Origin of the sequence: Streptomyces sp. CoH27 (genome assembly GCF_020181035.1) — a bacterium.
Taxonomy (GTDB): Bacteria; Actinomycetota; Actinomycetes; order Streptomycetales; family Streptomycetaceae; genus Streptomyces; species Streptomyces camelliae.
In genome coordinates this window covers 56,774-114,444 of sequence record NZ_JAIQYY010000016.1, presented here as the reverse complement: position 1 = coordinate 114,444, position 57,671 = coordinate 56,774, and the positions used below count along the sequence as shown (strand labels likewise).

23 protein-coding genes and 1 pseudogene (2 of these 24 running past the window's edge) are annotated in these 57,671 nt (G+C 73.5%); 7 read left to right on the top strand and 17 right to left on the bottom strand.

Annotated features, from left to right (window positions below; all coding sequences use genetic code 11):
• The 3 genes in view from LE548_RS26800 to LE548_RS26770 are tightly spaced (at most 17 nt apart) and all read right to left on the bottom strand, a layout consistent with a single transcriptional unit that may run on beyond the window.
• Positions 1–3,451, bottom strand: the 5' portion of a protein-coding gene (locus tag LE548_RS26800; RefSeq protein WP_225099517.1) for a beta-ketoacyl synthase N-terminal-like domain-containing protein. 173 nt of this gene lie to the left of the window's left edge; the window shows 3,451 of its 3,624 coding nt (coding positions 1–3,451); it begins with the start codon at positions 3,449–3,451; its stop codon lies off the left edge, out of view.
• Positions 3,452–3,468: 17 nt separating this feature from the next.
• Entirely contained in the window at positions 3,469–12,840 is a 9,372-nt protein-coding gene (locus LE548_RS26790) for an SDR family NAD(P)-dependent oxidoreductase (protein ID WP_263636616.1), read from the bottom strand.
• A complete protein-coding gene (locus LE548_RS26770) occupies positions 12,837–36,902 on the bottom strand; it encodes a non-ribosomal peptide synthetase (protein ID WP_308030641.1) in 24,066 nt (8,021 codons plus the stop codon). The genes LE548_RS26790 and LE548_RS26770 overlap by 4 nt, the downstream gene beginning before the upstream one ends.
• Positions 36,903–37,832: 930 nt before the next feature.
• Between LE548_RS26770 and LE548_RS26755 the strand changes: the two genes are divergently transcribed.
• The 7 genes from LE548_RS26755 (at position 37,833) to LE548_RS26725 (ending at position 44,867) form a co-directional block, all read left to right on the top strand.
• A complete protein-coding gene (locus LE548_RS26755) occupies positions 37,833–38,732 on the top strand; it encodes a 3-hydroxyacyl-CoA dehydrogenase family protein (RefSeq protein ID WP_225099514.1) in 900 nt (299 codons plus the stop codon).
• Positions 38,732–39,397 carry an O-methyltransferase gene (locus tag LE548_RS26750; RefSeq protein ID WP_225099513.1) on the top strand — a complete coding sequence of 222 codons (666 nt, stop codon included), beginning with the start codon at positions 38,732–38,734 and terminating at the stop codon, positions 39,395–39,397. The genes LE548_RS26755 and LE548_RS26750 overlap by 1 nt, the downstream gene beginning before the upstream one ends.
• Positions 39,398–39,409: 12 nt before the next feature.
• A complete protein-coding gene (locus LE548_RS26745) occupies positions 39,410–39,685 on the top strand; it encodes an acyl carrier protein (RefSeq protein ID WP_225099512.1) in 276 nt (91 codons plus the stop codon).
• A complete protein-coding gene (locus LE548_RS26740; RefSeq protein WP_225099511.1) occupies positions 39,678–40,778 on the top strand; it encodes an acyl-CoA dehydrogenase family protein in 1,101 nt (366 codons plus the stop codon). The genes LE548_RS26745 and LE548_RS26740 overlap by 8 nt, the downstream gene beginning before the upstream one ends.
• Positions 40,775–41,752, top strand: a complete 978-nt coding sequence (locus LE548_RS26735; RefSeq protein ID WP_225099510.1) for a 3-oxoacyl-[acyl-carrier-protein] synthase III C-terminal domain-containing protein — start codon at positions 40,775–40,777, stop codon at positions 41,750–41,752. Before LE548_RS26740 ends, LE548_RS26735 begins: the two co-directional genes overlap by 4 nt.
• Positions 41,752–42,834: an HAD family hydrolase gene (locus LE548_RS26730; protein ID WP_225099509.1), complete on the top strand. Its 1,083-nt coding sequence runs from the start codon at positions 41,752–41,754 to the stop codon at positions 42,832–42,834. Before LE548_RS26735 ends, LE548_RS26730 begins: the two co-directional genes overlap by 1 nt.
• Positions 42,835–43,040: 206 nt before the next feature.
• Positions 43,041–44,867, top strand: a complete 1,827-nt coding sequence (locus tag LE548_RS26725) for a glycoside hydrolase family 18 chitinase (RefSeq protein ID WP_225099508.1) — start codon at positions 43,041–43,043, stop codon at positions 44,865–44,867.
• A 5-nt stretch (positions 44,868–44,872) separates the two neighbouring features.
• Here the strand turns inward: LE548_RS26725 and LE548_RS26720 are convergent, their stop codons facing one another.
• The 14 genes and pseudogenes from LE548_RS26720 to LE548_RS26655 all read right to left on the bottom strand — a co-directional run.
• The gene (locus LE548_RS26720; RefSeq protein ID WP_225099507.1) at positions 44,873–45,319 is read right to left on the bottom strand and encodes a DUF2550 domain-containing protein; all 447 of its coding nucleotides are present in this window, start codon (positions 45,317–45,319) and stop codon (positions 44,873–44,875) included.
• A gap of 59 nt (positions 45,320–45,378) precedes the next feature.
• Positions 45,379–45,744 (bottom strand): annotated as a pseudogene (locus LE548_RS26715) (F0F1 ATP synthase subunit epsilon); the annotation flags it as partial.
• 111 nt (positions 45,745–45,855) lie between these two features.
• Positions 45,856–47,310 carry a F0F1 ATP synthase subunit beta gene (atpD, locus tag LE548_RS26710; RefSeq protein ID WP_225099506.1) on the bottom strand — a complete coding sequence of 485 codons (1,455 nt, stop codon included), beginning with the start codon at positions 47,308–47,310 and terminating at the stop codon, positions 45,856–45,858.
• Complete coding sequence (locus LE548_RS26705; RefSeq protein ID WP_225099505.1) at positions 47,310–48,227, bottom strand: F0F1 ATP synthase subunit gamma; 918 nt, start codon at positions 48,225–48,227, stop codon at positions 47,310–47,312. Before LE548_RS26705 ends, atpD begins: the two co-directional genes overlap by 1 nt.
• A gap of 21 nt (positions 48,228–48,248) precedes the next feature.
• Positions 48,249–49,841, bottom strand: a complete 1,593-nt coding sequence (atpA, locus tag LE548_RS26700) for a F0F1 ATP synthase subunit alpha (protein WP_225099504.1) — start codon at positions 49,839–49,841, stop codon at positions 48,249–48,251.
• Between the two features lie 151 nt (positions 49,842–49,992).
• Positions 49,993–50,808 (bottom strand): F0F1 ATP synthase subunit delta, encoded by an 816-nt coding sequence (locus LE548_RS26695; protein WP_225099503.1) that lies wholly within the window; start codon positions 50,806–50,808, stop codon positions 49,993–49,995.
• Entirely contained in the window at positions 50,805–51,356 is a 552-nt protein-coding gene (locus LE548_RS26690) for a F0F1 ATP synthase subunit B (protein WP_225099502.1), read from the bottom strand. Before LE548_RS26690 ends, LE548_RS26695 begins: the two co-directional genes overlap by 4 nt.
• A 39-nt stretch (positions 51,357–51,395) precedes the next feature.
• Positions 51,396–51,635, bottom strand: a complete 240-nt coding sequence (atpE, locus tag LE548_RS26685; RefSeq protein WP_009190636.1) for an ATP synthase F0 subunit C — start codon at positions 51,633–51,635, stop codon at positions 51,396–51,398.
• Positions 51,636–51,712: 77 nt separating this feature from the next.
• Positions 51,713–52,483 (bottom strand): F0F1 ATP synthase subunit A, encoded by a 771-nt coding sequence (gene atpB, locus LE548_RS26680; RefSeq protein WP_225099594.1) that lies wholly within the window; start codon positions 52,481–52,483, stop codon positions 51,713–51,715.
• A gap of 273 nt (positions 52,484–52,756) precedes the next feature.
• Positions 52,757–53,194, bottom strand: a complete 438-nt coding sequence (locus tag LE548_RS26675; protein WP_225099501.1) for a hypothetical protein — start codon at positions 53,192–53,194, stop codon at positions 52,757–52,759.
• A 304-nt stretch (positions 53,195–53,498) separates the two neighbouring features.
• On the bottom strand, positions 53,499–54,839 hold the full coding sequence (locus LE548_RS26670) for an MraY family glycosyltransferase (protein ID WP_225099500.1): 1,341 nt from the start codon (positions 54,837–54,839) through the stop codon (positions 53,499–53,501).
• Between the two features lie 151 nt (positions 54,840–54,990).
• Positions 54,991–56,232 carry a serine hydroxymethyltransferase gene (glyA, locus tag LE548_RS26665; RefSeq protein ID WP_225099499.1) on the bottom strand — a complete coding sequence of 414 codons (1,242 nt, stop codon included), beginning with the start codon at positions 56,230–56,232 and terminating at the stop codon, positions 54,991–54,993.
• Positions 56,233–56,622: 390 nt separating this feature from the next.
• Positions 56,623–57,309, bottom strand: a complete 687-nt coding sequence (locus LE548_RS26660; RefSeq protein ID WP_225099498.1) for a protein-tyrosine-phosphatase — start codon at positions 57,307–57,309, stop codon at positions 56,623–56,625.
• Positions 57,306–57,671: the 3' portion of an L-threonylcarbamoyladenylate synthase gene (locus LE548_RS26655; protein ID WP_225099497.1), read on the bottom strand. It continues 282 nt past the right edge of the window; 366 of the gene's 648 nt are visible here — the last part of the coding sequence; its start codon lies off the right edge, out of view; it ends in the stop codon at positions 57,306–57,308. Before LE548_RS26655 ends, LE548_RS26660 begins: the two co-directional genes overlap by 4 nt.

Genomic DNA, 57,671 nt, shown 5'->3' with positions numbered 1-57,671 from the left:
TCGAGTCGCCGCCCACCTCCTGGAAGTCGTCGTCCGGCCGGACGGACGCCAGGCCCAGCACCTCCTGCCAGGCGGCGGCGACCCGCTGCTGCAGCGGGCTGCCGAAGGCGGCTTCGCCGTCCGCACCGGCGGCGGCCTGGACGGCGGCTTCGGCGGTGGCCTCGGCAGCGGGAGCTGCGGCGGGTTCGACGGCGGGTTCGGCGACCGGGGCGACCGGCTCGGCGGTCACCGGAACCGTGGCCGCAGGCATGGCGCCCTCCTTCTCCGCGAGCACCACCGCCTGGAACGCCCGGTCCTCGCGCACCGGGGCGGGCGACAGGCTGCGCACCCCGCGGAAACCGGACCGCTCCAGGGCCTGCCGCCACAGCGGCACGCTCAGCAGCGGGGACCCGGGGATCCGGCCGTCGTCCTCGGCCGCCCACCAGCCGCTCATCAGGCCGAAGGTGAGCGTGAAGAAGTCCTGCTTGCGGGTGGTCTCCAGCACGATCAGCACACCGCCGGGGCGCAGCAGCTGCCGGGCGTGGGCGAGCGTGTCGTCGATCCGCCGGGTGGCGTGCAGGACGTTGCAGGCCAGCACGACGTCGTGGGTGCCGGGTGCGAAGCCCTGGCCGGCGGGCGGCTGCTCGATGTCGAGGGGCCGGAAGTCGACGTAGGGGTGGTCGGCGCCGTACCGGCTGCGGCCGTACTGGGTGAAGCCGCGGGAGATGTCGGTGTAGACGTAGGCGAGATCGCCGCCGGCGCCGTCCAGGGCGGGCAGCACCTTGGCGGTGGTGCCGCCGGTGCCCGCACCGATCTCCAGGACCGACACGGAGGCCCCCGGATCGGCGGCCCGGCGGGCCCGGACGTACTCGGCGACCAGCCGGGCGACCAGGCCGTTGGTGTCGTGGTCGCTGTGGTAGACGGCTTCGACGGCGTCGAACGAGCCGTCCGGGAAGAGGACCTCGTGCGCCTTGCGCCGCCCGGTCAGCACCTCGGGCAGGTCCGCCAGGCACAGCGTGAGCAGCCGGGCGTAGCCCGCCATCTCCGGGTAGCGGGCGACGACCTCGTCGGTGACGGCCGCCACCTGCTCCGGGGTCCAGTCCAGGACGTCGGGCCCGGTGACCCGGCCGGTGGTGACCAGGTCGTCCCCCTCCGTGCGCAGCAGGCCCGCGTCGGTGAGGACGGCGAGCAGCTCCCGGAACAGCGGGCGGTACTCGGGTACGACGTCCAGTCGCCGTGCCAGCTCCTCGGGCCGATGGCGTTCGCCGGCCGCGGCGAAGGCGTCCATGCGGCGCAGGGAGGCGAACAGCAGGGTGCGGCAGACCGTGGCGAGCTCGCGGACCATCACCTCGGAGCGGTGCGCGGCCTCAAGGTCGCCGGACTTGGGGTCGTCCCGCAGCTGGGCGTCGGCCGCCGCGTCGAGAGCCGACAGGACGGACGGTACGGCGCCGTCCGCGCCGGGAGCCTCGACGGCGCCGACCGTGCCCGCTGGCGTGGGGGCGCCGGGAGTGCCCTGGGCCCAGACGTGCGGGAAGGCCTCCCGTTCGAACGGGTGGGGCGGCAGCCCGATGCGGCGCGGGACGGTGCCGGTGTGCAGGCGGGCCCAGTCCACGTCGGCCCCGGTGACCCAGGCCGCGGCGAGGGCGTCCAGGTCCCGGCCGGCGGGCCGGTCCTCGCGGCCGCGGCCGCGCCGCTCGGGCGCCTCGCCCCGGTGCACGAACGGCCCGGTGCTGCCGTCCGCGGCGAACTCCGCCAGCCGGTCGGCGAGTTCACCGGCACTGCCGGCGCACACCGCGAGTCGCTGGGCGAACGCCTCCCGGCCCACCTGGAGGGTGTGGGCGAGGTCCGGCAGGTCGGCGTCGCCGAGGCCGCCGCTCCTGAGCCGGGCCGCCAGCGCCCCCGCCTTGGCGCGCAGTTGCTCCTCGCCGCGGGCCGACAGCGGCACCAGCTGCCGCCTGCGCCGGGACCCGGTACGGCGCACCGGCTCCGGGTACTCCTCGACGATCACATGCGCGTTGGTGCCGCTGTACCCGAAGGAGCTGACCCCGGCGAGCCGGGGCGCGCCGTCGTCGGCCGTCCAGTCGGCGAGCTCGCGACTGACCCGTACGGGGGCGCCGGCGAAGTCGGCGTGCTTGTTCTCGGTGCGGAAGTTGGCGGCGGGCGGCAGCTTGGCGTGCCGCAGGCACAGCAGCACCTTGATCAGGCCGAGGACGCCGGCGGCACCCATGGTGTGGCCGATGTTGGCCTTGACCGAGCCCAGGGCGCAGAACTCCCGGCGGTCGGTGAACTCCTCGAACGCCTCGATGAGGCCCTGCACCTCGATGGGGTCGCCCAGGCTGGTGCCGGTGCCGTGTGCCTCGATGTAGCCGAGGCGGTCCATCCCGATCCCGGCCCGGCGGTAGACGGCGCGCAGCAGGTCGCGCTGGGCGCTGGAGCTGGGTGAGGTGATGCCGGAGGTGCGGCCGTCCTGGTTGGTGCCGCTGCCCCGGATCACGCCGAGGATCCGGTCGTGGTCGCGCACAGCGTCCGACAGCCGCTTCAGGACGACCACGCCCACGCCCTCGCCGAGCAGCATGCCGTCGGCGTCGGCGTCGAAGGGGCGGCACGAGCGGTTCGGCGACACCGTGCCGAGCGCCTCCATGGTGACGAAGGTGCCGGGGTGGTTGGCCACGTACACGCCGCCGGCCAGCGCCAGGTCGGCCTCGCCGGACAGCAGCAGGCGGCGGGCGATGTCCACGGCGACCAGGGACGAGGAGCAGGCGGTGTCCACGGTCAGCGCGGGCCCGGCGAGGTCGAGGTGGTAGGCGAGCCGGGCGGCCATGATGCTGGTGTCCGCGCCCATCAGAGCGTGCGCCGAGTACTCGGCCTGCGGCGCGAGACCCGTGCTGCCGACGATCGTGGCGACCGCGCGGCCCTGCAGGGTGGAGGCGTCCAGCGCCGCGTCCTCCAGCGCGTGGTAGGAGGATTCGAGCAGGACGCGCTGTGCGGCGTCCATCGCCGCGGCCTCACGCGGGGAGATGCGGAAGAAGGCCGGGTCGAACAGCTCGGTGCCGGCCATGGCGCCGTAGCGCGGCGGCGCGGCGTCCGGGAAGTGCTCGCGGAACAGCGCCAGCGCGACCGGGTCCGTCACCTCGGTGGTGCGGTCCCGGCCCTCGCGGATCACCTCCCACAGCTGGTCGGGGTCGTCGGCACCGGCCGTACGGCAGTGCATGCCGATCACGGCGACCGCGTCGGCGGGCTCCTGGGCGGCGAGCTGGGCCTCGACGCGTACGGCGAGGGCGTCGAGATCGTCCGCCGCGGTGACCGCGCTGGTGGGCAGGGCGGTGCCGAAGCGGCCGTTGACCGCCTCGGTCATCCGTACGGCCGTACCGGCATCGAGTCCGCGCAGGTCGGCCGTGGCCGCCTGGGCGGCGGAGACGTCGAGGACCTGGGCCGCGATGTCCGTCAGCGCCTGCTTGACGTGGGGCGACATTGAATCGACTGCTCCTTCTAGTTCCGGGTGTCGCGCGCGGGCGCGGCGGGGTCGGCGAGGTGTGCCAGGTTCAGCCGGAGCCGTTCCTCGGGCGTGACGGAGGACTGCTTCCGCAGCCGGAACAGGCGGTGGACGACCCAGCCCTGCCGCAGCGGTCCGGCGAGGTCGGGGTCGGGGTGTGTGAGGTCGTACGAGGTCACCTCGTCGATCACGAACCGGTTGCGGGCGAACTGCTCGGCCCAGGCCTGCGCGGTCGGTACGGCGATCCCGGCCCGCTCGTCCACGAGGTCGCCGCTCAGGGTGCACACGAAGTCGGCGAGCAGCAGTGCGCCGCCGTCCACGACGGCCGCGTCCAGGCGGGCGAACAGCGTCCGCTTGTCCCGCGCCCGGACGCAGCCGTGCACGGCGAACACCACGTCGTAGACGCCCGGTACGGGATCGAGCGTCTCGTCCGCCACGATCAGCTCCACCCGGTCGCCCAGCCCCCGCTCGCTCAGCTCACGGGCGCCCAGGTCGACGAGCTCCTTGTCCCCCGTGACCCCATGCACCACCAGCTCACCGTGGAGCCGGGCGAGTTCCGTCAGCCCCTCGGTGTCACGACACCCGAATTCCAGTACGGCACCGACGCGATCGAGGTCCTCCCCACGCAACAGGGCCCGACGCACTGCGGGACGGGCGTGGGGGGCGCGGGTCCCGGCTGCGGGGAGCATGGGGGTCCCGGGAGTTACGGGGCGTTCGGGGGGTGTCGGGGTCCCGGCGGTTGTCGGGGGTGCAGGGGTAGCCGGAGTCCCGGAGGGCGCGGGGTTCAGGGCAGCCCCGGCAACCGCCGACAACTCACGGGGCGCCGGAGCACCGGCGTCGGCCGAGGAGCCGGCAGCTCTCGGATCCCCGATAGTTGACGGTGACTCAGGCGCCACCGGAGTCCCGGAAGGCTCCTGGAGCACGGCAGTCCCGGCAGCCGCGGACGGCTCATGGGTTGCCGAGGTCCCGGCGATCGCCATCGTCCCCGTGGTCGCCCGAGTCCCGGTGGTTGCCAGGGTCCCGCTGGTTGCCGGGGTCCCCGTGGCGGTCGAGAGGTCGGCGGGCGGGGTGGTCCGGCGGGGGGTGCGGGTGAGGCGGTCGGCCAGGTGGTCGGCGAGGGGGCCCGGGGAAGGGTGGTCGAAGACCAGGGTGACGGGCAGCCGCAGGCCGGTGGCCCGGTTCAGCCGGTTGCGCAGCTCGACCGCGGTCAGACTGTCCAGGCCGAGCTCCACGAACCCGGTGCCGGGGCCGACGGCGGCCGGGTCGGCGTTCAGCACGGCCGCCACCTCGTCGCACACCAGGTCCAGCAGCGCCGCCCGCCGTTCCTCCTCCGAGGCCCCGGCGAGCAGGCCGGGCGCGCTCTCCCGCGGGGCGGACACGGGGCGCCGCGCGGTGCGGACCAGACCGCGGTGCAGCGGGTGTCCCTCGCCGGCGTCGGCCTGGGCGGCCAGCGCGCCGAGGTCCAGCCGCATGGGAACCTGCAGCGGCATGTCGGCACCGCACGCCGCGTCGAACAGCTCGAACCCCTGCCGGCTGGACATGGGCAGCAGGCCACCGCGGGCCATCCGCCCGGTGTCGCCCTCGGTGAGATGCCGGGTCAGGCCGGTCGCCTGCTCCCAGTAACCCCAGGCCAGCGACGTGCCGGGCAGCCCGTGGGCCCGGCGGTGCTGGGCCAGCGCGTCCAGGAAGCAGCTCGCCGCCGCGTAGTTGGACTGCCCCGGGTTGCCCAGCACGCCGGCCGCGCCGGAGAAGAGTACGAAGGCGTCGAGGTCCCGCTCCCGGGTCAGCTCGTGCAGATTCAGCGCCCCTTCCGCCTTGGGCCGCAGCACGGTGGCCAGCCGCTCGGGCGTCATCGCGTCGAAGACCCCGTCGTCGAGCGCGCCGGCGGTGTGCACCACGGTGCCGAGCGGATGCTCCGGAGGCAGGGCGTCCAGGACCCGGCGCAGCCGCTCGCGGTCGGCCACGTCGCACGCCACCACCGTCACCTCGGCGCCGGCGGCGGTGAGTTCCCGGGCCAGCCCGGCCGCCGACGGGTCGTCAAGGCCGCGCCGGCTGAGCAGCACCAGATGCCGGGCGCCGCGCTCGGTCACGAGGTGCCGGGCGAGCATCCCGCCCAGCACACCGGTGCCGCCGGTGATCAGCACCGTACGGTCCGGGTCCGGGCGGCGCGGCACCGTCAGCACGATCTTGCCGATGTGCCGGGCCTGACTCATGAACCGGAACGCCTCGGGCGCCCGCCGCAGGTCCCAGCGGGTCCGGGGCAGATGGGTGAGGACACCCTGCCGGAACAGGCCGAGAATCTCCCGGAGGATCTCGCCGATGCGCTGCGGTCCGGCGTCGACCACGTCGAAGGCGCGGTAGCGGACGCCGAAGTGCGCGGTGGCCACCTCCTGGGGGTCGCGGATGTCGGTCTTGCCCATCTCGACGAACCGGCCGCCGCGCGGCAGCAGCCGCAGCGAGGCGTCGACGTACTCCCGGGCGAGCGAGTCCAGGACCACGTCCACACCGCGGCCCCCGGTCGTCTCCAGGAACCGGTCGGCGAAGCCCAGGTCGCGTGAGGAGGCCAGGCGGTCCTCGGGCACCCCGAGCTCCCGTACGGCGTCCCACTTGCCCTCGCTCGCGGTTGCGAACACCTCGGCGCCCAGGTGCCGGGCGAGCTGGACCGCGGCCATGCCGACACCGCCCGCGGCGGCGTGCACGAGCACGGACTCCCCGGCCCCCAGTCCGCCGACGTCGACGAGGCCGTAGTACGCGGTGACGAACGCGACCGGGACGGCGGCGGCCTGCTCGAAGGTCCAGCCGTCCGGGACGGGCGCGACCGTGCGGGCGTCGGCCACGCACACCGGGCCGAGACCGCTCGGGAACACGCCCATGACCCGGTCTCCGACACGGAACCCCTCGACCGACGGGCCCACGGCGGTGACCACGCCCGCGCCCTCGGCACCCAGGGTCAGGTCACCCGGGTACATGCCCAGCGCGCCGAGCACGTCACGGAAGTTCAGGCCCGCGGCGCGCACCTCGATGCGCAGCTGTCCCGGCGCGGGCGGCGCGTCGGCGGCCGCCCACGGCACCAGAGCGAGGTTCTCCAGCGTTCCGGCGCCGACCGTGTCCAGCCGCCAGGCGCCCCCGTCGGACGGCGGCACCAGGGCACCGTCGGTGCCCAGCCGGGCCAGCCGGGGCACGCGTGCCTCACCGGCGCGGAGCGCGAGCTGCGACTCCTCGGCGGCCGTGGCGGCGGCCACCGCCACGGGCAGCGCGGCGAGCGAGGCGTCCGTGTCGTCCGTGTCGACCAGCAGCAGCCGGTCGGGGTGCTCCGCCTGGGCCGCCCGCAGCAGGCCCCAGACGGGGGCGTGCACCAGGTCGGTGACGTCCTCGCCGGCCCGGGTGGCGACCGCCCCGCGCGTGATCACAACCAGGCGATCCGCGCCGCGCGTGTCGTCGGCCAGCAGCCGCTGCGTCTCGGTCAGCGCCCGTGCGGTGGCCTCGCGCAGCGCGGCCGGCAGATCGTCCGCCGGTCCGCCGGCGGCCAGGGACATCAGCCCCGTGCCGCCGGGCAGTTCGGACACCTCCACACCCGCGCGACGCAGCGCCGGGGCCAGGCCGAGGTCGTCGGGACCGGCCACACTCCACCGCCCCGGCGTGTGCCCGGCCGTGTCCAGCACGGTCCAGTCGAGCTCGAACAGGCCGTCGGGCATGGGGGCGGGACCGGTCCGCTTCTCGCCCGCGACGGGCCGCAGCACCAGCGAGTCGAGCGCCGCCACCGGCCGCCCGGACCCGTCGGCGATCTGGGCGCGGACGGCGTCGGTGCCGGCCGCGGTGAGCCGGATCCGCACGGTGGCCGCGCCCCGGCCGGCCTGCCGCCAGCCGCTCCAGGAGAACGGCAGCAGTCCGCCGCCGCCGCGCACGAACTCACCGAATCCCATGGCGTGCAGGGCCGAGTCCAGCAGGGCCGGGTGCAGTCCGTAGCGGCCGGCGTCCTGGGCGTCGGCCGCCTCGGCCTCGGCGAACACCTCGTCGCCACGCCGCCAGACGGCCCGCAGGGCACGGAAGGAGGGGCCGTAGGCGTATCCCGCGGCGGCCATGGTGTCGTAGTAGCCGTCGACGGGCAGCGGTTCGGCGCCCTCGGGGGGCCAGGCGGTGAAGTCGAGGTCCGGCCCGGCGGCACCGGTACCCAGCGTGCCGGTGGCGTGCCGTGTCCACTCCGGTTCGGCACCGGTCTGCGGCCGCGCGGGACGCGAGTGCACCTCGACGGCGCGGCTGCCGCCGCCGTCGGGCGGCCGTACGACGACCTGGAGCAGCACCCGGTCGGCCCGGGGCATCGCCAGCGGCGCCTCCAGGGTCAGCTCCTCCACCTCGGTACAGCCCAGGTCGCGTCCGGCGTACAGCGCGGCCTCGACGAATCCGGTGCCGGGGAACAGCACCGTGCCGGAGACGGTGTGGTCGGCGATCCAGGGGTGGGTGTCCAGCGAGATCTCACCGGTGTACGCGACCCCGCCGTCGGCGAGGGGCACGGCCGAGCTGAGCAATGGGTGCCCGGCCGGCGGCTCCGCGGGGGTCCGGGAGGCGAGCACGCCGGCGGTGCCGGGCGCGGGTACGGCCGCCGCGGACGGTGCGGTGACAGCTGGTGCGGGCGCCGGGGCGGTGGGGGCGATCCAGCAGCGGCGGTTCTCGAAGGGGTAGGTGGGCAGACCGGGCACGCGGCCGGGGGCGCCGTCCGGGTACAGCCGGTCCCAGTCGACCGCCGCGCCCCGCACCCACAGCCCGGCCAGGGCGTGCAGATCGCCCGCGTCCAGGGCCGCCTCGACGGCTGCGGGGTCCACCCGCCCGGCGGTCCCCGTGACGACGGCGTCCCCCGGACGACCGCGCCGCCAGCGTGTCAGATGGCCGGTCAGCTCCTCCGCACCGGAGGCGACCACGGCCAGCCGGTGGGTGAGATCGGTGCGACCGACCTGCAGGGTACGGGCGATCGCGGCCAGACCGGCGGCCGGACGCCGCCGCAGGAACTCCAGCCACTGGTCGACATGGGCGGCGAGGCGTTCCTCGGTGTGCGCCGACAGGGTCACCAGCACCGGGCCGCGCGGGCCCGGTGCGGGCGCCGGGGCGGGCGCGGGCGCCTCCTCGACGACGAGGTGGGCGTTGGTCCCGCCGCCGCCGATGCCGGTGATGCCCGCCCGGCGCGGCACGGTGACGCCGTCCACGACGACCGGCTCCCACGGTGCGGGTGCGCCGGACAGCTCGAAGGGCAGCCGGTCGAAGTCGATGGCCGGGTTGAACTCCTCGGGCAACCGCGTCGGCGGCAGTGTGCGGTGCTGGAGGGCCAGGACCACCTTGAACAGCTGGGCCATGCCGGAGGCCGCCTCCGCGTGGCCGATGTTGGGCTTCAGCGAGCCGACCCGGTAGGTGCCGCGGGTCCCGTCCCGGTCGGTGAACGCCTGGGTGAGGGCCGTCATCTCCACCGCGTCGCCGATCTCCGACCCGTTGGCGGTGGCCTCGACGTAGCTGACGGTGCGCGCGTCGACGCGGGCGTCGCGCAGCGCCTCGCGGATCACCTCGGCCTGCCGCTGGGCGCTGGGGCTGGTGAACCCGATGGTCCGGCCGTTGTGGTTGACGGCGCTGCCGCGGATCACGGCCCGCACCGGGTCGCCGTCGCGCAGGGCGGCGCGCAGCGGCTTGAGCACGACCGCCGCCACGCCCTCGCCCGGGACGATGCCGCTCGCCTCGCTGCCGAAGGACGCGCAGTCGGAACGGCCCGACAGCAGGCCGACCGTGGCGAGTTCGACGTACGTCGACGGATGCAGATACAGGTTCACCGCTCCGGCCAGGGCCATGTCGCAGCGGCCGCGGCGCAGGTTCTCCACGGCCTGGTGCAGGGCGACCAGGGCCGAGGAGCAGGCGGTGTCGACGGCCTCGCTCGGCCCGCCGAGGTCGAACTGGAAGGAGACCCGGTTCACCATGTCGCCGAAGGAGGTGCGGGGCATCTCCAGCCGGCCTTCGGAACCCAGGCGCTGGAAGCCGTGCTTGGCGCCGCCCGCGAAGACCCCGATACGGCCGCGGGTCTCGGCCGGCAGCTTGGAGGGGGCGTAGCCCGCGTCCTCCAGGGCCTTCCAGCACTCCTGGAGGAAGAGGCGCACCTGCGGGTCGGTGTTGCGCGCCTCCTGCTCGGTGAACCGGAACAGCTCCGGGTCGAACGCGTCGAATCCGTCCAGGAAGGCACCCCACTTGGAGTGGCTCTTGCGGACGAAGTCGGCGCCCTCGGGCCGCGGGTCGTAGTGCTCGCGCCAGTCCCAGCGGGCGGCCGGGATCTCGGTGACGGCGGTGCGGCCCTCCATGAGCAGCGACCAGTAGCCGTCGAGATCGGCGGCACCGGGGAAACGCCCGCTCATCCCGATGACGGCGATGCCGTCCAGGTCGTCGGCGCCCTCCGGCTCCTGCTCCTGCTCCTGCCTGGGGGCGGACGGTACGGGGACCGCCCCGGGGGCCGTGGGCCCGGACCCGGCGGGCACCGCCGCGCCGGTGCCCGCCGGGGCGGGTTCGGGTACGACGGCCACCGCCTGCGCGGGAACGGACATGGCCGGCTCGGACCCGGTGCCGTCCCAGCCGAGGAAGGTACGGCAGGCGCCGGGGAACCGCTCGGCCAGGTGGGCGGCCACGCCTTCGGCCTTCGGGTACTCGAAGAACAGCGTCCGGGAGGCGTCCGGGAACGCCTCGGAGAGCTGGTGGTTGAGGCGGGTACGGGTGACGGAGTCGATGCCGTAGCGGTCGAGCTGCTCGCGGGCGTCGACCGTGTCCGCCGGCACTCCGACCAGATCGGCGGCCATCCGGACCAGCCGCTCCGCCATCGCCCGGTCGAGCCGCTCGGGCACGCCGACGGACGCGGTCGCGACCGCGTCCGGCATGGCGGGCCGTTCGGCCGGTCGTCCCTGCGCGGGTACGGACGGCTGCCCGACGCCGGTCCCGGTGACGGTCCCGGTGGCCGCCACGGCCCCGGACGTGCCCGTTGCCGATTCCTCGGCGGACTCCGCCGCGCCCTGCACGGAGTTCTCCGCGACCGCTGCCGAGGCGGCGACGGGCGTGGGCTCGGTGGGCGCGGCCGGCCTGGACGCGGATCCTGTCGCGGCCGCGAGCTTGCCCGGTGCGGAGTCGTCGGCGGGGGTGGACGCCGGCAGCGGGGCCGGGGCGGTGGTGGCGAGGCCGTGGTGGTGTCGGGCGAAGGGGTAGCCCGGCAGAGGGATACGGGGAACCGGGCCGGCACCGTACAGGCGGCGCCAGTCGACCGGGCCTCCGCTGACCCAGAGTTCGGCGACCCGGGCGAGCTTGCCCCGGTCCAGCCACTTGTCCACGGCCTCGCGCAGCTCGTCCTCGTCGAACAGCCGGATCACGTCGCCGGGCCGGCCGGCCTCGCCGATCCAGCAGTTGGCCGGCAGCTCCCGGCCGTCGGCGAGGGCCCGCAGCCCGGCGCCCAGCTCGTCGAGGTCCCGCACCACGAGGGCGGCCCGTACCGGCAGCGCCGCCCGGCCCAGCTGCAAGGTGCGGGCGATGTCGGCGAGCCGCGGCGGGCGGGGCACGGTGGCACCGCCGCCCGGCTCGCGTTCGGCCGGGGCGCCGGCCGGCCCGTCGGCCGCCGTGTGCTCGGCGATGTGCTCAGCCGCCAGCCTGCTCAGCTCGGCGACCGTGGTGCCCTCGTGCAGCGCGCCCGCGTCCGGCCGGAAGCCGGTGGCCGTCTCCAGTGCGTCGGCGATCCTGGCGAGTTGCTCCGGCAGGACGCCGTAGGAGTTCAGCCGCTCGTCGAGGGCGACGTCCTGCGCGGCGACGTCCAGGACCTCCGCGACCACCGCGCGCATCCGCTCGCCGGCCGCGGGGCGCGGGGCGGGCCCGGGAGCCGGTGGCGTGGCCAGGTGGTCCGCCAGGGCGCGGGCCAGGGCGCGCAGCCGACCGGTGTCGAGCGCGGACAGCGGGACCAGGTGCGCGGCGCCGTCGTCCTCTGCGGGCGACGCGGCGGCCGGCACGTACTGCTCGACCACCAGGTGGGCGTTGGTCCCGCTGTGTCCGAAGGAGTTGACGGCGGCCATCAGCGGAGCCCCGGTGGACGACCGCCAGGGCCGGGGCTCCTGGTCGGGCACGAACGCGGAGTCCGCGAAGCCGATCAGCGGGTTGAGGCGGCGCAGCGTGGGCATGCCGGGCAGCAGGCCGTACCGCATGGACAGCAGCACCTTGATCAGGCCGACCACGCCCGCGGGCGCGCCGGTGTGCCCGATGTACGACTTGACGCTGCCGACGGTGCAGAAGCCGCGGGCGTCCGTCAGCTTCCGGAAGGCCCGCACCAGCGCGTTGGCCTCGACCGGGTCGCCGAGGGCGGTGCCGGTGCCGTGTGCCTCGACGTATCCGATGCGCTCGGCCTGGATGCCGTGGCTCCGGTAGACGTCGAGGACCAGGTCCTCCTGCGCGGCGCCGTTCGGCGCGGTGATGCCGTTGCTGGCCCCGTCCTGGTTCAGGCCGGTCGCCCTGATCACGCCGTAGACGTGGTCGCCGTCGGCCACCGCGTCCGCCAGCCGCTTGAGGACGACGACCGCGACCGCCTCGGAGTAGACCGTGCCGTCGGCGTCGGCGTCGAAGGTGCGGCAGGCGCCGGTGGGCGACATGGCGCCGCTGTCGACGAGCACGTCGAGGCCGCGCGCGTCCAGGCCCGCGTTGACGCCGCCGGCCAGGGCGAGGGAGGACTCGCCGGAGCGCAGGCTCTGGCAGGCGAGGTGCACGGCGGCCAGGGAGGAGGAGCAGGCCGTGTTGACCACCAGGGCGCTGCCGCGCAGGTCGAGGAAGTACGACAGCCGCGACGCCACGAGCGCGTCCGAGGCGCCGACGAACGACTCGTGCGGGTAGCCGGTGGGTTCGGCGCCGATGAAGAGGCCGGTGCGCGAACCGGCCAGCGCCCTGGGGTCCAGTGCGGCGTCCTCCAGGGCGTGCCAGCTCTCCTGGAGCAGCAGCCGCTGGTGATGGCTCATCAGGTCGGCCTCGTGCGGCCGGATGCCGAAGAACTCCGGGTCGAAGCAGTCCCGTTCGGCGAGCGCTCCGCCCCAGCGGTAGGTACCGGGGCCGTCGCCCGCGCGGTAATGCTCCGGCAGCTCCCCGTAGGAGACCAGGCCCTCGGTGAGGTTGTGCCACAGGGTGCGGATGTCGGGCGCCCCGGGGAACTGACCGGCCATGCCGATCACCGCGATGTCCAGCGGCCGGGCGGGGTCCGGGCCGGCGGGCGGGGGTTCGGCGGCCGGAGCCGGGCGGCCGGCGGCCAGCAGGCTGCGCGCCTGCGCGGCGTCGACGGCTCCTCGGGCGTACCCGTCGAGGATGTCCCGGACGTTCGTGCTGCTGCTCATCGTCGCTCCTTCGTGGCCAGCTCTGCATCGAGCAGGTCCAGCACTTCCGTGGCGGACAGCTCGCCGGCCGCGAAACGTGCTTCCAATCTCGCGATCAGGTCCGCCGGAACCTCGGTTCCGGCGGCGCCGGGCGGCGCGTCCTGTGCGGCGCCCGCGGGGGTGGCGTCCCCCGTCGGCGGGTCGGGCTCCCGGGCGGCGGACAGCTCGGCGAGGTGGCCGGAGAGCCGTTCGACGGACGGGAACTCGTACAACGCGCCGGCGTTCACGTCGACGCCCAGCTCCTCGGCGATCTCCGTGACGAAGGCGGCGCCGGTGATGGAGTCGACCCCGAGGTCGGCGAAGGCCACCGAGGGCGACAGCTCGCCGGGCGTCACCCGCAGCGTCCGCGCGAGCCGCTCCACCAGCAGCCGCTCGATCCCCGGCCGCCGGTCCGCCGCGGCCGGTGCCGGGCGGGGGGCACCGGCCGGTGCGGCGGCCTCGCCGCGGCCGGTGCCGGCCGGGTCGCCCGCGCGGCCGGCGGGCGCCCGCATGGCGACGACCTGGCGGTGCCGGCCGGCCCGCAGCAGGCGTACGGCGGTGTCGAAGCAGGCCGCGCCCTCGTCGTCCGCAAGGAAGCCCAGCATCGGGAAGTTCCGGGCCGCTTCACCGAAGGAGGACCGCCAGGCTCCCCAGTTGACGACGCCGACGGGGAAGCGGGCGGTACGGCCCACGGCGCGGGTGAAGGCGTCGGCGTAGGTGATACCGGCCGCGTACGCGGGGTGGGTGCCCGCACCGCCGAACGCGAAGGCCTGCGCGGAGGAGAAGTAGCACAGGAAGTCCAGCGGCTGGTCCGCGACGGCCTCGAACACATGGCGGGCGCCCACGGCCTTGACGTCGAAGTGCGCGCGGAACTCCTCCTCGCCGAGCTCGGCCACACCCACCGGTGCCCCGGTGATCCGCGTGGCGCCGGCGAACAGCACCCCGTGGATGTCGCCGAGCAGCCCCCGGGCCGCGTCCAGCGCCTCCCGGGCCTGCCGCGCGTCCGTGACGTCGCCGCGGACGTAGCCGATCCGGCCGTCGGCCAGGGCGGCGCGCACGGCGGGGTCGTCCGCCGCGCGGCGCCCGACGAAGACGACCTTGGCGTCGTAGCGGTCGACGAGGTGGCGGCCGATGGTCCGGCCGACGAAGCCGGTGCCGCCGACGACGACGTAGTGGCCGCCGGGGCGGATGCCCGCGAGCGCCGGGTCGGCCGCCTCGGCAGGGGTGACCGGCCGGACCTGCTGCCGGTGGCGGCGTCCGCCGCGCAGCGCGATCAGTTCGCCGTCGCCGGCCGCGGGTTCGGCGGCGACGGCGGCGGCCAGCGCTGCGGGGGCGTCGGGGCCGGTCAGGTCGGCGGCCGAGACGTCCAGGTTGCGGACGGCGAACCGGCGGCCGTCCCGGGCCAGGAAGTACGCCAGCCCCGCCAGCCCCGCCCCTCGGGTGCCGCTCGGTTCGCCGGCCACCGAGTGCGTGTCGTGGGTGACCAGGAACAGGTCCGTACGCCCGTCGGGCGCGCCGTCGGCCAACGCCCGGACCAGCCGGAGCACCGCCGACTCGGCACTCGCACCGGTTCCGGTTCCGGCATGCGCGGCGTCGTTCCCGACCACCACGTGCACGCGGTCCGGCCTGCCGCCGGCGACGTCGTACGGCCCGTCCAGCGACCGCACGGCCACCTCGGCACCGGCCTGCCGGTGGTGCCGGACCAGGGCCTCGGCCAACGGGCCTCCGCCCGCATCGGCGAGAACCAGCACCCGCCCGCCCCCGCCGGAACCACCGCCCGCGGATGCCGCCTCCACCCACCGCGGCACACTCAGCAACCCGGCAGGCGGCACCACCGGAACCACCTCCGGCACACTGCCCACCACGCCGGGCTCGCCGCCTACGACGACGGCCGCCGGTCGACGCCATTCCGCCGCCGCGGGCACTGCCACAGCCGGGTCGGACACCGCCGACGCGGACGCCGGCCTGCGCCACTCCCCCGCCGTCCCTGTCGTGTGTCCCTCGGTCCCCGTGCTCGTCGGCGGGTTCCCCTCCGCCTCCCCGGGTGCCGTGGTGGCCGTAGCCGGGCCGTGGACCGGGACGGGGGCCGGGGCGGGTACCCAGTAGCGGGCGCCCGTGAAGGGGTACGTGGGGAGGCTCACCCGGTGGGGGTGGGCCGGGGCGGGCCAGACGGTGGGGGTGCCCTCGGTCCAGTGGCGGGCCGTGTCGTGCAGGGGGGTGCCGGACAGGCCGGGGCGGATCCCGTGCCGGGCGAAGTCGTCCAGGCGTGCCAGCAGCCGCTCGGTGTCGTGCTCGACGAATGCCACGCGTACGGGGAACTCGGTGCGGCCCACCTGGAGCGTGTGGGCGGTGTCGGCCAGGGACGGGGCGCCGGGAGCGGCCAGCGTGTCCCGCAGCCGCGCGGCCATCTCGCGCAGCCGGTCCTCGTCGCGGGCCGAGAGCGGCACCACCACCGGCCGGTCCGGCTCGGCGGGGGACGCCGGGCGGGCGGCGGGCCGCTCGGCCGGGACGTACTCCTCCAGGACGAGATGCGCACCCGCCCCGGTCGCGCCGAACGAGCTGAGCCCCGCCCGCCGCGGCCCCTCGGGCGGGGCCGGCCAGTCGGCCGTCTCCCGCTGCAACCGGAACGGTGTGCTGTCGAGGTCGAGCAGCCGGTTCGGGGTCTCTGCGTGCAGCGAGGGCACGAGTGTGCGGTGGTGCAACTGCAGCGCCACCTTGGTCAGTCCGGCGATCCCGGCGGCGGACTCGGCGTGGCCGATGTTCGACTTCACCGAGCCGAGCGCGCAGAACCCGGTGTCCCGGGTGCCCCGCGCGAACGCGGTGACCAGTCCGCGCACCTCCACCGGGTCGCCCAGCGCGGTGCCGGTGCCGTGCGCCTCGACGTAGCCGATGGAGCGGGCGTCGGCGCCGGCGTCGGCGAGGGCGGCGGCGATGACATCGGCCTGCCCGACCGGGCTCGGCACGCTGAATCCGCTGACGGCGCCCACGTGGTTGACGGCGGACCCGCTGACCACCGCGTAGATGTGGTCCCCGTCGGCCTCCGCGTCGGCGAGGGGCTTCAGGACGACCGCGCCCACGCCCTCGGCGGAGACATAACCGTCACCGCCCTCGCCGAAGGAGCGGCAGCGCCCGTCGGAGGAGTGCATGCCGACCATGCCGTAGGTGCGGTACTTCCCCGGATGCAGCGAGAGGTTGACGCCTCCGGCGATCGCTACGTCGCACTCGCCGCGCCGCAGGCTCTGCACGGCGAGGTGGACCGCGGTCAGCGACGAGGAGCACAGGGTGTCCACGGTCAGGCTCGGGCCGTGGAAGTCGCAGACGAAGGAGACCCGGTTGGCGATCTGGCCCTGGTTCAGGCTGAGCGGCACCGGCGTGGCCGCCTCGGCCCCGACGAGCGTGTAGTCCTTGTGCATCGCGCCCGCGAAGACACCGACCGCGCGGCGGCGGTGCGCGCCCCTGGCCGCGGCGAGGCCGGCCGGGGTGTAGCCGGCGTCCTCGATCGCCTCCCAGCAGGTCCGCAGGAACCAGCGCTCCTGCGGATCGGTGATCTCCGCCTCCTGCGGGGAGATCCGGAAGAACGCGGCGTCGAACCGGTCGACATCGTCCAGGAATCCGCCCCAGCACGACGTTCCGTCGCCGGCGGGGTCCGCCCAGCGTTCGGCCGGCACCTCGCGCACCGTGTCGCGGCCCGCCTTGAGGTTCTCCCAGAAGGCGGCCAGGCCGGCCGCGCCCGGGTAGTGCCCGGCCATGCCGATGACGGCGAACCGCTCGACGTGCGCGGCGGGCAGCCGGCGCCGCCGCAGCTGCGGGCGCTCCAGCGGTCGCCGCCCGGCCGGGCCGTCGTAACCGGCCAGCACGGCATGGGCGTTGGTGCCGCCGTCGGCGAAGCTGGACACGGCCGCGATCAGCGGCGCGCCGTCGGGCCAGGGCAGCGCCGCCCGCGCGAACCGCAGGGGTACGGCGTCGAAGTCGAAGTGCTCGGGTGGCTGTTCGCCGCTGAGGAAGGGCGTGATGCGCCGGTTGCGCAGCATCAGCACGGTCTTGATCAGCCCGGCCACGCCCTCCGCGCACTGGGGGTGCCCGATGTTCGGCTTGACCGAGCCCAGGTAGCAGGGGGCGGAAGCGGTGCCGACGGGGCGGTAGACATCGGCGATCGCCTTGAGTTCGATCAGGTCGGGTACGGCGGACCCGGCCGCGTTGGTCTCGATGTGCGTCACGTCCTCGGGACGGACCCCGGCCCGGGACAGCGCGCGGAGCATGACGGAGCGCTGTGCGGCCGGGTTGGGGGTGGCCGGCCCGGCGGTGCGGCCGTCGTTGTTGACGGCGACCGCCTTGATCACCGCGTGTACACGGTCCCCGGCGGCGCGGGCCGCGGCCAGCGGCCGCAGCAGCAGCACACCGACGCCCTCGGCCGGGGTCAGGCCGCCGGCCCGGCGGTCGAAGACATGGAACTCCGGTCCGGTGTTGAGCAGTCCCCGGCGGCCGAACAACCGGTGGCCGCCCGCGTCGGGCAGCAGGCCCACCCCGGCGACCACGGCCGCCTCGATGTCGCCCGAGCGCAGCGCCTGGACGGCCTGCTGGAGCGCCACGAGCGCCGAGGAGCAGGCGGTGTCCACCACCACGCCGGGGCCGCGCAGGTCGAAGTGGTGCGACAGGTTGGCGGCGAGGTAGTTCTGGCCGATCGCCACCACCGGGTTGCGGCTGCGGTCCAGCACGGTCCGGCTCGGGTGGTGCCGGCTGCGGCCGCCGACGTAGACGCCGATGTCACGGCCCTTGACCTCCTCGGGCCGGTACCCGGCGTCGCACAGGGCGAACAGCGTCTCCTCCAGCAGGAGCAGCGCCTGCGGGTCCATCGCGGTGGCGTCCGCGTCGGAGAGATGGAAGTGGGCCGGGTCGAACCCGTCGAGGTCGAGCAGGCCCGCCATGAGCCCCTCACCGTCACGCCAGCGCCCCGGGGGCACCGGTCCCAGCGCCGACCGTCCCTCCGCGAGCAGCCGCCAGTAGCCGTCGAGGTCGGGGGCACCGGGGAAGCGGCCGGACATGCCGATCACGGCGATGTCCCCGGCCTCGTGATCCGACGCACCGTCACCGGCCCCCTCGGACACGGCGGCCACGCCCCGGCCACCCCCCACGGCCCCGTCGGCGGCAACCACCCGGCCGGCACCGAAGCCGGACGGCTCACCCGCGGCGAAGACGGACAGCTCACCCGTGGCGGACGCGGACGGCTCCCCCAGGGCGGACGCGGACGCCCCACCCGCGACGGACACGGGCCGCTCACCCAGGGCGGAGGCGGACAGATCGCCCGCGGCGGACGCGGACGGCTCACCCATGGCAGACACGGACGACCCACCCGCGACGGACACGGACGGCCCGCCCGTCGCGGACGCGGACAGCGTGCCCGCGGCGGGGCCGAAGGCCGTGAGCAGTTCGGGGCCGTGGGAGGTGGCCAGCCAGGTGGTGAAGGCGTCCACGGAGGGCTGTTCCACCAGGGCGTCCGGCGCCGGCTCGACACCGAGCCGGTCCCCGACCCGGCGCAGGATCTGCACGGTCATGATCGAGTCGGTGCCGTAGTCGGCGATCGGCACGTCGGCCGAGAGGCGCTCGCGGTCGTAACCGACCAGTTCGGCGAGCTGGTCCAGGATCCAGGAGGCGGCGGCCGCGCGGGCGCTCGCCAGGTCACCGGTGAGCGCCGGTGCGCCCGCCGTCCCGGCGGCGGGCCTGGTGGCCTGCGCGTCCGGTACGGCGCCGTCGCCGGCCCGCGTGGTCAGCAGGCGCGGGCTCCAGCGCTCGTCGACGACGGCCGGCAGGACCACCGGTCCGGCGCCGGTGGCCAGGATGTGGTCGAGCAGCCGCAGCCCCTGCTCGGCGGAGAGTTCGCCGAGGCCGGTCGCCCGGTAACCCGGTCCCGGCCGCTCCGTGCCCATGCCGACGCCCTGCCAGCTGGGCCAGGCGACGCTCACCAGGGGCAGCCCGTGCGGCCGCCGCCGGGCCACCGCGTCGAGGTGGGCGTTGGCCATGGCGTAGTCGCTCTGCCCGACCGCGGCGGCGGGCACCAGCGAGGCCACCGACGAGAACAGCACGAAGAACCGCAGGGGTTCACCGGCCACGGCGTCGACGAGGGCGTCCACTCCGGCCGTCTTGGGCGCCAGCACCGCGCGCACGGCGTCGACCGGCTTGCCGACGAAGGCCAGGTTGTCTCGGTCCACCAGCCCCGCCGCGTGCAGAACGCCGCCGATCGGCCCGAGGTCCCGGCGCAGCCGCGCCAGCGCCCCGGCGACCGCCGCGGTGTCCGTGCCCAGCGGCAGCGAGAGCACCCGCAACCGGCCGCCCTTCCCCGCCAGTTCGCGCTCCAGGGCGCGCAGCGCGCCCAGCTTGCGCCCGAGCGGCGTTGCGTCGTCGTACCGGTCCCACTCCTCCTGCGGCGGGAGCTGCTCACGGCCCGTCAGCACCACGGTGCGGGCGCCCCACCGGTCCACCGCGTGCCCGGCCAGCGCGAGCCCGATGCCCCGGGTGCCGCCGGTGATCAGCAGGACCTCGTCGGCGGGGAACCGGACGGGGGCGCCGGGGGCGGCGGGCAGCTCGGTCAGGGCGGCCCGGTGCCGCACGCCGTCCAGGTACGTGACCTCCACCTCGTCGCCGGTGTCGGCCAGTTCGCGGGCGACCAGCCCGGCAAGCCGCGGATCGGCGGGGTCGGCCTCCAGATAGCGGGAGCGCAGCCGGCGGTACTCGTGGCCCAGCATCCGGTACAGCCCGGCGCGGGCGTCACCGGTGCCGACGCCGAGCAGCGTGGCCGGCCGGCCGGCCATCCGCTGCAGCGCGGGCAGCCATTGGTCCAGGTCGGTCCCGCCCAGGTCGACGAGGGCGTCGAACCGGTCGTCCAGCTCGGCGGCGGACCCGACCGCCACGGCACCCGGCAGACCGGCGGCCAGCCGCCGCGCGGGATCCGCCGGGCCCAGGACGGCCACTGCTGCCGGGGCCCGGCCGGGACGGGTGCCGGCCGGCTCCCAGGTACGGCCCAGCAGGCGCGTACCGGGCGGCGGCGCGGTCTCGTCGAGCCGCTGGGCCACGAACACCTCGCCGAACGCGTCGGGTTCGGCCACCGGCCGCCAGACCTCGGCGAACCCGGCGTCCCGCAGCACCTCCTGCCAGCGTGCGCCGGTCAGGATCGGCGCGCCCGGAGTGCGGACCTCGCTGTCGTCGTAGCGCCACCAGCCGTCCAGCAGTCCGAAGGTCAGGGTGAGCACGGCCGACTTGCGGGTGATCTCGTTGACCACCAGCAGCCCGCCCGGCCGCAGCGCGGCGGCGAGGTTGCCGAGCACCCGACGGATGTCGCTGGTGGCGTGCAGCACGTTGGTGGCCACGATCACGTCCAGCCCGCCGCCGGTGAGCCGCTCGCCCGCGCCGGGCTGCTCCACGTCCCAGCGGCCGTAGCGCAGATACGGCCGTCCGGCGCCGAACCGGCGTTCGGCCTGGTCCAGGAAGGCCGGGGACAGGTCGGTGTACCAGTACGCGAGGTGGGCGGCGTCCGCGTCCAGCCTGGGCAGGACGACGGCGGTGGTCCCGCCGGTGCCGGCCCCGACCTCGGCGAGGCGCACGGGCTGCGTGGGCTCGGCCGCCCGGCGCTGCCGTACCGCCGTGGCCGTCACCTCGGCCACGACCTCGTTGAGCCGGTCGGCGACCGGGTTGCCCTGGTACACGGCGGTGAGCTTGGCCATGGAGCCGCCCGGGAAGAGGACGTCGGTCGCGGCCAGCGCGCCCGAGAGGATCTCGGGCAGCCGGTCGACGCACTCCTCCACCAGGGAGAGCTGGGCGTTCCAGTACGGGTCGGCGGCGCAGCGCTCGCGGACCGCGCGCCAGCCGGAGTCGTCGTACGCGCCGTGGGCCACCGGTTCCAGCGTGCCGTCCGCGTGCGCCCGGAGCAGTCCGGCCGCGGTGAGCATCCGGACCGCCTCCTCCAGCCAGCGCCGGTAGGCGTCCTGCACGGACAGCCGGTCTGCGAGCCGCGCAAGGGTCGTCACCGCCCCATCGGCGAACGCCCCGGCCACGCTCAACCGACCGAACACCTGCCCGGCGACGAGCAGGTCCAACTCCTCGGCCGACAACAGCCCCGGCACCACCGCAGGCGGCACGACCACACCCGCGCGCAGCCGGTCCAGCCCGGAGACCGGGGCCGGGCCCGGGTCGGAGGCCGGAGCCGGGCCCGGGTCGGAGGCCGGAGCCGGGCCCGGGTCGGAGGCCGAAGCCGGAGCCGGAGCCGGAGCGGCGGTCGTCGGGAGGCTGTCGGAGTACTCCCCTGCCAGATGGACCGCCAGATCACGGACGGTGGGGAATTCGAACAGGAGCGTCGGCGGGAGGGTGCGGCCGAGGGCCGTCCCGAGGTCCTCCACGAGGGCGAGGACCTGTACGGATTCCAGCCCGAGCTCGTAGTAGCCCGCGGTGACCGGGATCTCCCGCGGCTCGCGGCCCAGGGCGTCGGCGAGCAGCCCGCGCAGCAGGTCCTCGGCCACGCCGACGGTCCCGGCGGGGTCCGTCCCCGCCTCGCCCGTACCCGGTGCGCTCCCCTGGCCGGCGGCGCCCGCGGGCCCGGTCGGCGTGGACCGCACGGCCTTGCTCGACAGGCCCGACAGCTCGGCCACCTGACGTCCCTCCTCGTCGAAGAAGTCCAGCGACAGCCGGATGATCTCGCCCCGCCGCTCCACCGCGTCCCGGCGGACCCGGACCGTGCGGCGCCCGGTCAGCGGTCCGGCGGTGCGGAACGAGGCGATGTGCAACGGCAGATAGGCCCGGCCCTCGGTGTCCAGCAGCGCGCCGGCCGCGACCGCGGCACCGAGCAGCAGCGCCGGGTGGGCCAGGTGGCCGTCACCGGGCGGGGCGGCGAGGTCGGCGACCAGCTGCCCGGCGTCCTGCCGGAACGACCCCTCGGCGCGTACCGCGCCCGAGTACACCTGCCCGTTCGCCGCGTCCCGGTCGTACACCTCGGACAGCGGACGCGCCGGGCCGTGCGGCCGGGTGGTGAGCCGGCCGGTGAAGTGCGACGGGTCGCCCGCGACGGCCTCGGCGGTGGCGCGGACGCCGCCGAGGCCGTCGGTGACGGTGACCCGCCAGCGGCCGGACCCGGCCGGGGCGCAGTGGATCCGCGCGGTCACCGGCGCGTCCGTCGTGTCCAGCGGCTGCACCACCGTCAGGTCGCGCAGGGTGAGGCGGTCCACGGGAAGTCCGTGCTCGGCGAAGACCCGCGCGACCAGGTCGCAGTAGGCCAGGGCGGGCAGCAGCGCGCGGCCCTGCACCCGGTGCCCGGCGATGACCGGCGTCCGCGCGGACAGCACCGTCTCGTGGACCAGCTCACCCTCCGGCAGCGGAGGCACCACGGCCGCGGCCCGCACCGACGCGGCACGCACCGACGCAGCGGCGGGCACCCAGCAGCGCTCCCGGGCGAAGGGATAGCCGGGTACGGCGACGGGGGGCCCGTCCTGCGGCCAGTGCACGTCCGAGCCGCGCACCCAGGCGGCGGCCAGCTCGTGCGGGGTGCGGTCGGCCGGAGGCGCTGCCGGGCGTACGGCGACCCCGGTGCGGACCTGGGGCGAGGCGGCGCCGGAGAGCTGCGCGTCCAGCGCCTTCAGCAGGTCGTCGACGGTGTCGAAGACGACGGCCAGCCGGTGGGGCATGGGTTCGCGGCTCTGCAGGGTACGAGCCAGCCGGCCGGGCGGCGTGTCCCGCCCCTCGCCGCGCAGGAACCCGGCGATGCGCTCGGTGTACGCGGTGAGGCGGTCCGCGTCCTTCGCGGACAGCACGCACACGTACGGTGCCTCGTCGCGGTCGGCCTGCTCGGTCGGCACGTACTCCTCCAGGATCACGTGGGCGTTGCTCCCGCCCGCCCCGAAGGCGCTGACGGCCGCGGTGCGGGGCAGCGGGCGGCCCGTCGCATCGCGGCGCGGCGCCCACGGGGCGAGGTCGCGCTGGATGTGGAAGGGGGTGGCGTCCAGCCCGAGTTCGGGGTTGAGGCGTTCGGCGTGCAGGGACGGCACCAGCTCGCCGTGGCGCAGCTGCAGCAGCACCTTGGTGAGGGCGGCCATGCCCGCGGCGGCCTCGGCGTGTCCGATGACGGACTTCACCGAACCGATCGGGATGCGCACGTCCCGCAGGTCGTGTCCCTTGAAGGCGCGTGCCAGGCCGGCGATCTCGACCGGGTCGCCGAGCGCGGTGCCCGTGCCGTGCGCCTCCAGGTAGTCCAGTTCGGCGGGGGTCAGCCCGGCCCGGTCGAGCGCGTCGCCGATGACCACGGCCTGCGCCCGCGGATTGGGCACGCTGTAGCCCTTGCCGGCGCCGCCGTGGTTGACGGCCGAGGCCCGAACCACGGCGAGGATCCGGTCGCCGTCCGCCTCCGCGGCGGACCGGCGCTTGAGCAGTACCGCGCCCACCCCCTCGGCGGGCACGTAGCCGTCGCCGTCCGCGCCGAAGCTGCGGCACCTGCCGTCGGTGGACAGAAAGCCGCCCTTGGCCAGTTGCAGGTACTTCAGCGGATGGCTGGAGACGTTGACCCCGCCGGCCACCGCGACATCGCAGTCGCCGGCCCGGATGGCGGCGCAGGCCAGGTGCAGCGCGGTCAGCGAGGACGAGCACATGGTGTCGAGGGCGATGCTGGGCCCGTCGAAGCCGTAGAAGTACGACACCCGGTTGGCCACCGACGCGTACGACGAGGAGGTGGCGGCACCGGTGCCGCGCAGCGCCTCCTCGACGCCGTACAGCTGGTAGTGGCCGTACATGAGTCCCACGAAGACGCCGGTGCGGCGGTCGGACAGGGCGGCCCGGGAGGTGCCGGCGTCCTCCAGCAGGTGCCAGACGGTCTGCAGGAACAGCCGCTCCTGCGGGTCGATGTGGTCGGCCTCCGCCTTGGACATGCGGAAGAACATCGGGTCGAAGGACTCGACGTCGGACAGCCAGCCGCCCCACTTGCCGTAGGTCTTGCCCGGGGTGTCCGGGTCGGGGTCGTAGAACCGGTCGTGGTCCCAGCGCTCGCGCGGCACCTCCTCGACGCAGTCCCGGCCCGCCCTGAGGTTCCGCCAGAACTCCCCGAGGTCGTCGGCCTCGGGGTAGCGGCCGGCCACACCGACGATCACGATGTCGTCGCGGTCGTGGCGGGAGGGTATGGCTGCTTGCACGGTCGCGGTACGCGGGGCCTCGGCAGGGAGCGCACGGGCGACAGGCGCGGCGGGGGCCGGTTCGCCCGCCCGGTCGGCGCCCAGCAGCGCCCGCAGCGGTTCGGCGTGCTCCTCGGCCAGGTGGCCGGCGAGTTCGCGGGTGGTGACGTACTCGAAGAACAGCGTCTTCGGCAGCGGCCCGAAGTGCTCCTCCAGCCGCCGCGTCAGGCTGAGCACCAGCAGCGAGTCCACGCCGTAGTGGTCGAACGGCTCGTCCTCGGCGATGTCCTCCGCCGCGGTCTTCAGTTCCTGGGCGAGCAGCCGGCGCAGGAACTCCACCGCGCCCGCCCGCAGGTCCCCGCCGGACTCGGCCGGTTCGGCGGGTGCGGCGGGTGCGGCAGCCGGGGCCGGCGGTACGGGCTCCGGGGCGGCGTCCGCGCGCCGCAGGGCCGCGCCGATCCGTGCAGCGTCGCCCGCGGTGAGCAGGACCCGGGTCGTGCCCCGGGCCAGGGCGGCCTCCAGCGCGTCGAGGGCCGCTTCGGTGCGCAGCGGCTCCATGCCGAACGCGCGGCGCATCGCGCGCCGGCCCTCGGCACCGAGGGTCATGCCCCCGTCCTGCCACAGCGACCAGTCGACGGCCAGGCCGGGGCCCGGACGGCGCTGGAGGTAGTGGGCGAGGAAGCTGTTGGCGAAGGCGTAGTCGGTCTGCCCGGTGTTGCCGAACACAGCCGCGGTGGAGCCGAACACGACGAAGTAGCCGGGCTCGTCGCCGCGGGTCGCCTCGTCGAGCAGCACCGTGCCGCGCACCTTCGGCGCGAGCACGGCCTCGGCGTCCGCGTCGCTCTTGTGCAGGAGCAGGGCGTCGCGCAGGGTCCCGGCGGCGTGCACCACACCGGCCACCCGCCCGAACCGGTCCCGGGCGGCGCGCACCGCCCGTGCCACGTCGGCGGGCACGGTGACGTCGGCCCGCACGTGCAGCCAGCCGTCCGGCAGCGGGCCGGCCGGTTCCGACCGGCTGACCAGCACGATCCCGGCGCCGGGATGCCGGGCCGCGATACGGCGGGCGACGTGCAGCCCGAGCCGGCCCGACCCCCCGGTGATCAGGTGGGCGCCCTCGCGGGCGAACGGCGAGACGGCCGGAGCGGGCAGATCCAGCGGGCGCCAGGCCCGGGTCAGGCGGCGCCGGCCGTCCCGGCGCAGCTCCGGCCGGGCGCCGGAGAGCAGCTCGGCACGGACCAGTCCGGCGAGGTCGCGCGGGGAACCGGTGCCGCCGGTGCGGGCCACCACGCTCATCCGGATCCCGGGGTGTTCCTGTCCGACCGACCGGGCGAAGGCGTCCAGGGCGGCGTGGGCGGCGCCGGTCGCGCCGGGCTCGTCGTCGTGCACGTACAGATAGCGCAGCGCTCCGCCGCGTCCGGCGATCCGGGCGCGGCACACGGCCAGGGCGCGGTGGAAGCCGCTGTGCAGCGCCTCGTCGAGGTCGCTCCCGCCGGCCAGGTGCACCAGGTGCGAGGCGCCCTCCGGGTCACCGGTGCGGATGTCCCACTCCGGTGCCAGGGCGGCCAGTTCCGCCTGCAGCGCCTCGGCGCGGCCGTCCCCGGTGCCGAGGATCACCAGCCGGGTCACCTCGCCGTGCGCCGTGGCGGGTTCGTCCGCCGCCTCCTGCCACACCGGTTCGAAGGCGTGCGTCTGCCGGGCGCCGCCGGGTACGGGCCGCAGCACGAACCGCTCGATCCGCGCCAGCGGGGTGCCGTCCTCGGCAGCCAGGGTGATGTCGAACGCCTGCCCGTCCGGACCCCGTTCCCCGGCCACGGCGTGCACCAGGCAGATCTCCGGCCAGTCGGCGGCCGGGTCCGGTGCGAACAGCCGTACGGCACCGATCGCGTAGGGCAGCTGGGGCGTGGAGCCGTCGGCCAGCCAGCCGGCCGTCTGCAGGGCGCCGTCCAGCAGGGAGGGGTGGAAGGCGAACCGCTGGGCGAGGCCGGGCCGGCGCAGCACGGCCAGCGCCTCGCCGTCGCCGAGCCGCAGCTCCGTGAGGACCCGGAAGGCGGGGCCGTAGTGGAAGCCCACGCCGGTGAAGCGGGCGTAGCACTCCTCGGGGGTACGGCTGTCCCGGCACCGCGCGCGCAGCGCGGCCACGTCGAGCGGTGCGGGAGCGCCGGTCCCGCCGGCTTCCCGCTCGTCGAGGTCATCGAGGACCAGCCGTCCGTGCGCGTGCGGGTGTTCGCCGGCGATCTCGAACTCCCCGGACGGTGCCACCGTCACCCGCAGCTCCTGATGCCGGCCGGGCGGCAGGGTGAGCGGGGCGGCCCATACGACGTCCTCGACGCGCCGGACGCGGGCCCGGCCGTGGGCGCGCTCGCCCGCCTGCCGGGCCAGTTCCAGGTACAGCACGCCGGGCAGGACCAGATCGTCGCCCACCCGGTGGTCGGTCAGATAGAACTCGGTGCCGGTGAGGCGCCGGACGAAGGCCGTGCTGCCGAACGTCGAGACGTTCTCGTCCAGCAGACCGCCCTCGTCGTCCGCGGTGTGCCGCGCCGCCGCGTCCCCTGGGGCGTCGAGCCAGTGCCGTACGGGCTCGAACGGGTAGGCGGGCAGGGCGATCCGGCGGGCGGGCGGCAGCGCGGACCAGTCGATGTCCTCGCCCTCGGTCCACAGCTCGGCCAGGGCAGGCAGGTCGCGCTCGGTGGCGAGCGCGCGGACGAAGTCCCGCCAGGCGGTGCCGGAGACGGCCGAGGTACCGCGCCGCGCGGTGCGGGCGTCGCCGCGCAGCACACCGGGCTCGGTCCGGCCCTCGGCGCAGGCGTCCAGGACCCGGAGCAGTCCGGCCCGGTCGCGGGCGACGAAGGCGATCCGCTCGGGCATGCCCTCGCGTCCGACGCGCAGGGTGTGGGCGACGTCGGCGAGCGCGGGCCGCTCCCGGCGGACGAACGCGGCCAGCCGGCGGGCCCGTTCGCGCAGGGCGCGCTCGGTGCGGGCGGACAGGACGTAGAGGTCCTCGCGCTCCGGCTGGTCCTCGGCACCACCGCCCGGGGTGTCCAGGGTGTCCGGGGTGCCCGGGGCCTCTTCGAGGACGACGTGGGCGCCGGCGCCGCCGAAGCCGAACGAACTGACCCCGGCCCGGCGCGGCTGGGGCCTGCCGTCCGTGTCCGTCGGGGCGGGCCAGGGACGAGTGCTGTCGACCACCTCGAACGGGCTCTCGTCCAGGCGGACGTACGGGTTGCGCTCCCGGAAGTGGAGGCTGGCGGGCAGGGTGCGATGGCGCAGTGCCAGAACCACCTTGAGCAGCCCGGCGATGCCCGCGGCGGCCTCCAGATGGCCGATGTTGGTCTTCACCGAGCCGATCCCGCACACCGGTGCGCCGGGCCGCGCGGTCCGGCCGAGCCGGCTGAACGCCTCGGTCAGACCGGTGACCTCGATGGGGTCGCCCAGCTCGGTGCCGGTGCCGTGCGCCTCGATGTAGCCGACGGTGCCGGGGTCGACTCCCGCGGCCCGGTAGGCCCGTTCCAGCAGGTCGGCCTGGGCGTCCGGGTTGGGCGCGGTCAGCGAGGTGGTACGGCCGCCGTGGTTGACCGCGGTCGCCTTGACGACCGCCGCCACCCGGTCGCCGTCGCGGCGGGCGGCGGCGAGGTCGCGCAGGACGACGACGCCGACTCCCTCGCCGCGCACATAGCCGTTGGCGGAGGCGTCGAAGGCCTTGCAGCGCCCGTCGGGGCTGAGCATCTCGCCCCGGCTGAGCGCGGCGTACAGGCCGGGGTCGAGGATCAGGCTGACGCCGCCCGCGATCGCCAGGTCGCAGCTGCCGTCGCGCAGCGCCGTGACGGCCTGGTGCACGGCCGTGAGCGAGCTGGAGCAGGCGGTGTCCACGGCGAGGCTGGGGCCGCGCAGGTCGAGCACATAGGAGATCCGGTTCGGGATGACGGACTGCGCGGCTCCGGTGAGGCTGTGGGCCTCGACCGCATGTCCGGTGGCCCGCTGGAGCTGGGCGTAGTCGGAGTTCGTGGTGCCGATGAAGACGCCGACCCGGCGGCCGCGCAGGTCGCAGGGCCGGTACCCGGCGTCCTCCAGGGCGGACCACACCACCTCCAGCAACAGCCGCTGCTGCGGGTCCATCAGCTCCGCCTCGCGCGGCGAGATGCCGAAGAAGGCGGCGTCGAACCGGTCCACGCCCGACACGAAGCCGCCCCAGCGCGACCGGGACACGTCCGCGTGCGCACGCCAGTCCCAGCGCTCGGCCGGAATCTCCCCGACCAGGTCGTGCCCCTGGACCAGGTGGTCCCAGAACTCCGCCAGATCGGCCGACCCGGGCAACCGGGCGGCCATCCCGACGATCGCGATGTCACGGACGGCACCGTCCGGCGAACCCGGGCTGCCGGACCCGCCCACCGGCAGCGGGGCCCCGGAGACGTCCCCGACGCTCGTGGCGCCGACGGACTCCAGGGCGGCCGGCTGGTTCCCGGGGGCCTGGGTGTCCGTGGCGAGGTGGGCCGCGACTGCCGCGACGGTCGGGTGGCGGTAGAACAGCGTGGGCAGCACCTCGACGCCGTACTGCTCGGTGAGCCGGGTGCTGAGCGCGGTGAAGCTCACCGAGTTCATGCCGAGTTCGCCCAGCGGGACGTCGTACGCCACCTGCTCGGCGTCCATGTCGAGGAGCTCGGCGACGAGCCGGGCCAGGTCGTGTGCGCCGATCGCGGGCGTCCGGGCCCCGGTCGGCACCGGGCGGGCGAAGGCAGGGGCGGCGGGGGCGGCGGGACGTTCGGGCTGCTGGGCCGCGCGCAGCCGCTCCAGCGGTGCGTCGCGGAGTGTGCCGCGGTCCACCTTCCCGTTGAGCGTGTACGGCAGGGCCGGCACGGACACCAGTACGTCGGGGACGAGATAGTCGGGCAGCCAGGTGCCGAGGTCCTCGCGGCGTGGCAGGGGCGCGTCGTCCGCCGGTACGACGAAGGCGTACAGCGCGTTGTCGCCGCCGACCGGGCGGGAGACCACCGCGGCCTCGCGCACCCCGGGCCGGGCCCGCAGCACCGCCTCCACCTCGCCCGGTTCGATCCGGAAGCCGCGCACCTTCACCTGGGTGTCGAGCCGGCCGAGGTACTCGATCCGGCCGTCCGGGAGTGCGCGCACCAGGTCCCCGGTGCGGTAGCGGCGTTCTCCGTCCACGGTGACGAACCGTTCCTCGGTCAGCTCGGGCCGGCCCAGGTAGCCGGTGGCGAGCCCGGCGCCCCCGATGTACAGCTCGCCCGGCACGCCCGTGGGGACCGGCCGGCGGCGGGCGTCCAGCACGTGCAGGGTGGTGTTGGCGATCGGGTGGCCGATCGTGACGCGCTCGCCGGGGACGAGCCGGCCCACGGACGACCAGATGGTGGTCTCCGTCGGCCCGAACATGTTCCACACCTCGCCCGTCCGGGCGAGCAGCCGCTCGGCGGTGTCCTGGTCCAGCGCCTCTCCCCCGCACAGCGCCTTCAGCCCGGGGCTGCCGCGCCAGCCGGCCGCGAGCAGCATCTTCCAGGTGGCGGGCGTGGCCTGCATGACGGTGGCGGGGCTGTTCTCCAGCAGGCGGCGCAGCAGCACGCCGTCGCGGGCCACCTCGGCGGGCACGATCTCCACCCGGGCACCGGTGATCAGGGGCAGGAACAGTTCGAGGGCCGCGATGTCGAAGCAGACGGTGGTGAGCGCGAGCAGGTGGTCGCCGGCCGACAGACCGGGTTCCTCGGCCGTCGACAGCAGGAGGTTGGCCAGCGCGCGGTGCGGCACCTGGACGCCCTTGGGGCGGCCTGTGGAGCCCGATGTGTAGATCACGTACGCGGGGTCGTCGGGGACCGGACCGCGAGAGCGGACGGCGGGGCCGGCCTCGGCGTCGGGGCCGACGGTGGGCGCGGACGTCTCCTCGGCGGGCTCGTCGAGCCGCAGCACGGGGACCCCGAGCGGGGGCTGGGTGCCGGAGCCGGTGAGCAGCAGGTGCAGTCCGGCGTCCTCGGCCATGTAGCGCAGCCGGTCCTCCGGGTAGCCGGGGTCCAGCGGCACATACGCGCCGCCCGCCGTGAGCACGCCGAGCAGCGCGGCGAGCATGTCCACGGACCGGTCGACCAGCACGCCCACGGTGCGCCCCGGCCGCACGCCGTGCCGGCGCAGCCGGGCCGCCAGCTCCTCGACGCGCTCCAGCAGCCGGCGGTACGTCAGCTCGGTGCCGGCGTCACTCGCGGCCACCGCGTCCGGGGTGCGCCGGGCCTGGGCGGCGAACAGCTCCGGCAGGAGGGCGTCCGCGGGCCAGGTGCGGCGCGCCCGCCGCACCTGCTCGCCGTCGCGGCGGCGCTCCGCGGGCGTGCGCAGGGACAGCCGGTCGAGCGTGGCGCCGGGCTCGGCGAGCGCGGCACCGGCCAGCGCCTCGAAGTGCGCGCCGAAGCGCCGCGCTGTGTCCTCGTCGAGGAGGTCGGGGTCGTACTTCAGGCAGTAGCGGGCACCGTCCTGCTCCTCCACCACCTCCAGGGTGAGATCGAACTCGCCCTCCTGGTGCACGCCCGGGAAGACGCCGGTCACGGGCGCGGTGCCGGTGCCGGTGTCCGCCCAGTTCTGGAAGTAGAAGGCGGTGTCGAACAGGCGCTGGGCGCGCAGGTCCTGGGCGAGCGTGAGCAGCGGGTGGTCGCCGTGCTCCAGCGCGTCGAGGACGGTGTCGCGCACCGAGCGCAGCAGGCTGCGGAAGTCCTGCTCGGGCGCGATGTCGCAGCGCAGGACGACCATGTTCACGAAGTAGCCGACCACGTCGGCGTATTCGGGCGAGGGCCGCCCGGTGACCGGGGTGCCGACGTCGAGGCGGTCCTGTCCGCAGTAGCGGTGCAGCAGCGCCGTGTACGCCGCGAGCAGCACACAGAAGAGGGAGGTGCCCTCCTCGTCGGCGAGCCGCTTGGCCCGGCGGACGAGGGAGCCGTCGAGCCGCCCCTCGACGGACGCGCCGCGTCCGCCGGGCACGGCGGGCCGCGGCCGGTCCCAGGGGAACCGCAGCTCGGGGCGGTCCCCCGCCAGGCGCCGCAGCCAGTACGCGCGCAGCCGCTCGCCGCGTTCGGAGGCGGCCAGCCGCTGCTGCCAGGCGACGAAGTCGGCGTACGAGCGCTCGGGGTGCCCGGCCGGAGGTGTTCCCCGGTAGAAGGCGGACAGTTCCCGCAGGAAGACGGCGATGGAGACGCCGTCGAAGACGATGTGATGGAAGACCAGCACCAGTACGTGCCGGCCGTCGGGCGGGGTGAGGACGGCGGCCCGCACCAGCGGCCCGGCCGCCAGATCGAAGGGTTCCCGGGCGAGCAGCCGCGCCTCCTCCCGGAGCGCCGCCTCCTCGTCCGTGTCCAGCCGCCGGTGGGTGAACGGCAGCCGCAGCCCCGGCTCGATCCGCTGCCGGTCACCGGTCACCCGGGCCCGCAGCTGCTCGTGCCGGTCGACCAGGGCCTGCAGTGCCGCCTGCAGGACGGCGAGATCGGTGTCCGGCTCCAGCCGGAACGCCAGCGGCAGGTTGTAGGCGTACGTGCCGGGGCGGGTGCCCTCGATCACAGCGAGCGCACGCTGCCCGGCCGAGAGCGGGAACTCCCGGACGACGGCCTGCACTTCGGCACCGGGCGCGGGCGCGGGAAGCTGCGGGGCAGCGCCGGACGCCGGCCCGGGAGCCTGCTCCACGGCGGCGGACGCGGACGCGAAGGCCTGCACTTCGGCGCCAGGCACCGGCGCGGAAGGCTGCGAGGCCGTGTCGGACGCAAGCCCCGGAGCCTGCACTTCGGCGGCGGACGCGGACGCGGGGGGCGCCGAGGTGGGGTCGGAGGCCGTCGGCGGTTCCAGGGAGTCGGCCAGGTCACGCAGGGTGGGGTGGAGGAGCAGGTCGCGCAGCGGGACGCGGATTCCCAGGCTCTCCTCGATCGCCGCCGCGACCTTCATCCCGCTCAGCGAGTCGAAGCCGTAGTCGGACAGCGGCCGTTCGGTGTCGAGGGACGCCTCCAGCTTCAGCGTGCGTTCCACGATCTCCGCGAGCCTCGGCAGCAGGGTGCCGCCGGCCGGCCGGGCGGCCGACGGGGCCGGCCGGGTGGCGGGAGCGGCCGGTGCCGGGTCCGCCGGGGCGGTGAGCTCGGCGGTCTGCGCGACGATCACGTGCTGGCCGAGGGGAAGGCCGCGGTCCAGGACGGCGGCGTCGGCGAATCCTTCCTCCAGCACCAGGCGCTGCCAGGTCGCCGCCGCGGCGAGCGGGGCGTCCGGTATGCGCAGGCCGGCGTCGGTGAACGCCCACCAGCCCTCCAGGACACCACCGGTGACGGTGATGCTGCTGCGCACCGCCGTCAGCTCGTTGAGCACCAGCCGGCCGCCGGGGCGCAGCAGCTCCCGGGCGGTACGCAGGGTGCGGCGCAGGTCCGAGGTGGCGTGCACCACGTTGGTGGCGACGACGACGTCCGCCATGCCGGGCGTGAACCCCTGGTCTGCCAACGGCCGTTCGAGGTTCAGGGTACGGAAGACGACGAACGGGAAGGTGTCCGCGAACCGCTGCTCCGCCGCGTCCAGGAACTGCGGCGAGATGTCCGTGAAGACGTACTCGGCGCCGGGAACCTCGCGGAGCACGGGCAGGACCCGCTCGGTCGTCGCGCCCGTACCGGCGCCGAGTTCCACCACGCGCAGCCGCTCGGTGCGGGCCGGTCCGGACAGGCGCGGGCGCGCGTACTCGGCGACGGCGTGGGCGACCAGTTCGTTGAAGGAGTCCGTGAGCGGGTTGCCCCGGTAGAAGTCCTGGACCAGGTCCATCGAGGCGTCCGGGAACATGACTTCGGTGGCGCCGACCTCGCCGCGCAGCACCTCGGGGTAGCTGCGCAGGAACAGCCGGGTGAGCGTGACCGTGGCCGCGATGTCCGGGTGGTCGGCGGCGATGCCGTCGAGTTCCCGCTCCCAGTCGTCCGGGCCGCCGCCGTCCGCGGCCGGCAGCACCTCCACCGCGTCACCGCGCACGGCCACCTGGCCGGCGTCGGCGAGGACGTTCAGCAGGGCCCGGTGCAGCCGGCGGTACTTGGGCAGGATGCCGAGCCGGTCGGCCAGGGCGGCCACGTCGTGCCGCTCGCCCGGCCGCAGCGGGGCTCCCATCCGCCGGTAGACGCCGAGCAGGGCCCGGTCGCACAGGGCGGCGAGCCGGTCGTAGCCGCGCAGTACGGCGGTGGCGCCGGGGTCGGCCGGTGCGGGGCGGCCCAGACGGCGGGCCAGCTCCGACGGGCGGTACCCCAGGGCCTCCAGGGCACGCCGGCCGGCCCGGATCGGCAGGATCTGCACCGGGCCGTGCACCAGGACCCGCTCCAGGGCGTCGAGCCCCTCGTGCACCGGGAAGGCGTCGATGTCGGCCCGCTGGAACACCTCCCGCAGGCCCGGCTGCGCGCCGGAGCCGACCTGCCCCCAGTAGCCCCAGTTCACGACGTGCACCGGGTACGGGCGCGTGGCGGCGAGCTGCCGGCCGTAGGCGTCCTGGAAGGCGCTCGCGGCCACATAGGCGGCGTTGCCCGCGGCGCTGACGAAGGAGCCGACCGAGCTGAAGAAGACGAGGAAGTCCAGGGGTTCGCCGTCCAGGGCCTCGGCCAGGGCGACCGAGCCGTCCACCTTGGCGGCCAGTGCGGCGCGCAGTCCGGCGGCGTCGAGTTCGGCGAGGGTGCTGGCGTTGAACGTCATGGCCGTGTGGAAGACCCCGTGCAGCGCGCCGAAGTGCTCCCTGGCCTTCGCCACGGCCGCGCGCAGCGCACCGGGGTCGGCGGCGTCGGCCGTCAGGTGGAGGACCTCGCCGCCGGCCTCCCGCACGCGGGCGATGGACCGCTGCTGCTCGGGCCCCAGGGCGCCGCGGCTGATCCAGACCAGGTTGGCGCGGAACCGGCGGGCGAGGTCCTCGGACAGCACCCGCCCGATGCCGCCGGTGCCGCCCAGCAGCAGATACGTCCCGCCCTGGCGGTAGGGGGAGCGGTCGGGCCGGGGCAGCGGGCTGTCCACGAGCTGCCGTACGTACCGCCGGCCGCCGCGCAGCAGTACCGCACGGCCGGCCGGGTGGGCGGGCTCGGCGAGGATCGCGGCGAGCGCCTGCCCGGGGTCGGTGTCCTGCACGTCGACGCAGGTGATGTCCAGGTCGGGCCGTTCCGCGGCGAGCACCTGGACGAAGCCGAGCAGGGCCGCTGCGGACGGGGTGTCCTGGTGGGCGCCCTCGGTGACCACGGTGAGCCGCGCGGCGGCCGCCTGGGTGGCGAACAGCGCGAGCACGCCGTCGCGCACCCCGGTGTCCAGGTCGCCTGGGCGGCGCATGGCGCCCAGGTGGTACAGGTGCGCCACGGGTTCGGTCAGCAGCACGGCCGGATCGTCACGGTCCAGCCGGATCAGCCGCGCCCCGGGGTGACGGCGGAGCAGAGCCTCGGCCAGCGCGCCGGGCTCCCCACCGGTGAGTACGGCCACCGCCCCCCGGTCCGGCCCGGCCACCCCGGCCGACGTCAGCTCCTCGGGACACCACACCGGCTGCAGCACCCGCATCTCCCGCCGCCCCTCCGAGGAGGCGTCCACGGCCACGTCCTGCCCGGCATCGTCCGCTACGGCCACCGGGCCCACCCCTGCCCCCGCCAAGGCCCCGGGCCCCGCCACGGCCTGCCGCACATCAACCCCCGCGGACACCCCCGCTGCAGGCCCACCCACGGCCTGCCCGGCGTCAGCCGGCACTGTCGCGCGTACCACGCCTGCCCGTACCGAAGACGCCGCTACCGCCACCCGCTCGCCCACGTCGGTGCCTGCGGGCGCGGCCGGTGCCTGCGTGGCCGTCTCCGTCCCGGACCGTGTGTGCAAGGCCGTCGGCGCGGCGAGGCGTGCGGCGTCGGGTACGGGCAGCCAGTAGCGCCCGCGGGCGAAGGGATACGTCGGCAGGCCCACCCGGCGGGCGCCGGTGACGGGCCAGGGGGCGCGTGCGCCGTGGGTCCACAGCCGGGCCGCCGTGCGCAGGTCGCCGTCGGCGAGGGCGCGGGCGAGGCGTTCGTCGGCGTCCGGCTCCGCGGTGCGGCGGGCGGCCCCGGCGTCGTGCAGCTCCACGCCGGTCTCCGTGCCCCGGGCCACGGCCCGCAGCACCGTGCGCAGTTCGGCGAGGTCCCGCGCCGGGAAGGCGAGCCGCACGTCGAGCTGCTCGCGGCCCACGCGCAGGGTGTGGGCGACGTCGGCGAGGGCGAGGTCCACCGCCGCGCCGGGCGCCAGGTCGCGCAGCGACGCCGTACCGGGGACGGTCCGCTCCAGCCCCAGCCGTTCGCTGAGCACGGCGAGTTGGGCGGGCGAGCAGCCGTAGTCCGCGAGCGGGGTGTCCGGGTCCAGGTCCTGCGGCCGTACCCGCAGCACCTCGGCGGCCGTGCGCGCGCTCTGCGCGAGGGACATGCCGTCGGCCGGGCGGCCGTCGAGGAAGTCGGCGAGCTGCCCGGCGTAGGTGCGCAGCCGTTCCTCGTCGAGGGCGGAGAGCACGACGAGTTCCGGGCCGTCGTGCTCGGGGGCGGCGGCCGGCTCGCCCCGGTACTCCTCGACGATCAGGTGGGCGTTGGCGCCTCCGCCGCCGAAGGAGCTGATGCCGGCGCGGCGCGGGAACTCCCGCTCCCGCCCGTCGTCGTCCCGCAGCACCGGGCGCGGCCAGGGCGCGGCCTCCTGCTGCACACGGAAGGGGGTTCCGGACAGGTCGATGTCCGGGTTGAGCCGTGCCGAGTGCAGGGACGGCGGCAGCATGCCGTGCCGCAGCTGCATCAGGACCTTGGCGAGTCCGGCGATGCCGGCGGCGGACTCCAGGTGGCCGATGTTGGACTTGACCGAGCCGATGGCACACGCGGGCCGGTCCTCGGCCGGGCCGGCGCCGAGCAGCCCGTCGCGCAGCCCGGCGATCTCGATGGGGTCGCCGAGCGGGGTGCCTGTGCCGTGGGCCTCGACGTAGGTGACGGTGCGCGGGTCGACGCCGGACCGGCGCAGTGCCGCCCGGATGACCTCGGCCTGCGCCTGGGGGCTGGGCACGGTGTAACCGCTGGTCCGCCCGCCGGAGTTGATCGCGGAGCCCTTCAGCACGGCGTAGATCCGGTCGCCGTCCGCCTCGGCCGCGCGCAGCGGCTTGAGCAGGACCGCGCCGACGCCCTCGCCGTCGACGAATCCGTCCGCGTGGGCGCCGAAGCTGCGGCACCGGTCGCCCCGCGAGATCATCCGACGGTCCGCCAGCATGCCCAGGTGCTCGGGATGGAGGATGAGGTTCACCCCGCCCGCGAGGGCCGTCCGGCACTCGCCCCGGCGCAGGCTCTCGCAGGCCAGGTGGATCGCGGTGAGCGAGGCGGAGCAGGCGGTGTCCACCGTCATGCTGGGGCCGCGCAGGTCCAGCGCGTACGACACCCGGTTGCTGATCGACCAGTGCGGGGCGCGGGCGTTGGTGCGCAGGCCGAAGGCGTCGGCCCGCCCGGCCAGCCATTCGTAGTCGTTGTTCATCACGCCGGCGAAGACACCGACCGGTCCGGTTCCGGCCAGGCCGCGCGGCGCGTATCCGGCGTCCTCGGCGGTCGCCCAGGCGGTTTCGAGGAAGAGCCGCTCCTGGGGGTCCATCTCCTCCGCGTCGGAGGGCGAGATCTGGAAGAGCAGGGGGTCGAACCGGTCGACGTCCGCCAGCCACCCGGCCCACTTGCTGTAACTGCGGCCGTCCGCGCCGTCGGGGTGGTAGTGCTCGTCCGCCGCCCAGCGGTCCGCGGGCACCTCGCCGATGCAGTTGCGACCGTGCAGCACATTGCGCCAGAGGTCCTCCGCTGTGGCCGCGCCGGGAAACCGCCCGGCCAGCCCGATGACGGCGATGCCCTCGACCTCGGCCCCGGGGGCGGCGGTCTGCTGCACGGAGGCCAGCAGTTTCAGCAGAAGTGCGCGCTTGTCGTCCATTGACCTTCGCCTTGTCCGAATGGCTTGTGGCTACCGTCCTCGCGCCGCGCGACACCGGATTCGGTTACGCCCGCCTGAGCGCGAGAAACACTTCCTGAATTCTTGGAAAGAAATGCGGGAGGCCGTGAATAGAGGCAAGTAGGGGCCGCAATAGGGCAGGCAACAGCACCCCACCGGACTGCCTCGCGGAAAGAGACACGCGAAGGGTGGGCGCGCTACATAGGAGAAATTTCAACCAGACTGAATCACGCGATACATCGATCCCCCGTTCGATCTTCACTTCCACTGGACCGTAACACCTCCGATTCACGGCGGGCAAGGGTGCCGGTTTCCGGAACACTCCCCTCCGCCGTCCTCGAAGCAGCCGAATTCGGCCAGGTCACAGGCCACGCAAGGGCTGAACGGAGTTCACCTTCGACCCCTCGGCCGCACGGCCGCGGCGATGCTTTCACGCCACACCGAAAATCTTCGGACAGCCGCTTAACCCTCGTTAATCCCCGTCCATTGCCCGAGAAATCCGACATCTCGGAACCCGTCTTCGAGCGGCACAAGGTGCCGACGACACCGACCGCGACCGCTCACCCGTCACCGGCCGCGGCCGCCAATTGCGACCTGCCCGAGGAGCGACCTATGGTGTTACGGTCGCTGTGCGGATGATCCAGGGGGAGGACCGTGGCGCTTTAGTGCAACAGATCCGGCCATCGGCCGGCCCGCCGCATTCCCCACCGGACCACGCGTAAAACCCGCCCGCCGCATGCCGCGGCTTTCCGGCCGCCGGCCCGAGCGGTCCGGGCCGGCCACGCGGCGGCGGCCCGTGTTCCGCCGCTTCCCGGTGATCCCTCCGGATTCCGCGTCCGGCCGCCCCGGGCGCGACCGGAACCGGCGGACGAACTCCAGTCCAGACCAATTGCCCGAGCGAACGACCCATCGATGCCCACCCGAGGGGTGGGGGAGGTACGCGCGGTGACAGAACAACAGCCGGCAGTGCGGCTTGCCGTACTGGGAGCCGGAGTGATGGGAGTCAGCATCACGACGCTGGCACTCGGCAGGGGCGTGGATGTGGTCCTCGTCGAGACGGACCCCGCCCGACGGGCCGGCGCCCGGACGAGGATCGAGCACGAGCTGCGTACGGCCCAGCTCATGGGGGTGCGCCCCGCCGACGCGCCGGGCGGGCTGACGGTCACCGCCGCGGTCGCCGACTGCCAGGGGGCGGACGCGGTGATCGAGGCGGTCACCGAGGACGCCGAGACCAAGGCCGCGGCGCTCGTCGAGATCGACCGGCTCACCGGCCCGGGTACCGTGCTGGTCACCAACACCTCCTCCATCCCGGTGGACGAGCTGGCCGACCGGATCCCCCACCCCGAGAAGCTCATCGGGGTCCACTTCATGAACCCCTCCTATCTGATCGGCACCGTGGAGGTCGTCCGCGGCCCGCGCACCGGACAGCCGGCGCTGGACGGCGTGGCCCGGCTGCTCGGCGCCCTGGGGCGCAAGGGGGTGCACGTCGCCGACGCACCGGGCTTCGTCACCAGCCGGCTGCTGCACCGGATGATCAACGACGCGGCCCGCATCGTGGAGTCGGAGCAGGCCACCGCCGAGGACGTGGACACCCTGATGCAGGACTGCCTCGGCCACCGCACCGGCCCGCTGCGCACCGCCGACCTGATCGGCCTGGACAATCTCGTGGACTCCCTGTGGGTGCTGCACCGGCGCACCGGCGACGAGGGCTGCCGCCCCTGCGAGCTGCTGCTGCGCAAGGTGCGGGACGGCGAGCACGGCCGTAAGAGCGGCCGCGGCTTCTACACGTACACCGCGGGCGTGCGGTCCTGATGGCCGGTCAGCTCACCCTGGACGAGCGGCTGCACGCCTACGTGCGCGAGGTCTCGCTGCGCGACGACGACGTGCTGCGCGACCTGCGCGCGGAGACCGCCGGGATGCCGATGCTCCAGGCGATGCTCGTGCATCCCGAGGAGGCCCAGTTCCTCGCCCTGCTGGTCCGGCTCACCGGCGCCCGCAGCGTTCTGGAGATCGGCACCTTCACCGGCTACAGCAGCCTGTGCATGGCCCGCGCCCTGCCCCCGGACGGCACCCTGGTCACCCTGGACAACGCCGAGCGCTGGACCCGCATCGCGGCCCGCTACTGGCAGCGCGCCGACGTGGCCGGCCGGATCGACCTCAGGCTCGCCGACGCCGCCGAGAGCCTCGACCGGCTCACGGCCGAGCACGGCACCGGCAGCTTCGACCTGGCCTTCATCGACGCGGACAAGGCCAACTACCCGCGCTACTACGAGCAGTGCCTGACGCTGCTGCGCCCGGGCGGTCTGCTGGTCCTCGACAACACGCTGTTCTTCGGACGGGTCACCGACCCGACCGCCCAGGACGCGGACACCCGGGCCATCCGCGAACTCAACGCCCGGCTGCGCGACGACGACCGCGTGGACATCTCCCTGCTGGCCGTGGCGGACGGCCTCACCCTGGCCCACAAGAAACCCTGAGAGGAACAGGACATGAGCGAGTCCACAACGGACCGCGGGATCACCGCAGAGCAGGTGGCGGCCGACCTCACGCGTTTCCTTGAGGAGCACACCCGGACCTCGTGGGACGCCGACACCGACCTGTTCGACACCGGCGGCGTGTCCTCCATGTTCGCGATGGAGCTGGTGGTGCACATCGAGAAGACCTTCGGCGTCGCCGTGGAGGGCCCCGACCTGCGGATCGACAACTTCCGCACGGTGCGGACCATGACCGCCCTCGTGCTGCGCCTGGCCGGCAGCGGTGAGTGAGGAGCCGGCCGCACTCGTCACCGCGGCGATCGGTGACCGGGCCGCGGCCTGGGACACCGAGGGGGCCATCCCGGAGCCGGTCCTGCGGGAGCTCGGGGCCGCCGGTGTGCTGTGCGCCCAGGTGCCCCGGGAGTACGGCGGACGCGGGCTCTCCAGCCGGGAGGGCGGCGAACTGACCGCCCACGCGGGCAGTCTGTGCAGCTCACTGCGGAGCGTGATGACCTCCCAGGGCATGGCCGCCTGGACCGTCCAGCGGTTCGGCACCCGCGAGCAGCGCTCCCGCGAGCTGGCCCGGCTCACCGGGGGCGAACTGGCCGCCGTGGCCTTCAGCGAACCCCAGGCGGGCAGCGACCTGTCGGCGATCGCCACCACGGTCAAGGACGACGGCGACAGCGTGGTCGTCACCGGCCACAAGGTGTGGTCCACCGCCGCCGCCTACGCCGATGTCGTGGTCGTCTTCGGCCGCTACCGGGACGGTGCCGCGGCCGTACTCGTCCCGACGCGGGCCCCCGGGGTCGGCCTGCGCCCGGTGCGCGACGCCCTCGGCTGCCGCGCGGCCGGGCACGCCGACGTCCTCCTGGACGACGTACGCCTGCCCGCCTCCAGTGTGCTGTCCGGAACCGGTCTGCCCCTCGGCCTGCTCACCACCATCGCCCTCACCTCCGGGCGGATGTCCGTGGCCTGGGGCTGCGTCGGCATCATCCGCGCCTGTCTGCGGGCGGCCGCGGCCCACGCCCGCGACCGGGAGCAGTTCGGCAAGCCGCTGGCGCAGCACCAGCTGGTCGCCCGGCATCTGGCCGAGCTGTACGTGGCCGAGCAGACGGCGACCCGGGTCTGCGAGGACGCCTCCGACCGCTGGGACAGCCACGCCCCGGACCTGTCGACCGCCGCCGTGCTCGCCAAGCACGTCGCCGCGGGCGGAGCGGCACGGGCCGCCGCCACGGCCGTACAGGTCCTCGCCTCCGCCGGCGCCCGGGACGGCGAGACGGTGGCCCGTGCGTACCGGGACGCCAAGCTGATGCAGATCATCGAAGGCAGCGAGGAGCTCTGCCAGCTCATCCTCGCGGAGCGAGCGCTGGAGGACGCGGCATGACCAACGGACCCGACGAGATCGGCATCGGCGCGGTGCACTGTCTGCTGCCCGAGGACCGCACCGCCGTCGTCGACCTGCCCGAGCTGTCCCGGCTCAGCGAGGAGGAGCTGAAGTTCGCCGAGCAGGCCGGGGTGAAGACGGTGGGCGTCTTCCCGGACACCGAGCCCACCGAACTGGCCGCGCGCGCCTGCCGGGAACTGCTCGCCGCACTGCCGAACAGCCCGGACCTGATGGTGCACATCGCCTCCCGCGCCCCGGATGTGCTGATCGGCTCCGACGCGGGCAAGATTGCCCATCTGGCCGGGCTGACGGGCGTCTTCCCGTTCACGGTGGACGGCCTGGGCTGCGCCGGTTCCTCGGCCGCCTGGGGACTGGCCCGCGATCTGCTGCTCGGCGACCCGGGCCGCCGGAGCGTGCTCCTCACCTACGGCAGCCGCCCCACCGCCGCCGACCGAGTGCGCCGGCCCGTCACCGTGATCGGGGACGGCGCCTTCGCCATGACCCTGGTGCGCGGCGGCCGCCCCGTGCTGCGCGCGCACCGCATGGAGGCCGACAGCTCCTTCCACGACCTGTTCCGGGTGGACTACAAGGCACGGCCGTGGTCCGAGTGGCACGAGGAGTGCGCCGACAACGACCGGTACTCCTTCGAGCTGGCCATGCACAGCCGTAAGCGGCTGGACCGCATGGTCGACGAGGTGCTGGCCGACGCCGGCATCACCAAGGCGGACGTGGCGGCCACCCTGATGCAGAACGTCACCGCGAGCGCGTTCGACTTCTACCGGGTCAGCCTGGGCCTGCCGATCCACCCGGTGTGCGCGACGCACCTCGCCGACTACGGGCACCTCGGCCCGATGGACGTGGTGCTGAACCTGGACCGGCTGCTCGCCCTCGGCGAGCTGGAGCGGGGTGCGTATGTGCTGGTGCTCAGCAACAGTCCGGTCGCGGCGTGGACGGTGACCCTGTGGGAGGTGTGATGCAGCAGCCGACCGTCAAGTGCCTGGTCTGGGATCTGGACAACACCCTGTGGCAGGGCACTCTGCTGGAGGACGGCGAGGTGGACGTGCCTGCGGCGGTGCGTGCGGTGGTGCGCGAACTGGACGCCCGGGGCATCCTGCAGTCCGTCGCCAGCCGGAACGACCACGACCACGCCTGGGAGCGGCTGGAGAAGCTCGGCCTCGCGGAGTACTTCGTGCTGCCGCAGATCAACTGGGGCCCGAAGTCGGCGTCCGTGCGCGCGATCGCCGACCGGTTGAACTTCGCCCTGACGACCATCGCGTTCGTCGACGACCAGCCGGCCGAACGTGCGGAGGTCGCCCACCATCTGCCCGAGGTCCGCTGCTACACCGCCGAGGACGTTCTGGAGCTGCCGGCCAGGCCGGACTTCTCGCCGGCGATGGTGACGGCGGACGCCCGCAACCGCCGGCGGATGTACCAGGCGGGCTTCCGTCGGGAGACCGAGCGGTCCGAACACACCGGCACGGACGAGGAGTTCCTGCGCACGCTCGGCCTGGAGCTGACCATCCACCGGGCGAGCGAGGAGGACATCGCGCGGGTGGAGGAACTCACACTGCGCACCAGCCAGATGAACGCGACCGGGGTGCACTACTCGGACGAGACACTGCGCGCCCTGCTCACGGACGAACGGCACGAGGTGCTGGTCACCTCGCTCACGGACCGGTTCGGCCCGCACGGTGCCATCGGGGTGATCCTGCTGGAGCGGCGGCCGGAGGCCTTCCACATCAAGCTGCTCGCCACCTCCTGCCGTGTGGTGTCCTTCGGCGTCGGCGCGGCCCTGCTGCGCTGGCTCACCGACGAGGCGGCCCTGGCGGGCACCGGGCTGACGGCCGCCTTCCGGCGCACCGAGCGCAATCGGATGATGGAGATCGCCTACCGGTTCGCGGGATTCGAGGACGGCGAGCAGGCGGAGGGCGACGGGATCCGGACCCTGGCTCTGGTGCCCGCGCGCCGGCAGCCGCCGGCCCATCTGAAGGTGCTCGCTCCCCGGCTGTTCGCGGCGGACGGGGACCTGATGGCATGGCAGCCGGAGGCCGTCTGACGCCCGCCTCCTGCGCACGGCAGGCCACCACGGTGTCAACGACGGCTGGATCCCGGCTCGGGGTCCAGCCGTCGTGCGTTGCGGGCAACAGCCAAGTGGTCCAGACCTATTGACCGATGGTCCAGACCTTTCTACGCTCGCAGCACTCCGGGCGTGAAGGCTCAGTCATGCCCCTGACACCCACCCCCTCACAAGGGAGGCGCACCATGCGCTTCAGACACCGAGCCGCGGCGGGGTTCGCGACCCTGCTCCTCCCCCTGGCCGGACTCGCCGGACTCGCCGGTCACGCCCAGGCCGCGACGACCGCCGCGACCGCGAGCTTCACCAAGACGAGCGACTGGGGCACCGGCTTCGGCGGCCAGTGGACCATCAAGAACACCGGTACCAGCAGCATCAGTTCCTGGACCGTCGAGTGGGACTACCCCTCCGGTACGTCGGTCACCTCCGCCTGGGACGCGGACGTCACCAGCTCCGGCACCCACTGGACCGCCAAGAACAAGTCCTACAACGGCACCATCGCCCCGGGTGCCTCGGTCTCCTTCGGCTTCAACGGCGCGGGCCCGGGATCACCGTCCAACTGCACCCTCAACGGCGGCAGTTGCGACGGTGGTACGACGGTCCCCGGTGACAACCCGCCGAGCGCCCCCGGCACTCCGGCCGCCTCGAACATCACCGACACCTCGGTGCAGCTCAGCTGGGGCGCGGCCACCGACGACAAGGGCGTCAAGAACTACGACGTCCTGCGCGACGGCAAGGTCGTCTCCACCGTGACGGCCACCTCGTACACCGACACCGGCCTGACCGCCGGCACCGACTACTCCTACACCGTCCAGGCCCGCGACACCGCCGGCCAGACCGGCCCGGTCAGCGGTGCCGTCGCCGTCCACACCACCGGCGGCGGCACCACTCCCCCGAGCACCGGCGACAAGGTCAAGCTCGGCTACTTCACCGAGTGGGGCATCTACGGCCGCAACTACCAGGTCAAGAACCTGGTGACGTCCGGCTCCGCCGCGAAGATCACGCACATCAACTACGCCTTCGGCAACGTGACGAACGGCCAGTGCGCGATCGGTGACGCCTACGCCGACTACCAGAAGACGTTCACCGCCGACCAGTCGGTCAGCGGCGTCGCGGACACCTGGGACCAGCCGCTGGCCGGCAACTTCAACCAGCTGCGCGAGCTGAAGGCCAAGTACCCGAACCTGAAGGTGCTGTGGTCCTTCGGCGGCTGGACCTGGTCCGGCGGCTTCGCCCAGGCAGCGGCCAACCCCACCGCGTTCGCCGACTCCTGCTACAACCTGGTCAACGACCCGCGCTGGGCCGACGTCTTCGACGGCATCGACATCGACTGGGAGTACCCGAACGCCTGCGGGCTGTCCTGCGACACCAGCGGGGCCGCGGCCTTCAAGAACGTGATGGCCGCGCTGCGCGCCAAGTTCGGCAGCGGCAAGCTGGTCACGGCCGCGGTCACCGCCGACGGCTCGGCCGGCGGCAAGATCGAGACCGCCGACTACGCCGGCGCCGCGAGTTACGTCAACTGGTACAACGTGATGTCGTACGACTTCTTCGGCGCCTGGGACGCGCAGGGCCCGACCGCCCCGCACTCCCCGCTCACCTCGTACTCAGGCATCCCGAAGGCCGGCTTCGACACGGCCGACGCGATCGCCAAGTACAAGTCGATCGGCGTCCCCGCGTCCAAGCTGCTCATCGGCATCGGCTTCTACGGCCGCGGCTGGACCGGTGTCACCCAGGACGCCCCGGGCGGCACGGCCACGGGCCCGGCGGCGGGCACGTACGAGCAGGGCATCGAGGACTACAAGGTCCTCAAGACGTCCTGCCCGGTCACCGGCACCGTCGCGGGCACCGCGTACGCGCACTGCGGCAGCAACTGGTGGTCGTACGACACCCCGTCGACCATCGCCGGGAAGATGAGCTGGGCCAAGTCCCAGGGGCTCGGCGGCGCGTTCTTCTGGGAGTTCAGCGGCGACACCAGCAACGGTGAACTGGTGAACGCCATCAGCAGCAACCTGTAGATGCCCTAAGCGACGTTGACGCGCTGACCGGGCGGGGCTGCCTCCAGCCACGCGAGGAATCCGGTCAGCGCGTCTTCGCTCATGGCGAGTTCAAGGCGCGTGCCCCGATGCGTACAGGCGAGGACCACCGCGTCGGAGAGCAGCGCCAGCTCCTCCTCGCCCTCGGGGAGCCGGCGCCCGGCCACCTCGATGGCGGCGCGCTCCAGGGTGCGGCGCGGGCGGACGGCGTAGGAGAAGACGCGGTACCACTCGATGCGGTCGCCGTTGTAGCGGGCGACGCCGTAGGACCAGCCCTTGCCGTTCGCGTCCGGTTTCTCGGCCACGTCCCAGCGCAGGGAACAGTCGAAGGTGCCACCGGAGCGCTGGATCAGTCTGCGGCGCAGCCCGAACAGGAACAGTCCCACCACCACGAGCGCGACCACGATCGCGACCACAGTCAGAGCGAGGACCATCGACACCGACCTCCTCGTCTCCTAGGTAATGGAACGGAAAAAACACCCACATCTACCTCAGCCGCGGCACGCAGGCGGACGTCTGCGCGACGCTCGGCGGCGGCGTCGCCCTCCGCCTTCGCGCGCTCCAGCTCCCGCTCCGTGCGCTGGACATCGATCTCGTCCGACAGCTCGGCGATCTCGGCCAGCAACGACAGCTTGTTGTCCGCGAACGAGATGAAACCGCCGTGCACCGCGGCGACGACCGTTCCACCTTCACTCGTACGGATGGTCACCGGGCCCGACTCCAGCACACCGAGCAGCGGCTGGTGACCGGGCATGACGCCGATGTCGCCGGACGTGGTGCGCGCGACGACCAGGGTGGCCTCGCCGGACCAGACCTGGCGGTCGGCGGCGACCAGCTCGACGTGCAGCTCAGCAGCCAAGGGTGGCTCCTCGGGTCACCACCCGGCGGTTCTGCCGGGTGTTGGGGTCAATTCTAGTGGGCGTGGCGGAGGGGGCGGGACGCGCCCCGCCCCCTCCAGCGAGCACGAGGCTCAGGAGACGCCCAGCTCCTTCGCGTTCTTCTTCAGGTCCTCAAGACCACCGCACATGAAGAACGCCTGCTCCGGGAAGTGGTCGAACTCACCGTCGCAGATGGCGTTGAACGCCGCGATCGACTCCTCCAGCGGCACGTCCGAACCGTCCACGCCGGTGAACTGCTTGGCGGCGTGGGTGTTCTGGGACAGGAACCGCTCGACGCGACGGGCACGGTGGACGACGAGCTTGTCCTCCTCGCCGAGCTCGTCGATACCGAGGATCGCGATGATGTCCTGGAGGTCCTTGTACTTCTGCAGGATGTTCTTCACGCGCATGGCCGCGTTGTAGTGGTCCTGCGCGATGTACCGCGGGTCCAGGATCCGGGACGTGGAGTCCAGCGGGTCCACGGCCGGGTAGATGCCCTTCTCGGAGATCGGACGGGAGAGCACCGTCGTCGCGTCGAGGTGGGCGAAGGTGGTGGCCGGCGCCGGGTCGGTCAGGTCGTCCGCGGGGACGTAGATCGCCTGCATCGAGGTGATCGAGTGACCACGGGTCGAGGTGATGCGCTCCTGCAGGACGCCCATCTCGTCGGCCAGGTTCGGCTGGTAACCCACCGCGGAGGGCATACGGCCGAGCAGGGTCGACACCTCGGAACCGGCCTGGGTGAAGCGGAAGATGTTGTCGATGAAGAACAGCACGTCCTGCTTCTGGACGTCACGGAAGTACTCCGCCATCGTCAGACCGGCCAGCGCCACGCGCAGACGGGTGCCCGGCGGCTCGTCCATCTGGCCGAAGACCAGCGCGGTCTTGTCCAGAACGCCGGCCTCCTCCATCTCCTGCATCAGGTCGTTGCCCTCACGGGTGCGCTCGCCCACACCCGCGAAGACCGACACACCCTCGTGCAGCTTCGCCACACGCATGATCATTTCCTGGATCAGAACGGTCTTGCCGACGCCGGCGCCGCCGAACAGACCGATCTTTCCGCCCTTGACGTACGGGGTGAGCAGGTCGACGACCTTCAGACCCGTCTCGAACATCTCGGTCTTCGACTCAAGCTGGTCGAAGGCCGGGGCCTTGCGGTGGATCGCCCAGCGCTCGGCGCCCTCGACGGAGGACTGCTCGTCGTTGAGCACGTGACCCAGGGTGTTGAACACGCGGCCCTTGGTGACGTCACCGACGGGGACGGTGATGCCGTTGCCGGTGTTCACCACCGTGGCCTGGCGGACCAGGCCGTCGGTGGGCTGCATGGAGATCGCGCGGACCAGGCCGTCACCCAGGTGCTGGGCGACCTCCAGGGTCAGCGTCTTCTTCTTGCCCGCGTCGGCCGGGTCGGAGACCTCGACGTGCAGGGCGTTGTAGATGTCCGGCATCGCGTCGACGGGGAACTCCACGTCGACGACCGGGCCGATGACCCGAGCGACGCGGCCAGTGGCCACGCCAGCCTCAGCGGTCGGCTCAGCAGTGGTGGTCATTAGTAGTCACTCCCCGCGGTCGCGTCGGCCAGGGCGTTGGCGCCACCGACGATCTCGCTGATTTCCTGGGTGATTTCGGCCTGGCGGGCCTGGTTGGCAAGTCGAGTGAGCTTCTCGATCAGCTCACCGGCGTTGTCGGTGGCCGACTTCATCGCCCGCCGGGTGGCGGCGTGCTTCGAAGCGGCCGACTGCAGCAGCGCGTTGTAGATACGGCTCTCGACGTACCGCGGCAGCAGGGCGTCGAGGACGTCCTCCGCCGACGGCTCGAAGTCGTACAGCGGAAGGATCTCACCCTTGGGGGCCGCCTCCTCCGCCACCTCGTCCAAGCTCAGCGGCAGCAGCCGGTCGCCGGTCGCCGACTGCACCAGCATCGAGACGAACTCGGTGTAGACGATGTGGAGTTCGTCCACACCGCCGGCCGCCGTGTCCTTCTCGATCGCCTCGATCAGCGGCGCGGCGACCTTCTTGGCGTCCGCGTACGTCGGCTCGTCGGTGAAGCCGGCCCACGACTGGGCGATCTTCCGCTCACGGAAGTTGTAGTGGGCGACACCACGGCGGCCGACGATGTAGACGTCGACCTCCTTGCCTTCCCGCTCAAGCTGCTCGGTGAGCCGCTCGGCCGTCTTGATGGCGTTGGAGTTGAAGGCGCCGGCCAGACCGCGGTCGCTCGTCAGGAGCAGGACCGCGGCCCGGGTCGGGTTCTCCGCCTCCGTCGTCAGCGGGTGCTTGGTGTTCGACCCCTGGGCGACCGCCGCGACGGCCCGGGTGAGCTCGGTCGCGTACGGCGTGGAGGCCGCCACCTTGCGCTGTGCCTTGACGACACGCGAGGCGGCGATCATCTCCATCGCCTTGGTGATCTTCTTGGTCGCGGTGACGGATCGGATGCGACGCTTGTAGACCCGGAGCTGGGCTCCCATGAGTCAGGTCCCTTCCTTACGTCACTTGGCGGCGGCGGCCGGGGTGTCCTCGCCGAGCAGCTTGCCGTCGGAGGTCTCGAACTGCTTCTTGAACTCCGCGATCGCGTCGGCGACGGCCGTGAGGGTGTCGTCGGACATCTTGCCGCCCTCCTTGATGGAGGTCATGAGGCCCTGCTCCTTGCGGTGCAGGTAGTCCAGCAGCTCCTGCTCGAAGCGGCGGATGTCGGCGACCGGAACGTCGTCCATCTTGCCGGTGGTGCCGGCCCAGACGGAGACGACCTGGTCCTCGGTGGCCATGGGCTGGTACTGCCCCTGCTTGAGCAGCTCGACCATGCGCTGACCGCGCTCCAGCTGCGCCTTCGACGCGGCGTCCAGGTCGGAACCGAAGGCGGCGAACGCCTCCAGCTCACGGTACTGGGCCAGGTCGACGCGGAGCCGGCCGGAGACCTGCTTCATGGCCTTGTGCTGGGCGTCGCCACCCACACGGGAGACCGAGATACCGACGTTCAGGGCCGGACGCTGACCGGCGTTGAACAGGTCGGACTCCAGGAAGCACTGGCCGTCGGTGATGGAGATGACGTTGGTCGGGATGAACGCCGAGACGTCGTTGGCCTTGGTCTCGACGATCGGCAGACCGGTCATCGAACCGGCACCCATGTCGTCGGAGAGCTTGGCGCAGCGCTCCAGCAGCCGGGAGTGCAGGTAGAAGACGTCACCCGGGTAGGCCTCACGGCCCGGCGGGCGGCGCAGCAGCAGGGAGACGGCACGGTAGGCGTCGGCCTGCTTCGACAGGTCGTCGAAGACGATCAGGACGTGCTTGCCCTGGTACATCCAGTGCTGGCCGATGGCGGAACCGGTGTACGGCGCCAGGTACTTGAAGCCGGCCGGGTCGGACGCCGGAGCGGCGACGATGGTCGTGTACTCCAGGGCGCCGTTCTCCTCCAGCGCGCGGCGCACGCCGGCGATGGTGGAGCCCTTCTGGCCGATGGCGACGTAGATGCAGCGGACCTGCTTGTTCGGGTCGCCCGAGCGCCAGTTGTCCCGCTGGTTGATGATCGTGTCGACGGCCAGCGCGGTCTTGCCGGTCTGACGGTCACCGATGATCAGCTGACGCTGGCCGCGGCCGACCGGGGTCATGGCGTCGACGGCCTTGTAGCCGGTCTCCATCGGCTCGTGCACCGACTTGCGCTGCATGACCGTGGGGGCCTGCAGCTCAAGGGCGCGGCGGCCCTCGGTGTCGATCTCGCCGAGGCCGTCGATCGGGTTGCCGAGCGGGTCGACGACACGGCCGAGGTAGCCCTCGCCGACCGCGACGGAGAGGACCTCACCGGTGCGCTGCACCGGCTGACCCTCCTCGATGCCGCTGAACTCACCGAGGACGATGGCACCGATCTCGCGCTCCTCAAGGTTGAGGGCGAGGCCGAGGGTGCCGTCCTCGAACTTCAGCAGTTCGTTGGCCATGGCCGAGGGCAGGCCCTCGACCTTCGCGATGCCGTCACCGGCGAAGGTGACGGTGCCGACCTCCTCGCGCGAGGCCGCGTCCGGCTTGTACGACTGGACGAAGTGCTCCAGCGCGTCCCGGATCTCCTCCGGCCGGATCGTGAGCTCCGCCATCTGGGTTCCCTGCTCTCCTTGTTGGGCCCGAAGTTTCACTTGGGGGGATGGGGGACTCCCCCCGTTAAGAGGTGAATCCTCTGCACGGCCCAACCAGGGCCGTAAGTACGTACTGCTTTATTCGCTGCTTGTGCCGAGTGCCGAGCGGTGCTCAGCTCGCCATGCGACGCTCGGCGTCTTCCAACCGGTCCGCGATCGAGCCGTTGATGACCTCGTCACCGACCTGCACCCGGATACCGCCGACGACCTCGGGGTCCACGTCCAGGTTGAGGTGCATCCGACGGCCGTAGAGCTTGGCGAGGGCGGCGCCGAGGCGCTGCTTCTGGCCGTCGCTCAGCGGCACCGCCGAGGTGACGACGGCGACCATGCGGTCCCGGCGCTCGGCAGCCAGCTTGGACAGGGACTCCAGTCCCGCTTCCAGGCTACGTCCACGCGGCGCGGTCACAAGGCGCGTGACCAGACGCTCGGTGCCGGGCTGGGCGCGGCCGCCCAGCAGGCGGTGCAGCAGCTCGGTCCGGGCGGCCTTGCCGGCGGCGCGGTCGGTCAGCGCGGCGCGCAGCTCGGTGCTGGAGGAGACGATCCGGCCGAACCGGAACAGCTCGTCCTCCACGTCGTCCAGCGTGCCCGTCTTCTCCGCGGCGGTGAGGTCGGCGATGTCCGCCAGCTCCTCCAGCGCGTCCACCAGGTCGCGGGACTGCGACCAGCGGGCGCGGGCCGTCCCGGACACCAGGTCGGCGGTGGGACCGCTGACCTGGCCGCCGATCAGGCGCTGGACCAGTTCCGCCTTGGCCTCCGCGGGCTGCGCCGGGTCGGTGAGGACCCGGCGCAGGCCGGCCTCGCGGTCGAGCAGCGCGGTGACGGCCGCCAGCTCGTCGGCGAGCGATGCGGCGTCCACGGACGTGGAGTCCGTCAGCGCGTCGAGACGCTCACGTGCGGCAGCCAGGGCCTCGCGGCTCGCTCCGTTCATCGCGTGGCCTCGGCCTTCTCCTCAAGCTCGTCGAGGAAGCGGTCGATCACACGGCTCTGGCGGGCGTGGTCCTCAAGGGACTCGCCGACGAGCTTGCCGGCCAGTTCGGTGGCGAGCTTGCCCACGTCCTGACGCAGCGTCTGCGCGGCGGCCTTGCGGTCGGCCGCGATCTGAGCGTGACCGGCGGCGACGATCTCCTCGCGCTGCCGCTGGCCCTCGGCCCGCATCTCGGCGATGAGCGTGGCACCCTGCTCCTGCGCCTCCTGGCGCAGGCGCGCGGCCTCGTGCCGGGCCTCGGCGAGCTGGGCCTTGTACTGCTCAAGGACGCTCTGGGCCTCGACCTTCATGGCGTCGGCCTCTTCGATACCGCCTTCGATCGCCGCGCGGCGCTCCTCCAGAACCTTGTTGATGTTCGGAAGCAGCTTCTTCCAGAAGAAGAAGAACACGATGGCGAAGGCGATGGTGCCGATGAGCAGCTCGGGGCCGGCGGGGACGAGCGGGTTCTGCTTCGTCTCCTCGGCCGCCAGCTGTGCCAGGTTGGCGATCACATCAGTGCCTTTCGTCGAAACGTGTCGGTGGGGGTTTGATTACCGACCGAACACGAACGGCATAACGATGCCGATGAGGGCGAGCGCCTCACAGAAGGCGAAGCCCAGGATCTGGTTGGCGCGGATCAGACCGGCGGCCTCGGGCTGGCGGGCGAGGGCCTGGGTGCCGTTACCGAAGATGATGCCGACGCCGATGCCGGGGCCGATGGCCGCGAGGCCGTAGCCGATGGAACCGAGGGAACCGGAGACGCCGGCGGCGAGGTCGATGGCAGCGGACATGCCGTTTCTTCCTTCTCTTTTACGGACCGGTGGGGGTTGGCCACCGGACGACTGGGATTTGGGGCGGGTGGTTCGGCTCAGTGGTGCTCGGCGAGAGCGCCCTGAATGTAGGAGCAGGCCAGCAGCACGAAGACGTACGCCTGGACGGCCTGGACGAAGAGCTCGAAGAGGATCATGGCCATCGTCATCACGAAGGAGACGCCGGCGCCCACGACCAGCCAGCTGTTCAGCAGGTACCAGGAGGCCACGGTGAACATGACCAGCATCAGGTGACCGGCGAACATGTTGGCGAAGAGTCGCACCGCGTGCGTGAACGGGCGGACCAGCAGGTTCGAGAAGAACTCGATGACCATGACGAGGGGCAGCACCGCGCCGAGCGACTTGTCGTAGCCCGTGACGTTCTTGAAGAAGCCGACGAAGCCGTGCTTCTTGAAGGTGAGCGCGACCCAGGTGATGTAGACGATCGCGGCCAGGACCATCGGGAAGGCGATGACCGAGGACACCGGGAACTGCGCCAGCGGGATCACGGACCAGATGTTCATGATCCAGACGAAGAAGAAGAGGGAGACCATGAGCGGCACCCACTTCTCGCCCTCGCGCTTGCCGAGGGTCTCGTACACGATGCCGCGGCGCACGAAGTCGTAGCCGGCCTCGCCGATCATCTGGAGCTTGCCCGGGACGACCTTGGCCTTGCCGAACGCGGCCGAGAAGAAGGTGATGACGAGCAGCGTGGTGACGAGCGCGAGCAGCATCACCTTGTTGAACTCGAAGCCCCCGACGGTGAAGAGCGGCTTGAACAGGAACGAGTTCAGGCCCGGGGCCGGGAAGCCACACCCGTTGTCGGACATGATCCGACAACTCCAGTCAAAGGCGAGCTGGGTCTGGTCAGCACTCACCACGGGCTCCTTCGGCGTGACGCATAGGTACGGCAACCTCGTTGTGTCGGCGCGGCACAGGGCCGCGGATCGGCACCGGACTGGTGTTACGGATGTGGGGGCGGCTGGGGGGCTTCGAGCCTCGCCATTGAGCAGGCGTCAGCTCAGGTGCCCGCGCCCGCGATGCCGCAGTTGGCACCGGACGATAGCAGGAGATCTCACAAGCCTTTATCCCGCCCCTACTCCTCACGGCTTCGGCCCTGTCTTCTCGGGCTTCTCACTCTTCGCGGAGTCCGGGTCGACGTAGAAGATCTTGGCCTTCATGTGCGCACGAGCCTGCGCGGCCATCCATACGACGGTCGCGACGACGAGCGACGCGGCGAACGTCCTCGGATTGAAGAGAGAGGTGTCCTTGAAAACAGCGACGAAGATCAGGAGGAGCAGCAGCTGGGCCACATAGAGCAACAGGCCCATCATCTGGAACAGCTGCGGGAGCGTTTTTGCCGTCCACTGGAGCACGTAGAGGCCGATTCCCATGAACAGAATGGCCAGGACCGTGCCGACGGCCGCGCCGAGCGCACCCTTGCCCCCCGCGACCGCGGCGCTCACGGCGACGGCGATCGCACCTGCGACCGCTGTGGGCACAGCGATCCGCAGAAGGTTCCGGGCGTCATTGGACGGCATGGCGGCAACTCCGCTTTCACAAGGGGGGCAGGGTGTCGTCATGGACGAGCGTAGTCCCGGGCTGAGTGATCGAGACCTCACACCGATGGACCGTCGCACTACGGTCCTTCGGCCCTATCCGGGGTTCTCGTGAACCGTATCACAAACTATTTGATGAGGTCTTTACTCGATAGGTGTGCTTGCCGTCACACATGAGAGTGACAGTGCGCGTCTGTGCAAAAACCGCGCCCACTTGTCTGGTATTAGGGGACTTTGCTCCCCCACGAGTTGGCAATGCTCTCGTCTGATTCTTACCTTGAGCGTCTCAATGACGATCAACAAAACGCGAACGAGCGCCAATGGCGGTCGCCCCGTTGACGCCTGAGACACCGGCCGTGATCCGCGCCCGTCCCTCGGTTTCCTCCGCCCCACAGGGCGCCTCCGCCGCCTGCGCCACGCTCGCCTGAGCCATGGCCGCCTCGGCGGCGGCCTTCCGGCGGCGCCGGCGGTAGCGCGGCGGCACGAAGGCCTGCGCCCAGACCGGGACGCGCGGGGTGAAGCGCGGGAGCAGCAGCAGGACCAGGCCGACCGTGCTGAGGAACACCACTCCGAGCACGATCCACATCGACGCAGAGTTCACCGAGTACGCGAGGGCGCCGAAGGCGATCAGGGCCGACCAGAAGTACATGATCAGCACGGCCCGGCTGTGCGAGTGGCCGATCTCCAGCAGCCGGTGGTGGAGATGGCCGCGGTCGGCGGCGAACGGCGACTGGCCGCGCCAGGTGCGGCGGACGATGGCCAGCACCAGGTCCGCGGCCGGTACGGCGATGATCGTCAGCGGGAGGAGGAGAGGGATGTAGACCGGGACCGTCGCGTGCACCGCGGCCCGCTCGGAACCCACGTACAGGCCCAGCGCGTCCGGGTCCATCTGTCCCGTGATGGAGATCGCGCCCGCCGCCAGCACCAGACCGATCAGCATCGAGCCCGAGTCGCCCATGAAGATCCGCGCGGGGTGCATGTTGTGCGGCAGGAAGCCCAGGCACATGCCCATCAGGATGGCCGCGAAGAGCGTCGCCGGGGCGGCGGCCTCGATGCCGTACGAATACCAGATCCGGTAGGCGTACAGGAAGAACGCGCCCGCCGCGATGCAGACCATGCCGGCCGCGAGGCCGTCGAGGCCGTCGACGAAGTTCACGGCGTTGATCGTGATGACGACCAGGGCGACGGTCAGCAGGGTGCCCTGCCATTGGGTCAGCGCCACGTTGCCGACGCCGGGGACGGGCAGCCACAGGATCGTCAGACCCTGCATGACCATCACGCCCGCGGCGATCATCTGGCCGCCCAGCTTGATCAGCGCGTCGATCTCGAACTTGTCGTCCAGGACGCCGATCAGCCAGATCAGGGCCGCGCCGGAGAGCAGGGCCCGGGGCTCGTTCGACTTCGTGAAGACCTCGTTGAGGTTGGTCAGGTGGTCCGCGACCAGCAGGCCCGCGCACAGGCCGAAGAACATGGCGATACCGCCGAGGCGCGGAGTGGGTTCCCGGTGCACGTCACGGGCCCGGATCTCCGGCATCGCCCCGGCCACGATCGCGAACTTCCGCACCGGCCCTGTCAGCAGGTACGTCACCGCGGCCGTGACGCAGAGCGTCAGCAGGTATTCACGCACAGGCTTCCCCACAGGTCTCGCTGGCCATCACAGCCCCACACCCTAGCGATGGACGTATATGGATGGGGACTTCCGGGTAGCCACGATGGTTGCATGTGTGGCTGTGCACCACGGGCCACATTGAGGTCTACGGGACGGCGCCTGCCCCCGTTCAGCCCGGATAAGGCGGAAAACCGACGGTGAGATCGCGCACGTCGTCCCGCGCCCCGGCCGGGTCGGTCTCGCCCCGCAGCACCGCCGCGAGCAGAGCCGCGATCCGCCGCATCTCCGCCTCTCCCATGCCCTGCGTGGTCACGGCGGCCGTACCCAGGCGCAGGCCGCGAGCGTCGCCGTGCGGCAGCACACAGCAGTCCAGCACGATCCCGGCGGCGGCGAGCCGGCCGCGCGCGGTGCGGCCGTCCACGCCGAGCGGGGCGGGATCGACGGTGATCAGATGGGTGTCGGTGCCGCCGGTGGTGACGACGAACCCCTCCGCCTCCAGCAGCGCCGCCAGCGCCCGCGCATTGGCGACCACCTGATGGGCGTACACGGCGAACGCCGGTGTTGCCGCCTCGCCGAACGCGACGGCCTTGGCGGCGATGGTGTGCATCTGGGCGCCGCCCTGTGTGAACGGAAACACAGCGCGGTCGATCCGCTCGGCCAGCTCGGGAGAACCGCACAGGATCATCCCGCCGCGCGGCCCGCGCAGCACCTTGTGGGTGGTCGCGCACACGACATCGGCGTACGGCACCGGGTTGGGCGCCGCTCCCCCGGCGACCAGGCCGATCGGATGCGCGGCGTCGGCGATCAGATAGGCCCCGACCTCGTCGGCGACCTCGCGGAAGAAGGCGTAGTCGATGTGGCGGGGGTAGGCGATGGAGCCGCACACGATCGCCTTCGGCCGGTGATTACGCGCCAGATGTCGTACCTGGTCGTGATCCATGAGCCCGGTCTCCGCGTCGACGCCGTAGCCCACGAAGTCGAACCAGCGGCCGGAGAAGTTCGCGGGCGAGCCGTGGGTGAGGTGGCCGCCGTAGTGCAGGCCGAGGGCGAGGACGGTGTCGCCGGGGCGCAGCAGGGCGGCGTAGGCGGCCAGGACGGCCGAGGAGCCGGAGTGGGCCTGGACGTTCGCGTGCGCGGCGCCGAACAGCGCCTTGGCCCGCTCCACGGCGAGCCGCTCGGCGACGTCGACCAGTTCGCAGCCGCCGTGATGCCGGGCGCCGGGATACCCCTCGGCGTACTTGTTGGCGAGCGCCGAGCCGAGCGCGGCCAGCACGGCGGGCGAGGTGAAGTTCTCGGCGGCGATCAGCTGGAGCGAGGTCGACTGCCGGCGCAGCTCACCGAGAAGGATCTCGGCCAGCTCGGGGTCCTGTTCCCGCAGGACGTCGGTCTCAAGGGGATGCGTGACCGACATGGCGGGCTCCCGGGCGGTCGACGGTGACGTAACCCCAATGTAGGCCCGCGATGTGCGGGACGCCCGGTAGCCGGGACGCGACACAACGCGGGAGGTACTGCCGTGACGCCGACTGCGACTCCGCCGTGGCTGAGCCCCATCCCCGACGCGCCTCTCGCGCTCGCTCGGCCCTGGCGGGCCTCCCGGCATCGAGCCGCTGCGCCGGCCTCCGACCGGCGACCCAGACCGGCCCGCAGCACATCAAGCCCGCGCAGCCACACCCGTCAGCGCAGTCACCACGGGAGCCCGATCCTTGACGCGCCTCTCGCGCTCGCTCGGCCCTGGCGGGCCTCCCGGCATCGAGCCGCTGCGCCGGCCTCCGACCGGCAGCCCAGACCGGCCCGCAGCACATCAGGCCCGCGCAGCCACACCCGTCAGCGCAGTCACCACGGGATCCAACGCCTGATGTATCTCGTCCCCCACCGACCGGAAGAACGTCAGCGGAGCCCCGTACGGGTCGTACACCTCGTCCGCCTCCACCGTCGGGGCCAGAAGCCACCCGCGTAGAGCGGCGGCCGCACGGACCAGGGCGCGGGCACGCATCACCACGCCGTCCTCCAGCGGGGGGAGGGTCGTGGGGTCTATGGCGCGGACCAGGCGGGTGAACTCCTTCAGGGTGAAGGTGCGCAGGCCCGCCGAGTGACCCATCGAAATCACCTGGGCGCGGTGGTCGCGGGTGGCGGTCAGGACCAGGTCGGCCATGATGACGTGCTCGTCAAGAAGCTCCCGGCCGAAAAAGCCGGAGGCATCCGCGCCGAACTCGGCCAGGACCGTCTCCGCGTTGGTCTCCATCGGCGCGCCCTCGTGGCCCCAGGTGCCCGCGCTCTCCACGATCAGCCCGCCGCCGAGCACACCGAGCCGCTCCGCGACGAAATGGCGGGTCAGCCGCTCGGTGATGGGCGAGCGGCACACGTTGCCGGTGCTGACGTGGAGGATGCGGAAGGTGTCGCGCGGAAAGCCGAAGGTCGTCGTCTCTTCGGCGATGCGCTCGACACGCTCCCCGATGCCTATGCCACGCCCCGCCTCAGGGGCCGTCAATTCGCCACCTCAAGGTCAGGTACGACCTTCCGCAGCTCCTCCGCCGAGATCGCGCCCTCGCGCAGCAGCACGGGCACGTCACGGGTGACGTCCACGATGGACGACGGCACGATGCCGGGGGTCGGGCCGCCGTCGAGGTAGACGGAGACGGAGTCGCCGAGCATCTCCTGGGCGGCGTCGCAGTCCTCCGGCGCCGGGTGCCCGGTGAGGTTCGCCGAGGACACGGCCATCGGACCGACCTCGGTGAGCAGTTCGATCGCGACGGGGTGGAGGGGCATCCGGACGGCCACCGTGCCGCGCGTGTCGCCCAGGTCCCACTGGAGGGACGGCTGGTGCTTGGCGACCAGCGTCAGGGCGCCCGG

Bases quoted from the DNA above. Each gene is read 5' to 3' on its own strand.
- LE548_RS26705 (WP_225099505.1), bottom strand. From the start codon at position 48,227: ATGGGAGCCCAGCTCCGGGTCTACAAGCGTCGCATCCGATCCGTCACC.
- LE548_RS26730 (WP_225099509.1), top strand. From the start codon at position 41,752: ATGCAGCAGCCGACCGTCAAGTGCCTGGTCTGGGATCTGGACAACACC.
- LE548_RS26695 (WP_225099503.1), bottom strand. From the start codon at position 50,808: ATGAACGGAGCGAGCCGCGAGGCCCTGGCTGCCGCACGTGAGCGTCTC.
- LE548_RS26675 (WP_225099501.1), bottom strand. From the start codon at position 53,194: ATGCCGTCCAATGACGCCCGGAACCTTCTGCGGATCGCTGTGCCCACA.
- atpB (WP_225099594.1), bottom strand. From the start codon at position 52,483: ATGTCCGACAACGGGTGTGGCTTCCCGGCCCCGGGCCTGAACTCGTTC.
- LE548_RS26735 (WP_225099510.1), top strand. From the start codon at position 40,775: ATGACCAACGGACCCGACGAGATCGGCATCGGCGCGGTGCACTGTCTG.
- LE548_RS26720 (WP_225099507.1), bottom strand. From the start codon at position 45,319: ATGGTCCTCGCTCTGACTGTGGTCGCGATCGTGGTCGCGCTCGTGGTG.
- LE548_RS26750 (WP_225099513.1), top strand. From the start codon at position 38,732: ATGGCCGGTCAGCTCACCCTGGACGAGCGGCTGCACGCCTACGTGCGC.
- LE548_RS26790 (WP_263636616.1), bottom strand. From the start codon at position 12,840: ATGAGCAGCAGCACGAACGTCCGGGACATCCTCGACGGGTACGCCCGA.
- atpE (WP_009190636.1), bottom strand. From the start codon at position 51,635: ATGTCCGCTGCCATCGACCTCGCCGCCGGCGTCTCCGGTTCCCTCGGT.
- atpD (WP_225099506.1), bottom strand. From the start codon at position 47,310: ATGACCACCACTGCTGAGCCGACCGCTGAGGCTGGCGTGGCCACTGGC.
- LE548_RS26755 (WP_225099514.1), top strand. From the start codon at position 37,833: ATGCCCACCCGAGGGGTGGGGGAGGTACGCGCGGTGACAGAACAACAG.
- glyA (WP_225099499.1), bottom strand. From the start codon at position 56,232: ATGTCGGTCACGCATCCCCTTGAGACCGACGTCCTGCGGGAACAGGAC.
- LE548_RS26725 (WP_225099508.1), top strand. From the start codon at position 43,041: ATGCGCTTCAGACACCGAGCCGCGGCGGGGTTCGCGACCCTGCTCCTC.
- LE548_RS26770 (WP_308030641.1), bottom strand. From the start codon at position 36,902: ATGGACGACAAGCGCGCACTTCTGCTGAAACTGCTGGCCTCCGTGCAG.
- LE548_RS26745 (WP_225099512.1), top strand. From the start codon at position 39,410: ATGAGCGAGTCCACAACGGACCGCGGGATCACCGCAGAGCAGGTGGCG.
- atpA (WP_225099504.1), bottom strand. From the start codon at position 49,841: ATGGCGGAGCTCACGATCCGGCCGGAGGAGATCCGGGACGCGCTGGAG.